This is a genomic window from Acinetobacter sp. WC-323 (genome assembly GCF_000314615.1).
GTDB classification, from domain to species: Bacteria; Pseudomonadota; Gammaproteobacteria; order Pseudomonadales; family Moraxellaceae; genus Acinetobacter; species Acinetobacter courvalinii.
Genome location: NZ_AMZS01000028.1, coordinates 1 through 57,671, shown reverse-complemented (window position 1 = coordinate 57,671; position 57,671 = coordinate 1). Strand labels below are relative to the sequence as shown.

The 57,671-nt window shown below is 42.7% G+C and carries 53 protein-coding genes, 1 tRNA gene and 1 pseudogene (1 of these 55 running past the window's edge); 32 read left to right on the top strand and 23 right to left on the bottom strand.

Translation table 11 applies throughout. From position 1 onward, the window contains the following. Positions 1 to 73: the 5' portion of a lipoyl synthase gene (gene lipA / locus ACINWC323_RS14705; protein WP_004772671.1), read on the bottom strand. It extends 941 nt beyond the left edge of the window; the window shows 73 of its 1,014 coding nt (coding positions 1–73); the start codon lies at positions 71 to 73; its stop codon lies beyond the left edge, outside the window. Positions 74 to 263: 190 nt separating this feature from the next. On the opposite strand from lipA, the gene sthA reads away from it, so the two are divergent. Next, positions 264 to 1,679 (top strand): Si-specific NAD(P)(+) transhydrogenase, encoded by a 1,416-nt coding sequence (gene sthA / locus ACINWC323_RS14710; protein WP_005231000.1) that lies wholly within the window; start codon positions 264 to 266, stop codon positions 1,677 to 1,679. Positions 1,680 to 1,758: 79 nt separating this feature from the next. After that, positions 1,759 to 2,232 (top strand): DUF3465 domain-containing protein, encoded by a 474-nt coding sequence (locus tag ACINWC323_RS14715; RefSeq protein ID WP_009509495.1) that lies wholly within the window; start codon positions 1,759 to 1,761, stop codon positions 2,230 to 2,232. 40 nt (positions 2,233 to 2,272) lie between these two features. Here the strand turns inward: ACINWC323_RS14715 and ACINWC323_RS14720 are convergent, their stop codons facing one another. The 8 genes from ACINWC323_RS14720 to ACINWC323_RS14755 all read right to left on the bottom strand — a co-directional run bounded on the left by ACINWC323_RS14720 (position 2,273) and on the right by ACINWC323_RS14755 (position 9,309). Continuing rightward, the gene (locus ACINWC323_RS14720) at positions 2,273 to 2,725 is read right to left on the bottom strand and encodes an Mpo1 family 2-hydroxy fatty acid dioxygenase (RefSeq protein ID WP_009509582.1); all 453 of its coding nucleotides are present in this window, start codon (positions 2,723 to 2,725) and stop codon (positions 2,273 to 2,275) included. 141 nt (positions 2,726 to 2,866) lie between these two features. Further along, positions 2,867 to 3,478, bottom strand: coding sequence for a septal ring lytic transglycosylase RlpA family protein (locus ACINWC323_RS14725; protein WP_004772666.1), 612 nt, complete (start codon positions 3,476 to 3,478; stop codon positions 2,867 to 2,869). Positions 3,479 to 3,767: 289 nt separating this feature from the next. After that, positions 3,768 to 4,769, bottom strand: a complete 1,002-nt coding sequence (mltB, locus tag ACINWC323_RS14730) for a lytic murein transglycosylase B (protein WP_005230996.1) — start codon at positions 4,767 to 4,769, stop codon at positions 3,768 to 3,770. A gap of 19 nt (positions 4,770 to 4,788) precedes the next feature. Further along, a complete protein-coding gene (gene rodA, locus ACINWC323_RS14735; protein WP_009509578.1) occupies positions 4,789 to 5,931 on the bottom strand; it encodes a rod shape-determining protein RodA in 1,143 nt (380 codons plus the stop codon). 165 nt (positions 5,932 to 6,096) lie between these two features. Further along, complete coding sequence (locus ACINWC323_RS14740) at positions 6,097 to 6,756, bottom strand: hypothetical protein (RefSeq protein WP_005230994.1); 660 nt, start codon at positions 6,754 to 6,756, stop codon at positions 6,097 to 6,099. Between the two features lie 35 nt (positions 6,757 to 6,791). Then, positions 6,792 to 7,607, bottom strand: a complete 816-nt coding sequence (queF, locus tag ACINWC323_RS14745) for an NADPH-dependent 7-cyano-7-deazaguanine reductase QueF (protein WP_009509514.1) — start codon at positions 7,605 to 7,607, stop codon at positions 6,792 to 6,794. After that, positions 7,604 to 8,377, bottom strand: coding sequence for an ABC transporter permease (locus ACINWC323_RS14750; protein WP_004772656.1), 774 nt, complete (start codon positions 8,375 to 8,377; stop codon positions 7,604 to 7,606). Before ACINWC323_RS14750 ends, queF begins: the two co-directional genes overlap by 4 nt. After that, on the bottom strand, positions 8,374 to 9,309 hold the full coding sequence (locus ACINWC323_RS14755) for an ABC transporter ATP-binding protein (protein ID WP_005230992.1): 936 nt from the start codon (positions 9,307 to 9,309) through the stop codon (positions 8,374 to 8,376). Before ACINWC323_RS14755 ends, ACINWC323_RS14750 begins: the two co-directional genes overlap by 4 nt. 274 nt (positions 9,310 to 9,583) lie before the next feature. On the opposite strand from ACINWC323_RS14755, the gene ACINWC323_RS14760 reads away from it, so the two are divergent. Further along, positions 9,584 to 9,659, top strand: a tRNA-Arg gene (locus ACINWC323_RS14760). 171 nt (positions 9,660 to 9,830) lie between these two features. After that, positions 9,831 to 10,373: a hypothetical protein gene (locus tag ACINWC323_RS14765; RefSeq protein ID WP_009509561.1), complete on the top strand. Its 543-nt coding sequence runs from the start codon at positions 9,831 to 9,833 to the stop codon at positions 10,371 to 10,373. Between the two features lie 23 nt (positions 10,374 to 10,396). Here the strand turns inward: ACINWC323_RS14765 and ACINWC323_RS14770 are convergent, their stop codons facing one another. Continuing rightward, on the bottom strand, positions 10,397 to 10,969 hold the full coding sequence (locus ACINWC323_RS14770; protein ID WP_009509584.1) for a hypothetical protein: 573 nt from the start codon (positions 10,967 to 10,969) through the stop codon (positions 10,397 to 10,399). A gap of 146 nt (positions 10,970 to 11,115) precedes the next feature. Beyond that, on the bottom strand, positions 11,116 to 11,799 hold the full coding sequence (locus ACINWC323_RS14775) for a putative quorum-sensing-regulated virulence factor (RefSeq protein ID WP_009509516.1): 684 nt from the start codon (positions 11,797 to 11,799) through the stop codon (positions 11,116 to 11,118). 246 nt (positions 11,800 to 12,045) lie between these two features. Between ACINWC323_RS14775 and ACINWC323_RS14780 the strand changes: the two genes are divergently transcribed. After that, positions 12,046 to 13,299, top strand: a complete 1,254-nt coding sequence (locus ACINWC323_RS14780; protein ID WP_009509572.1) for an alpha/beta hydrolase family protein — start codon at positions 12,046 to 12,048, stop codon at positions 13,297 to 13,299. Between the two features lie 48 nt (positions 13,300 to 13,347). On the opposite strand, the gene ACINWC323_RS14785 is transcribed toward ACINWC323_RS14780, so the two are convergent. Then, the gene (locus ACINWC323_RS14785) at positions 13,348 to 14,175 is read right to left on the bottom strand and encodes a DUF695 domain-containing protein (RefSeq protein ID WP_009509487.1); all 828 of its coding nucleotides are present in this window, start codon (positions 14,173 to 14,175) and stop codon (positions 13,348 to 13,350) included. 162 nt (positions 14,176 to 14,337) lie between these two features. Here ACINWC323_RS14785 and glyA point away from each other — a divergent pair, with 162 nt between their 5' ends. Then, the gene (gene glyA / locus ACINWC323_RS14790; RefSeq protein WP_005286522.1) at positions 14,338 to 15,591 is read left to right on the top strand and encodes a serine hydroxymethyltransferase; all 1,254 of its coding nucleotides are present in this window, start codon (positions 14,338 to 14,340) and stop codon (positions 15,589 to 15,591) included. A 50-nt stretch (positions 15,592 to 15,641) separates the two neighbouring features. On the opposite strand, the gene ACINWC323_RS14795 is transcribed toward glyA, so the two are convergent. The 4 genes from ACINWC323_RS14795 to yiaA all read right to left on the bottom strand — a co-directional run bounded on the left by ACINWC323_RS14795 (position 15,642) and on the right by yiaA (position 18,543). After that, a complete protein-coding gene (locus ACINWC323_RS14795) occupies positions 15,642 to 15,890 on the bottom strand; it encodes a YfhL family 4Fe-4S dicluster ferredoxin (RefSeq protein WP_009509523.1) in 249 nt (82 codons plus the stop codon). A gap of 1 nt (position 15,891) precedes the next feature. Then, the gene (gene trhP, locus ACINWC323_RS14800; RefSeq protein WP_032881156.1) at positions 15,892 to 17,259 is read right to left on the bottom strand and encodes a prephenate-dependent tRNA uridine(34) hydroxylase TrhP; all 1,368 of its coding nucleotides are present in this window, start codon (positions 17,257 to 17,259) and stop codon (positions 15,892 to 15,894) included. 146 nt (positions 17,260 to 17,405) lie between these two features. Then, positions 17,406 to 17,834: a hypothetical protein gene (locus tag ACINWC323_RS14805; RefSeq protein WP_009509507.1), complete on the bottom strand. Its 429-nt coding sequence runs from the start codon at positions 17,832 to 17,834 to the stop codon at positions 17,406 to 17,408. Between the two features lie 241 nt (positions 17,835 to 18,075). Further along, positions 18,076 to 18,543, bottom strand: coding sequence for an inner membrane protein YiaA (gene yiaA, locus ACINWC323_RS14810; protein WP_009509570.1), 468 nt, complete (start codon positions 18,541 to 18,543; stop codon positions 18,076 to 18,078). A 239-nt stretch (positions 18,544 to 18,782) separates the two neighbouring features. Here yiaA and prfA point away from each other — a divergent pair, with 239 nt between their 5' ends. After that, positions 18,783 to 19,871, top strand: a complete 1,089-nt coding sequence (prfA, locus tag ACINWC323_RS14815) for a peptide chain release factor 1 (protein ID WP_004772635.1) — start codon at positions 18,783 to 18,785, stop codon at positions 19,869 to 19,871. After that, positions 19,871 to 20,689, top strand: coding sequence for a peptide chain release factor N(5)-glutamine methyltransferase (gene prmC / locus ACINWC323_RS14820; RefSeq protein WP_009509526.1), 819 nt, complete (start codon positions 19,871 to 19,873; stop codon positions 20,687 to 20,689). Before prfA ends, prmC begins: the two co-directional genes overlap by 1 nt. Here the strand turns inward: prmC and ACINWC323_RS14825 are convergent. Both ACINWC323_RS14825 and ACINWC323_RS14830 read right to left on the bottom strand, forming a co-directional pair. After that, a complete protein-coding gene (locus tag ACINWC323_RS14825; protein WP_009509532.1) occupies positions 20,686 to 21,318 on the bottom strand; it encodes an FMN-binding negative transcriptional regulator in 633 nt (210 codons plus the stop codon). The two genes, prmC and ACINWC323_RS14825, sit on opposite strands and share 4 nt — an antisense overlap. Before the next feature lie 13 nt (positions 21,319 to 21,331). Then, complete coding sequence (locus tag ACINWC323_RS14830) at positions 21,332 to 22,393, bottom strand: AraC family transcriptional regulator (RefSeq protein WP_009509543.1); 1,062 nt, start codon at positions 22,391 to 22,393, stop codon at positions 21,332 to 21,334. Between the two features lie 143 nt (positions 22,394 to 22,536). On the opposite strand from ACINWC323_RS14830, the gene ACINWC323_RS14835 reads away from it, so the two are divergent. Both ACINWC323_RS14835 and ACINWC323_RS14840 read left to right on the top strand, forming a co-directional pair. Beyond that, positions 22,537 to 23,307 carry a 3-hydroxyacyl-CoA dehydrogenase gene (locus tag ACINWC323_RS14835; protein ID WP_009509482.1) on the top strand — a complete coding sequence of 257 codons (771 nt, stop codon included), beginning with the start codon at positions 22,537 to 22,539 and terminating at the stop codon, positions 23,305 to 23,307. A gap of 162 nt (positions 23,308 to 23,469) precedes the next feature. After that, a complete protein-coding gene (locus ACINWC323_RS14840; RefSeq protein ID WP_032881142.1) occupies positions 23,470 to 24,036 on the top strand; it encodes a hypothetical protein in 567 nt (188 codons plus the stop codon). A gap of 44 nt (positions 24,037 to 24,080) precedes the next feature. On the opposite strand, the gene ACINWC323_RS14845 is transcribed toward ACINWC323_RS14840, so the two are convergent. Then, positions 24,081 to 24,656 (bottom strand): flavin reductase family protein, encoded by a 576-nt coding sequence (locus ACINWC323_RS14845; RefSeq protein WP_009509480.1) that lies wholly within the window; start codon positions 24,654 to 24,656, stop codon positions 24,081 to 24,083. Positions 24,657 to 25,085: 429 nt separating this feature from the next. On the opposite strand from ACINWC323_RS14845, the gene ACINWC323_RS14850 reads away from it, so the two are divergent. From ACINWC323_RS14850 to ACINWC323_RS14885, 8 genes are all read left to right on the top strand, one after another. Then, on the top strand, positions 25,086 to 26,102 hold the full coding sequence (locus ACINWC323_RS14850; protein WP_009509587.1) for a lipase family alpha/beta hydrolase: 1,017 nt from the start codon (positions 25,086 to 25,088) through the stop codon (positions 26,100 to 26,102). 74 nt (positions 26,103 to 26,176) lie between these two features. Next, a complete protein-coding gene (locus ACINWC323_RS14855) occupies positions 26,177 to 27,211 on the top strand; it encodes a lipase secretion chaperone (RefSeq protein ID WP_032881153.1) in 1,035 nt (344 codons plus the stop codon). Positions 27,212 to 27,950: 739 nt separating this feature from the next. After that, complete coding sequence (locus ACINWC323_RS14860; protein ID WP_502322124.1) at positions 27,951 to 28,679, top strand: HesA/MoeB/ThiF family protein; 729 nt, start codon at positions 27,951 to 27,953, stop codon at positions 28,677 to 28,679. Positions 28,680 to 28,735: 56 nt separating this feature from the next. Then, positions 28,736 to 30,034, top strand: coding sequence for an ABC1 kinase family protein (locus ACINWC323_RS14865; protein WP_009509541.1), 1,299 nt, complete (start codon positions 28,736 to 28,738; stop codon positions 30,032 to 30,034). 26 nt (positions 30,035 to 30,060) lie between these two features. Continuing rightward, the gene (gene folB / locus ACINWC323_RS14870; RefSeq protein WP_009509555.1) at positions 30,061 to 30,441 is read left to right on the top strand and encodes a dihydroneopterin aldolase; all 381 of its coding nucleotides are present in this window, start codon (positions 30,061 to 30,063) and stop codon (positions 30,439 to 30,441) included. Then, positions 30,398 to 30,832: a 2-amino-4-hydroxy-6-hydroxymethyldihydropteridine diphosphokinase gene (locus ACINWC323_RS14875; protein ID WP_009509547.1), complete on the top strand. Its 435-nt coding sequence runs from the start codon at positions 30,398 to 30,400 to the stop codon at positions 30,830 to 30,832. Before folB ends, ACINWC323_RS14875 begins: the two co-directional genes overlap by 44 nt. 41 nt (positions 30,833 to 30,873) lie before the next feature. Further along, positions 30,874 to 31,425 carry a DUF2799 domain-containing protein gene (locus ACINWC323_RS14880; RefSeq protein ID WP_009509538.1) on the top strand — a complete coding sequence of 184 codons (552 nt, stop codon included), beginning with the start codon at positions 30,874 to 30,876 and terminating at the stop codon, positions 31,423 to 31,425. 137 nt (positions 31,426 to 31,562) lie between these two features. Then, entirely contained in the window at positions 31,563 to 32,015 is a 453-nt protein-coding gene (locus tag ACINWC323_RS14885; RefSeq protein WP_009509549.1) for a hypothetical protein, read from the top strand. Between the two features lie 74 nt (positions 32,016 to 32,089). On the opposite strand, the gene coq7 is transcribed toward ACINWC323_RS14885, so the two are convergent. Next, entirely contained in the window at positions 32,090 to 32,725 is a 636-nt protein-coding gene (gene coq7 / locus ACINWC323_RS14890; RefSeq protein ID WP_009509536.1) for a 2-polyprenyl-3-methyl-6-methoxy-1,4-benzoquinone monooxygenase, read from the bottom strand. 3 nt (positions 32,726 to 32,728) lie between these two features. After that, complete coding sequence (locus ACINWC323_RS14895) at positions 32,729 to 34,048, bottom strand: MFS transporter (protein ID WP_005230963.1); 1,320 nt, start codon at positions 34,046 to 34,048, stop codon at positions 32,729 to 32,731. Between the two features lie 414 nt (positions 34,049 to 34,462). Between ACINWC323_RS14895 and ACINWC323_RS14900 the strand changes: the two are divergent. The 6 genes and pseudogenes from ACINWC323_RS14900 to ACINWC323_RS14925 form a co-directional block, all read left to right on the top strand. After that, positions 34,463 to 36,922, top strand: a pseudogene (locus tag ACINWC323_RS14900) (autotransporter assembly complex protein TamA); the annotation flags it as partial. Positions 36,923 to 36,970: 48 nt separating this feature from the next. After that, positions 36,971 to 41,476 carry a translocation/assembly module TamB domain-containing protein gene (locus tag ACINWC323_RS14905; protein ID WP_009509528.1) on the top strand — a complete coding sequence of 1,502 codons (4,506 nt, stop codon included), beginning with the start codon at positions 36,971 to 36,973 and terminating at the stop codon, positions 41,474 to 41,476. Between the two features lie 478 nt (positions 41,477 to 41,954). Continuing rightward, positions 41,955 to 42,413 carry a DUF4124 domain-containing protein gene (locus ACINWC323_RS14910; RefSeq protein WP_009509518.1) on the top strand — a complete coding sequence of 153 codons (459 nt, stop codon included), beginning with the start codon at positions 41,955 to 41,957 and terminating at the stop codon, positions 42,411 to 42,413. A 104-nt stretch (positions 42,414 to 42,517) separates the two neighbouring features. Further along, complete coding sequence (locus ACINWC323_RS14915) at positions 42,518 to 42,877, top strand: hypothetical protein (RefSeq protein ID WP_005230955.1); 360 nt, start codon at positions 42,518 to 42,520, stop codon at positions 42,875 to 42,877. A 259-nt stretch (positions 42,878 to 43,136) separates the two neighbouring features. Then, the gene (locus tag ACINWC323_RS14920; protein ID WP_005230954.1) at positions 43,137 to 45,776 is read left to right on the top strand and encodes a bifunctional aconitate hydratase 2/2-methylisocitrate dehydratase; all 2,640 of its coding nucleotides are present in this window, start codon (positions 43,137 to 43,139) and stop codon (positions 45,774 to 45,776) included. A gap of 98 nt (positions 45,777 to 45,874) precedes the next feature. After that, complete coding sequence (locus tag ACINWC323_RS14925; RefSeq protein WP_032881139.1) at positions 45,875 to 46,885, top strand: hypothetical protein; 1,011 nt, start codon at positions 45,875 to 45,877, stop codon at positions 46,883 to 46,885. A 44-nt stretch (positions 46,886 to 46,929) separates the two neighbouring features. On the opposite strand, the gene ACINWC323_RS14930 is transcribed toward ACINWC323_RS14925, so the two are convergent. Continuing rightward, positions 46,930 to 48,387 carry a DASS family sodium-coupled anion symporter gene (locus ACINWC323_RS14930; protein WP_009509509.1) on the bottom strand — a complete coding sequence of 486 codons (1,458 nt, stop codon included), beginning with the start codon at positions 48,385 to 48,387 and terminating at the stop codon, positions 46,930 to 46,932. Positions 48,388 to 48,656: 269 nt separating this feature from the next. Here ACINWC323_RS14930 and ACINWC323_RS14935 point away from each other — a divergent pair, with 269 nt between their 5' ends. From ACINWC323_RS14935 to ACINWC323_RS14960, 6 genes are all read left to right on the top strand, one after another. Beyond that, complete coding sequence (locus ACINWC323_RS14935) at positions 48,657 to 49,640, top strand: ion transporter (protein ID WP_009509545.1); 984 nt, start codon at positions 48,657 to 48,659, stop codon at positions 49,638 to 49,640. Between the two features lie 282 nt (positions 49,641 to 49,922). Then, entirely contained in the window at positions 49,923 to 50,879 is a 957-nt protein-coding gene (locus ACINWC323_RS14940) for an ABC transporter permease (RefSeq protein ID WP_009509534.1), read from the top strand. After that, complete coding sequence (locus ACINWC323_RS14945; protein ID WP_009509499.1) at positions 50,869 to 51,825, top strand: iron chelate uptake ABC transporter family permease subunit; 957 nt, start codon at positions 50,869 to 50,871, stop codon at positions 51,823 to 51,825. The genes ACINWC323_RS14940 and ACINWC323_RS14945 overlap by 11 nt, the downstream gene beginning before the upstream one ends. Beyond that, on the top strand, positions 51,816 to 52,580 hold the full coding sequence (locus ACINWC323_RS14950; RefSeq protein ID WP_009509520.1) for an iron ABC transporter ATP-binding protein: 765 nt from the start codon (positions 51,816 to 51,818) through the stop codon (positions 52,578 to 52,580). Before ACINWC323_RS14945 ends, ACINWC323_RS14950 begins: the two co-directional genes overlap by 10 nt. Positions 52,581 to 52,589: 9 nt before the next feature. After that, complete coding sequence (locus ACINWC323_RS14955; protein ID WP_009509522.1) at positions 52,590 to 53,543, top strand: siderophore ABC transporter substrate-binding protein; 954 nt, start codon at positions 52,590 to 52,592, stop codon at positions 53,541 to 53,543. A 93-nt stretch (positions 53,544 to 53,636) separates the two neighbouring features. Continuing rightward, entirely contained in the window at positions 53,637 to 54,245 is a 609-nt protein-coding gene (locus ACINWC323_RS14960; protein ID WP_032881151.1) for a DUF2238 domain-containing protein, read from the top strand. Between the two features lie 21 nt (positions 54,246 to 54,266). Here the strand turns inward: ACINWC323_RS14960 and ACINWC323_RS14965 are convergent, their stop codons facing one another. Then, the gene (locus ACINWC323_RS14965) at positions 54,267 to 55,487 is read right to left on the bottom strand and encodes an MFS transporter (protein WP_032881137.1); all 1,221 of its coding nucleotides are present in this window, start codon (positions 55,485 to 55,487) and stop codon (positions 54,267 to 54,269) included. A 192-nt stretch (positions 55,488 to 55,679) separates the two neighbouring features. On the opposite strand from ACINWC323_RS14965, the gene ACINWC323_RS14970 reads away from it, so the two are divergent. Both ACINWC323_RS14970 and ACINWC323_RS14975 read left to right on the top strand, forming a co-directional pair. Next, entirely contained in the window at positions 55,680 to 56,471 is a 792-nt protein-coding gene (locus ACINWC323_RS14970; RefSeq protein WP_032881149.1) for a DUF4198 domain-containing protein, read from the top strand. Between the two features lie 90 nt (positions 56,472 to 56,561). After that, positions 56,562 to 57,671 (top strand): IS256-like element ISAba26 family transposase (locus ACINWC323_RS14975; protein ID WP_009506471.1); only part of this gene is annotated, 1,110 nt, incomplete at its 3' end.

The window sequence follows — 57,671 nt, the reverse complement described above, 5'->3', positions numbered from 1 at the left end:
TTACAGGAATTCTTGCGACTTTTTCCGCGCCACGAAGTTTTATACCCTGTTCAGGTTTACGGTGTTCAGACATATACTTCCTACAGCCTTTGATTTGAGATATGTGAATATTATAGTCAAATTTACCGCATTAAAGCAGGAAAAGTGGTATTCATTTTGAAAATGTAAATATATAAAAATATATAGTTGTGAAATACATCATCTCGCTGCATATTGGTTATCATATAGAGAGCAAAAACGGTTAAGAGACAAAGGAGCTTTGAATGCCACGTAAGAAAGAGGTCGTTGGTGGGAATATTGTTAAATATGATGCAGTAATTCTCGGTTCTGGCCCAGCTGGCGAAGGCGCGGCAATGAAGCTTGCAAAAGCAGGTAAAAAAGTTGCAATCGTTGATGTTCGTGATCAACTCGGCGGTAACTGCGCACATGTAGGCACAATTCCAAGTAAAGCTTTGCGTCAAACAGTTTCAAGTATCATTCGTTATCAGCGTGATCCAATGTTTCAGAAAGTCGGTGAATGGAAGCAATTCACCATGAAACAGGTATTACGTAATGCGCATAAAGTGATTCAACAGCAAGTTGATACGCATACACGTTTCTATGATCGTAATAAAATCGAAGTCTTTCATGGTCGTGCTTATATACAGGATAAGAACACGGTTCTGATTTTTGGTCAGGATGGTATTAAAGACACCATTATTTGCAAGCAGATTGTGATTGCAACAGGTAGCCGTCCATATCAGCCAAAAGGTCTGGATTTTAATCATCCACGTGTATTTGATTCAGACAAGATTCTCGATCTTGATTTCGCCATCCAGAAAATCATCATTTATGGTGCAGGCGTGATCGGTTGTGAATATGCGTCAATTTTCATTGGATTAGATCATAAGGTTGATCTGATCAATACCCAGCAAAAGCTTTTAAGCTATCTGGATGATGAAATTGCCGATGCATTGTCATACCACTTACGTGAGCAAGGCGTATTGATCCGTCACAATGAGCAGATTGATCATTTAGAGACGTTTGATGATCACGTGGTTCTGCATTTATTAAGTGGCAAGAAGATCAAGGCAGATGCGATCTTGTGGTGTAATGGCCGTTCAGGCAATACCGATGGTTTAGGTCTTGAAAATGTAGGTTTGGTACCAAATGGTCGTGGTCAGTTGATGGTCAATGATCAATATCAGACTGAAGCAGAAAATATTTATGCAGCGGGTGATGTGATTGGCTGGCCATCATTGGCATCAGCGGCATATGACCAAGGTCGTTGCGCAGGTGCGAACATGGTTGGCGAGAAAAATGTCAAGCCAATCCGTGACGTTCCAACTGGTATTTATACCATTCCAGAGATTTCTTCGATTGGTAAGACCGAACAGGAGTTAACGGAAGAGAAAGTCCCTTACGAAGTGGGGCAGGCTTCTTTCCGTCATCTGGCGCGTGCGCAGATTACCGGTGATACGGTGGGTGAATTAAAGATTCTGTTCCACCGTGATACTTTAGAAGTATTAGGTATTCATTGCTTTGGGAATAATGCGGCAGAGATTATCCACATTGGACAAGTGGTGATGCATAGTCCGAACAATACCTTGAAGTATTTTGTTGAGACTACTTTCAACTATCCAACCATGGCTGAAGCCTATCGTGTTGCGTCTTTAAATGGTATGAATCGTTTGTTCTAAGCCAGTCAGTCCTTGTATGATGCAAATGCCAATCACCTTGATTGGCATTTTGCTATCTTGAGTTGAATAAAAGGGAAATATGAAAAATCAAAAAAATAATCTGATCATTGTTGCCATCGTCTTGTTGATCGCGGCTTATTTTGGTCTGGATCTTAAGCAAAAACAAAACACCGGATCTGATGCTCTTACCACCAATACCGAAAATACGGTTTCTGTCGATGATCAGCACAAGATCATGCAGGCTTATCAGCAGCAACGCAGTAATGTTCAGGTACAAGCTCAGGGCGTAGTGAAAGCGATTTTGCCTGATGATAATGATGGCTCAAGACATCAGAAAATGATTCTTAAGCTGGGCAATGGATTAACCGTTCTCATTGCGCACAATATTGATTTGGCGCCAAGAATTGAGGGGCTTAAAAAGGGCGATGTCGTGGAGTTCTATGGTGAATATGAATATAGCCAGAAAGGTGGCGTGATTCACTGGACGCATCATGATCCACGCGGAAAACACATGGATGGATGGCTAAAATATCAAGGAAAAATCTATCAATAACATTTTTCCTTGATCGGTTACTTGCAAGATAGGCGCTAAATTAGCGTGTAAGCGCCAATTTTTGACGAATTTTCCATTTAGGTAGGACTTTAGCTAAATACGCGTCCATGCACCATACAGGGCCAATCAGAAGGAATTGTAAGTCTTTAAAGAAAGAAGGCTTCTTGCCTTCAACTTTATGACCATAAAATTGACCGATCCAGGCAATTACAAATACCCCGATATAGAATCCAACACCGACTGGCAAGATCACAATCAGCCATGCCATCACGGCCAATAAAGCTGCCATTGCAATTGCAAGTACCAGGTCTAAACGAGCATAAAAGACTAAAGTTAAAACCAGCAATAACGCGGTAAGTAAGGTGCTAAAGTGCGCAAGGATACCAATAATCGAAAATAAGATGGCAGGCACACAAACCCAGTGAATTTTTTTGTTGGTCTGGTTCTGATGGCTATCGCTATACTCATCAAACCACTCTTCAATTGATTTCACAATGCGCTCCTCGCTATATTCATTTTTATGGCTTCAATATACCGAACAAAAGAACAGGGCGTAAAGCGTTAAAAAAGATTGCCGATAAAAAATAAAAAAAGCCGCATGAAGCGACTTTTTTTGAATGCTGTGGTTCAATGCTTAAGAGTTAGGACCATCAACACGTTCAATGCTGACATTACCCGTACCAGCGCTAGACATACCGAGTTGCTTGGCAGCACCATAAGATAAGTCTAATACACGGTTACCATGGAATGGGCCACGATCGTTGACTTTCACAACCACACTCTTGCCATTGTCTTTGTTAGTTACGCGGATGTAACAGTTCAAAGGCAGGCTACGGTGTGCAGCAGTCATGGCATTCATATCGAATGTTTCACCGCTTGCTGTTTTACGGCCATGGAATTGACGACCATACCATGAGGCAACGCCACTTTGGCTGAATTTACGAACTGTGTTCGAAGCAACAGTATTCAGTTTTTCAATCACTGAAGGCTCTTCTTCAGGGATATCGATCTTTGCAGCAATCGTCTGGCGACGTACTTTGTCACCTGAACTCTCAGTGATTGAAAGACTATTAACGTTAGAGAAACGAGAATTAAAATTTTGAGAATCTTTGCTTAGAACGCGGGCAGCCAAATTAGAACCATCCACATCATTTGATAATGATGAAGACTGTACCATTTCAGCATGTAACGGGCTTAAACTTAAGCCTGCCGTCAGCGCTAGAATATATTTTAGCGAAAACTGCATTGTATAAACTCCTAGAGAACATGCTTTTCTATTTCATCAAAACTGCCTGAAATATAGTGCACATGTCTAATTATTCACTTTTGCAATTACTTTTAACTTGCGGCGATAATATTCATCGCTTACGAAGTGTGTCTAGTCTTTAACGATAAATAGTTACAAAAAGGGCAAAAACTTACAGTTTGCGGTTAAATAATAATCAATATTGTAACAAGAAATGAATTTTGCTGATTCTGTGTTCGTTTTTTATTAAAAAATTATTGACTTTCCATAATCTTGTAAAAAAGCTAGCCTATCGGCTAGCTACTTCTGTACCTAATAACCATACTGCTGTCGCATACATACGGCTCTTATTGTAGGTGGTGATCACCTGGAAATTTGGATAAGTAATATAGTAAATCGGACCAAACTGATCTTGTAATTGAATCACATTCACCAGATCCAGATCATCAATTTTTACCAATGGGTTAACGGGGGTGATACCCAGTCTTTTCAGCTCACCATAAGGCGTTGGCTGGGTAAGGTCCTTGGCAATTACGCTGTCAGGATTATTGCCTGAGTAGCGTGCAGGGAAGCCAATTGGACGATCACGTTCCCAGCCATACTGAGCTAAATAGTTTGCAATTGATCCAATCGCATCAGCAGCAGAATTTCTAAGATCAATGTGTCCATTGCCATCGTAATCGACCCCAAGTTTCTGAATGTTACTTGGCATGAATTGTGGATATCCAATTGCACCTGCATAAGAGCCAACGATGCTATTCGTCGGATAACCTTCTTTATAGGTCCAGGAAATGAGCGCTGCGAGTTCATCACTAAAATAGTCGGCACGACGTGGATAGCCAAAAGCGAGCGTTGCAAGGGCATCACGTGTGATGAAAGAGCCTTTATTTGCGCCATAACCGGTTTCTACGCCGAGAATACCTAAAATGACCGCTTTAGGGACGCCATACTGCTGTTCTGCGCGATTAAGCACATCCTCATACTCGTTTTTGAAGCGGACACCACGTTGAATGGTACCTTCGACTAAAAACATCGAGCGATATTGATACCAAGGTTTGCTTTCACCCGGGCGGGTCATGATATTTAGAATGTTAGGCAGGTTGCGTGCACCGCTCATGGCAGCATCAATTTGTTCGCTGCTTAAGCCATAAGTGGTCATGGCTTTTTGTTTAAACGCAAAGTAATTCGGGTGATTATAAAATTCATTTGCTTGTGCCCAATTACTGCTCAAGAATAAACCAGCACTTAAAGTTAAAAATTTAAAAGTGTTATTTAAAGTAGGAAGAAACATAAGTTTATAAAATTCCTCATTATCGATGTGTATGAATAGACATAACCAGTCCAAAAGTTGACATAAGAGTAATAATTGCAGTTCCGCCATAACTCATGAACGGCAAAGGCACACCTACTACAGGTAAAATACCACTGACCATGCCTGCGTTTACAAATACATAAACAAAAAATGACAAACCAAAGGCGCCAGCCACTAAGCGACCATAGTTATGAAAGCTTTGTAGGCCAATCTGGAAGGTCCTGAAAATAATTGCACAGTAAAGAAGAATCAGCAGGGTAACACCAATCAGGCCAAACTCTTCTGAATAGGCTGCAATAATAAAGTCAGTATGACCTTCTGGTAAAAAGTGTAAATGTGATTGTGTACCTTCAAGGAAACCTTTACCCGAAAAACCACCAGAACCAATCGCAGTTTTGGACTGGATAATGTTCCAGCCTGTACCTAAGGCATCTGCTTCAGGATTAAAAAGTGTTAATACGCGTTGACGTTGATAGTCATGCAGTAAGAATTCCCAGGCGATTGGAATAACAATCCCTGCAGCACCTGCGGCTGCCGCAATCAATTTCCATGACAGGCCGCTGAGGAAAAGCACAAAGATCCCGCTGGCAAGGACCAGTAAGGAGGTGCCTAAGTCAGGTTGTTCTGCAATCAGGAGGAAAGGCACCACAATCAGCATTAACGATAGAATAACCTGAGAGAAGCTTGGCGGCAGGGCCTTGCGTGACAAGAACCAGGCCACCATCATTGGCATGCCGATCTTCATAAACTCACTCGGCTGCACACTACCAAAGCCGGGAATGTCAATCCAGCGTTGTGCACCCATACGCACTTCACCAAAGACCATCACTGCAATCAGGCATAAGACACCGAACATATAAAAGTAAGGTGAGAATGCCTGATAGACTTTGGGTGGAATCTGGGCCAAACCAAACATCACGGCAAAGCCGATCCCGAAACTCATCGCCTGTTTGGTAACAAGCCCGACGTCTTGGGCAGATGCACTATATAAAACCGTCAGTCCGAGTATGGCATTGAGAATTAAAAACAGACAGAGCCAGGGATCAAGGTGAAGTTGTTGCCAACGGGAAAGTTGATTGGCTGTGCTCAAGCCATCACGTGGTGCTTGACGCAAAAATTTGTATTGTGAGCTTGGGGACATGCGATTCTAAATCAAGTAAATCAACGCTTCGCGCATGCTAACATAATCGCCAATTTAGACAATGCAAATTTAGAATTTGTGACATTTATAAGCGGTTAATTTTGCATAAAATCGGCATAAAAAAAGCGACGATTTTGCAATCGTCGCTTTCTTCTGGAGCAAAGCTTATTTTTGAACCAATAATTGATCAAAGTGCTTGGTGAAGACTTCAAGTTCAACCTGGCTTAAGCTTGGAATCAATTTCTTGATCACGATATGCACGGCGGTTTCAACACCACTGGTTGCCACACTGGCAACGCCACGTTTGACCATACCCAGACCCAGAGTCTTGTTATATTCAGTCATAAAGTGATGAATCAGCGCATCAGCGAAAGTCTTAAACTGTTGTGTTAATACATCGCGTTGCTCTTTACCGTTTCCGGCAGCCACTTCGGCAAAGCTCTTTTTCATGTCAGTCACAAGGCTATCTGGTAATACTGTACCGATGCGTTGTTTACCGTCATTGTCAATGAACAGGCTCTTTTCCATAAAGGCTAAAGATTCACGCACCTGATCATTTGACGCTTTGCCTAACAACTGTTTCATGAGTGTTTCAACAATGCCGCGAATTTTAATCGCCAGACCTTCGGTGGTATCCCGTTTATCACTTGGTGGAAACTGCTGAACCAGGTGAACCAACATGGTGTCAATTAACTCATCAGTAAGCTGTAGAGAGATTTTGTCACGTAAAGGGTATTGAGGCTCTTTACTGTCACGATTGGCTTGTGCAAGCTGAATGTCCTGACTCAAACTTGCTGACGGAAGAATACCGAAATAACTGGTCATTGAAGAACGTCCTCTATATATCAAATTTATTCGTTTTATTGTCGTGCCAAGCGAATTGGCTCGGGCATCCATGACAAATCTGATACTCGGCATGGGTTAATATCCAAGCCCCCGCGACGAGTATAAGTTGCATAAACCATCAGTTTTTCAGGTTGCAAAAGTTGCCAGATATCGGCAAAGATTTGCTCGACACATTGCTCATGGAAACCATTATGCTGACGGTACGAGATAATATAAGCTAAAACGCTGCGATAACAAGGCTTTTTACCTTGCAAGCGAATAAAAACTGTACCCCAGTCTGGTTGACCTGTGACCGGGCAATTACTTCTTAAAAGGTGAGAGTAAAGTTCAATTTCTACATTTTCTTCGGCCGTAGCATCGAATTGCAATAAGCTTGAATCCGGATGTTCTGAAAGACGCTCAGGAACCAAATCATCAATGCAAATGCCTTGCGGTTTTGAAATCTCCAAGTCATCAACTTGAAATAGCTGTAATTCAACTTGAGCACCCGCAGCTTTGGACAGATCCTGTTCAACTGTTGCAATAAAGGCTTGTTTCGAATCAAATTGTGTAAAGTTCATGCTATTGAAATACAGCTTGAGTGACTTTGATTCAATTAAGTTCGGTGAGCTGGCTGGCAAGGTTAAACGGCCAATCGCCACCTGAGGCAAACCTAGCTGATTCAACCATGAAATTTCAAAAACATGCCACCAGTCTTTACCTTGAGTAATGCCTTCAATATGCGCATATTGTTGACGAGACTCAGCACGGGCAATTGGAAATAAAACTTCCGGTTGATATTGAGTCGGGTATTGGGTGTCTTTACCCAATAAAGAAAGTTCAACACTCATTCACGCATTCCTGAACCACGAGCTAATAAATGATAGGCAATTGCATAGAGGACAACACAGCACAGGGTCACAACACCTAAAGAGAAGGCCACATTGACGTCACTGTGTCCTAAAATGCCGTAACGGAAGGCATTGACCATATATACAATCGGATTAACTAAAGAGACGTTTTGCCAAAAAGGGCTTAATGCACTGATGGCATAGAACACACCACCTAAATAGGTAAGTGGGGTCAATACGAAAGTCGGGATAATGGAAATATCATCGAAAGACTTCGCATACACGGCATTAATAAAGCCACCCAGAGAAAATAATAATGAAGTAATAATAACGGTGTAGATCGTCACAAATAAATTATAAATTTCTAAATGGGTAAAGAACAAACTCATGATGGTCACAATCAGGCCAACCAGAACGCCACGGCTGACACCACCAATCACATAACCCCACAGGATTAAGTGCAGTGGCACGGGACTCATAATCAGTTCTTCAATACTTTTCTGGAATTTTGCACTAAAGAAACTCGAAGAAACGTTGGCATAACTATTGGTAATGACCGCCATCATGATCAAACCAGGCACGATGAACTGCATATAGCTAAAGCCGCCCATTTCGCCAATACGTGAACCGACCAGATTTCCGAAGATCACAAAGTACAAACTCATGGTGATCGCTGGTGGCAGCAAGGTTTGTGGCCAGATGCGCATAAAGCGACGAATTTCTTTAACAACTAAAGTCCAGAGTGCAGTTTTTAATTGACTGAAGTTCATTCATTCGCTCCTGCAAGATTTTTCTCGACCATTTTCACGAATAACTCTTCCAGACGATTGGATTTATTCCGCATACTGTTTACTTGAATGTTCTGAGACTGCAATAACAGGAACAGGTCATTCATGCTGTGTGCTTTATCCATGGTGACTTCGAGAGTCACAGGATCAATCAGATTAAATTTGAAGCCGATAATATTCAGGTCAAAACCACTAATCGGTTCAGCCAGATCACAAATGAATGATTCTTCATTTAACTGGTTAAGGAAGCCTTTCATGGTGGTATCTTCTTTAATCACACCACGATCGATAATTGCAATACGACGACACAACATTTCTGCTTCTTCTAGATAGTGCGTGGTCAGAATGATAGAGGTACCGTTGTCATTCATTTCGGTAAGAAAGTCCCACATCGAACGACGTAGCTCAATATCAACACCAGCAGTAGGTTCATCCAGAATCAGGAGCTTCGGCTCATGCATCATGGCACGTGCAATCATCAAACGGCGTTTCATACCGCCTGAAAGCATACGTGATTGAATATTACGCTTTTCCCATAGGCCAAGCTTTTCTAAATAATGTTCGGCACGTTGTTCTGCCACTTTTTTAGGAATGCCGTAATAACCGGCCTGGGTCACTAGAATATCGAAGGTTTTTTCGAATTGACCAAAGTTAAATTCTTGAGGAACAACACCAAGACATTGTTTTGCTTGAGAAGGATGGGTATCTAAGTTATGTCCAAAAATCTCAACTGAACCAGATGTTTTTTTGGCTAAAGAGCTAATGATACTGATCGTCGTTGATTTTCCTGCACCATTAGGGCCTAATAATGCATAAAACTCACCCTCAGGCACGGTTAAATTAATACCTTTTAACGCCTGAAAACCATTACGATAAGTTTTGGACAAATCGCTCAACACCAAAGCATCAGTCATAAACGTCTCACGTTGTTAAATAGAACGGGTATTTTGAGCGATATGAAAAAATAAACCAAGTAGAAAAATAGGTTTATGGCGTGTTAAAAACAGAACGTTGTGTATTCAACCTGATTTAAAAGAGAATAGTCATGTTTTTTATCCAGTTTGGGGCTTAAAACTAATCATGTCGTAATAAAAAACATGAAATTGTTGTTTTAATAAGCAAAAAACATTTTTGTTTAAGCCTACATGTTTACCAATATGTTTTTTTTGCCTATGATGTGGCTCGCATGCGCTCATAGCTCAACTGGATAGAGTACAGGTCTCCGAAGCCTGTGGCGTGGGTTCGAGTCCCGCTGAGCGCACCAAATTTACATTTTAAGACTAAAAAAATTACTCATATATTATATCTATTCAATTAGTTAACTCTCAACAATTGTAGCTACCCAGCATTTTTCTTATGATAATTTTACAGTCCACAGGTAAATTAACCTATTGATAATCGCTACAACCTAAAACATCAGTGTGTTGGATAAAACATGTATAAGAAAATATTAATATTAAGTTTGCTTCTGAGTGCAGGTTGTACGGATTCTTATAAAAAGGTCGCAGATATTGAAAGATCAGATTATCTGGCGATGACTACTTTTGTGAATCGACTTTCTAAACAATTGGTTGATCTTGATTCTCAGGTTCGGGCTGATAAGAATCAGGTGAGATTTAATAATATAGATGCCAACTCAAGTTATTTTTTCTTGCCAGAGCAACATTGGCTGGATATTAAAGTATCAAAACGACCCGATCTCGAAAGTTGGAGTGAGGTTGTTGTCTCTTCAAGATATCCGAATGATTATCAGGCTTCAAAAAATGAGGCATTAAAATATTGTCGGGATTTATTGAAACTTGCGAATCCCAATTTTGCTGATGTATTTAATCAACTATCCAAAGAGTTTGAGGCATCGTCACCAGGGCGAAAATACAATAGCTTGTTAAAAACAGAAGGGCTATATCTGATTGTACTGGATGGAGAACCTTTTGAAAGAGGTGCTCCATTTGTATGTTCAGTCACTCAAAGCTCATAAATGATTCATCAAATCTTTATTGATTATGATAAATGCTGTACAGAATAATTAATCAGTTTCAAGGTTTGGTTCAATTGGCTTGGTGGAATCCGTGATTCCTGCAATGAGGTAATCCATTGCATCTGACAAGCTTTCAGCTGATTTAACGAATCAATCGACTGAATTTTTTGTATTAGCGGGCGAGCCATCAAACCACAATAGCTGCTTAGTGTCTGAATCATAACCTGCTGGATTTCAACAAAAGCAAGTTTTTCCAGTTCAAGTGTTTCTTCAACTATAGGCGCTGGTCGAATTATTTGCTTTTCTTGAACTGGCGCCGATAGAGTAGATAGGGCCTCATCAAAAGCAGCCATGGTTAACGTTGTTTGGCTTTGTTGTTTATTTACAGGTGAGGACTGCTGTTGCGCCAATAGTCCCATATCAATCAGTTGTTGCACCAGTTCGGTGGGTGCGATCCGTTGCTTATACGCCTGATCAAGCTCTTTAAAATCTTCGTGATCAATTAGAAGTAATAAACGACGTTGGCGGGCAGTTAAAGCAATACTGCGTTGTTGTAAGGCATTTTGCCCAAGTTCAGTTTTAAAAAAATGTGACATCTCTTAATTTCCCCCTAATCAAGATAAGACGGAAATTAAGATAGAGTTAAAAAATGACAGTAATATTAACAATTTATTAAATATTACTGCCTTTTAAAATCAAGATCGAAGGCTGTTAAGCTGCTTTGGCTTTGAGTTTATTTGACTCATTTTGCTTCTAAGGCTTTGCGTAAATACGGGTCCAGATCTTCCTGACGCATCAACCATTGAATATAGTCGGCAGGAAGGTCCTGAATGGCAGTCCCTTTATGTTTGCCAAAGGTGATACTTTTAGGAATGCGTGCCTGTTCTGAGGCAACATAGAGTTGTTCAATATCTTGAATATTCAGCTGATGAATAATATGCATCAGGATATTGGCTGTTAAGATAATGTCTGCATCGGCACGATGCGCACCTTTAAGCATTTCACGCGCTTTATCGCTACCTTTAGAAATCAGATAGATGAGGGCAGAGATATTATGCGCTTCAGCATTTTCCCAGACATGGCGTGCAAGGGCTAAAGTACAGATTGGCTTTAATTGAGATACATCGACACCACAACGGGCAATAGCGGCAATATCATAGTCAACGTTATGACCAATAATATAGGTGGTTTGAGTCGGAAGCTGAAACTCATTATAAAAAGGCTGTCCCACCAGATCAGACTCTAAAATATGGTGCACTGCCATGGCTGCATAAGAAATCGGTTGTCCAACCTGATAAAGCTGATCAAAAATCTGCTTTTTATCTAGACTGAGTTTTCCATTTTCTATTTCAATCGGAGCGTAGGCAATTTCAATCGGCAAACCATTCAAGGTATGGGTTTCTGTATCTAGGATAATGGCTTGCATGAAAGTCGACCTGAGCTGAGTGGAGAATGCCAATATCTTACAAGAAATTTATTTGAAACAGGATTGAATCCGTAAAGGTCACTTTATTTTTTTTAAACATAAAATTGAGTTTGGATAAATTAACAGCGAAAATTGAAAAAATACTTGAACAATTTGATATTAAGCGCATTCTTATGGAAGGAATTGCCTTAGTGAAAAAATTACTAAGTATTAAAATGAAAAACAAAATAGTTCAGGGAAAACTGTATGAAAATGAAATTATTATCTATTGCGATGTTGAGTTCGAGCCTATTGTTGACGGCATGTGGTGGCGGTGATGATGGCGATACAACCTATACACCGAAACCCGAAGTTCCTGAGAATAATATTAAAGACCCTGTGGTGGGGATTCCGGCCAACTATGAGTTAGATGGCATGGCCGCTGCCTCAACCGACAGTGTTGTCATGACGTATAAAATGCTAGGGGTGAATGGCGGTGAAGTACAGGCGACCGCTTTGGTATTTACTCCCAAAACACCTGCTCCTGCCAATGGATGGCCGATTGTAGTGTGGGCACATGGAACAACGGGCGTTGCCGATCAATGCGCACCGAGCAAGCAGGGACTGATGGGGAATGAAGTCTTACTGAAAGCACTTTTAGCTGCTGGTTATGTGGTGGTTGCACCTGATTATGAGGGATTAGGTGAGCCGGGCGGCAAAGAGGCCCATCCATTCCTGAATGTTAAAAGTGAAGCTTATTCAATTACCGATGCTGTGGTTGCAGCCCGTAATTATTTAACAGGGTTAGGCAAAAAAACCAATGGACAATGGCTTGCAGTGGGTCATTCTCAAGGGGGACAGGCGGTGCTTGGGGCTGCACAATACCAAAGTCGTGCGAAATTAAGCTATAAAGGTACAATTGCGATTGCACCAGCTTCTAACCTAGGATTAATTCTGGCTGGTGGTGAACAAGCAGCGATTGGGAAACCGGATCAGGTTCAAATTGATCTCTTAGCCCCATTAGATACCTTTACTGCCTTGATTACCGCCGGACTTAAAAACCAGAATCCAGGTTTAAGATTTAGTGATGTATTTAATACACCGACAGACCTGATTGCAGCCAGTGCTGAAACCTCAGCTGAGGATTCTGCCTGTTATAATGTCTTGGAAGACAGATTTAAACAGGCAATGGATATTTATTCGCAACAAAACCAGACGCTCCAAGGTTATCCAAGAACAAAAAACAATTTTATGTCGATCCCTAGCGTCAGTACTTTCTTGACAATGGATTCACAGCCATTGCAGAAAAAAGTCACAACGCCTGTGATCGTTTATCAAGGAGTAGCTGATGCTACAGTGCCGAAACAGGTCACGGATATACTGGTCGCTTCTGCAAGAGCGGTCGGAACCTCAATTCCTGAGGCCAACTATCGCGTGGGTGCCTGGGACCATACTACGGTTTATACAGCGAATCTTGCAAAAATCGTACAGGATGTGAATGTTCTCATGCCAGCCAATTAATCATTAACGACGTAAACAAGCTCAATTGCGATGATTGGGCTTGTTTCATCAGTTTTTAATGATCTGGGTTTCCCAGCCATCATATTCTGCATTACATTGCTGGGCTAATTTCCAGAGTTGTATGGTACATGCATCGATAGACTGTAGGTCTACATGATCAATTCTGGAAATCTGTAACTGATAGGGATGATGTGCTGGCTCCGCAAGGTATGTTTGACTCACTACTTCAAAACCTAAGCCATTAACGGCATTCAAAAAATTTGTACTGTCATTTTCATTCTGAAAATAAATCCAGTGATCTACAGGTCGGGCAAGCTCAAGATTGTCTCCGTGACTTTGAAGGTTCTCAATGACCGCTCTATTGGAAATCGTTTGCATGATTTCTTCACAGGGATACATATAATCCAAATAGGTTGACCAGTTTGAATCGCTCTCTTGACTGAATCGATAGCTATAGTCTGGATACCTTTGCATGATGTGATCAATGCTATGTTCGACATCTATTCCATCCTGAGCATAGAAATAAAATGTTCTCAAGTGATTATGGGTTAAACGTCCTACATAAAGTATCGGATGGTGATTTGTAAGTGCGGGAATGATTTGATCTTCCATCTCGGCCAGATGATCGAACTCTTCACTGGAAGATAACCCGTCTTCTCTGGAGTGGTTCATTTGTATTTCCACCCATACTAAGGTTGATTTTTCTGATAGCGGTGCCACATCTGCTAAAGCGAGATTTAAGAAATAACTGGCAGGCTGCTCATCTATTTGGCACATATAAAAATTCCAATTTTCAGGAACTTCTAATATCTGGTTCTCAGCGGAGTTGTTTGGTGTACGATTTTTCTTCGAAAGAAATTTGTCAATAAATCCCATTTGCATATCCTTTTTTATTTGATTGATAGAATACCAAGCAAGATCAGTAAAATTCAGCAAGAATTTAATCAATATCAATCTGTGAAAAGGCAAACTTCGTGCTACAATACGCACCAATCTTTAGCACGGCTTAAAAGCCCTAATTTATAGGACCCTCCGCTAATGTTTGCCAATATTTCTATTGCTGAATTTGATCCAGAATTAGCTCAAGCGATTGCTTCTGAAGGCGTACGCCAAGAAGCGCATATTGAGTTAATTGCATCTGAAAACTATTGTTCACCAGCTGTGATGGAAGCACAGGGATCAAAACTTACTAACAAATATGCAGAAGGCTATCCTGGCAAACGCTACTACGGCGGTTGTGAATATGTTGACGTGATCGAGCAACTTGCAATTGATCGCGCAAAAGAATTATTCGGCGCTGATTACGCAAACGTTCAACCACACGCTGGTTCTCAAGCGAACTCGGCTGTTTACCTTGCGCTTCTTAACCCAGGCGATACCGTATTGGGTATGAGCTTGGCGCACGGTGGTCACTTGACTCACGGTGCTAAAGTAAGCTTCTCTGGTAAGACATATAATGCAATCCAGTATGGTTTAAACCCAGAAACGGGTGAAATCGATTATGAAGAAGTTGAACGTCTAGCATTAGAACATAAGCCACGTATGATCGTTGCTGGTTTCTCTGCATATAGCCAAGTTGTAGACTGGCAGCGTTTCCGTGACATCGCTGACAAAGTAGGTGCGTATCTGTTTGTTGATATGGCTCACGTTGCAGGTCTTGTTGCTGCTGGCGTATATCCAAACCCGGTACAAATCGCAGACGTAACTACTACAACGACGCATAAAACCCTTCGTGGTCCACGTTCTGGTTTGATCCTTGCTAAAGCAAACGAAGAAATCGAGAAAAAACTTCAATCGGCTGTATTCCCGGGTAACCAGGGTGGTCCTTTGATGCATGCGATTGCTGCAAAAGCAATCTGCTTCAAAGAAGCAATGTCTGCTGAATTCAAAACTTACCAGCAACAAGTTGTGAAGAATGCTCAAGCAATGGCTGAAGTATTAATCGCACGTGGTTATGATGTTGTGTCTGGTGGTACAGAAAATCATTTATTCTTATTGTCTTTGATCAAACAAGACGTAACGGGTAAAGATGCGGATGCATGGTTAGGTGCTGCACATATTACGGTAAACAAAAACGCGGTTCCAAATGACCCACGTTCTCCATTTGTGACTTCTGGTATCCGTATTGGTACACCAGCAGTGACCACACGTGGTTTTGGTGAAGCTGAAGTGCGTGAACTTGCTGGCTGGATCGCTGACGTGATCGATAGCAAAGGTGATGAGAAAGTTATCGCTGATGTAAAAGCAAAAGTTGAAGCAGTTTGTGCAAAATTCCCGGTATATGCAAACTAATTTGTATAGCTGAAAAAAGCGCCGTCAGGCGCTTTTTTTATCGCTGTGTTTTATGCCATTTGTAGGTGATTAAACTTTTGCAAAAGTTCAGTTTGCGTTTCAGGGTAGTGCGGATCGGGTTTGATACAGTCGATCGGACACACCGCCACACAAGTGGCTACTTCATAAAAACCGACACACTCGGTACAGCGGAGCGGGTCGATTTCATAGACTTTTGCACCTTCATTAATCGCTTGATTGGGGCATTCAGGCAAACACATATCACAATTGATACATGCATTGGTAATGATGAGTGCCATATCAATCTGCCGAATAGGCAAGTGCTGCAGATTGCAACTCGATTGTGGCATCAGGTAAATGACGGATCAGCAGCGCATAAGCAATATCAATCTCTGGAGAGAGGGGAATTTCGACAATATGGCCTGAGCCTTTGGCATTCTCAATGACATTGCCTTTAAGATCGCGCATCTGTTCTAATTTGAAGTTGATATTGCCTTTGGGTGTCATTAACTCAAGTGAATCACCAATCACAAAGCGGTTTTTGACTTCAATCCGAATATAGTCGCCGTTACGCCCGATCACTTCACCACAGAACTGTTGGTAGTCAAAGTGAGATGAGCCATCTGCATAGTTTTGATAATCCTGATGCACATGACGACGTAAGAAGCCCTCGGTATAGCCTCGATTAGCCAAGCCTTCCAGTTGGCTCATTAAGCTTGCATCAAATGCCTTGCCTGCAAGTGCATCATCAATGGCCTTACGGTAAATCTGCGCGGTACGGGCACAATAAAAATAGGATTTGGTACGACCTTCAATTTTGAGTGAAGCTACTCCAATTTTAGTAAGTCGATCCACGTGCTGTACTGCACGTAAATCCTTTGAATTCATGAAATAAGTGCCATGCTCATCTTCTTCAGCCGCAAACATATCTTCATCATTACGCTGTACCAGAACGGTTTGTGCTGAAATCGCCGCATCAGGGCGCTGAGCGCAGCAAGTGTTTTTTGTATCAAGTTGCTGAACAGGTATCACATCACCATTGGCATCTTCCTGTGCCTCATGGATTTTATACTCCCAGCGACAGGCATTGGTGCAGGCACCTTGATTAGCATCGCGTTTATTCATATAGCCGGATAACAGACAACGTCCGGAATAGGCCATGCAGAGGGCACCATGCACAAAAACCTCCAGTTCGATCTCTGGTACCTGTGTCTGGATTTCCTCAATTTCTTCAATTGACAGTTCACGAGACAAAATAATGCGGCTGAGACCGTAATCTTTCCAGAATTTTACTGTGGCCCAGTTAATGGCATTGGCTTGTACCGAAAGATGAATCTGCATTTTAGGGAAATGTTCGCGTACCATCATGATCAAGCCTGGATCAGACATAATCAATGCATCCGGTTGCATGGCAATAATCGGTGCAAGGTCACGGATAAAATTTTTAAGCTTGCTGTTATGCGGCTGGATATTCACCACCACATAAAATTTTTTGCCTAAGGCGTGCGCTTCATCAATCCCGATTTTTAGATTGTCATGGTCAAATTCATTATTCCGTACACGTAAGCTATAGCGAGGCTGGCCAGCATAGACCGCATCTGCGCCATAGGCAAAGGCATAGCGCATATTTTTAAGCGAACCGGCAGGAGAGAGTAATTCGGTATTCATCATGCAAAAAAAAGGCATATAAAAAATAGGGAATTATTCTAAAAAGTTCAGGAACAGGATTCAACCTAGCATTTTGCTCAGGATTTTATTGTCGTGTAGAGAAAGCTCAGCCCATAAAAAAGCACCCGAAGGTGCTTTCTAAGAAATTAGTGATGACGATGCTTTCTCTTTTTCTTGTATTTTTTAGATTGGTGATTGTCATAGTAACGGTCTTGACCTACTTTACGGCCTAAGGCTGAACCACCTGCGGCACCCGCAGCAGCACCGATATAACCGCCTGTTGTGCCGCCAAGGTTACGTCCTACGGTATAACCACCCACGCCACCTAGACCACCACCAATCGCAGCTTCAGTACGTGTACGTTTGCTACTTGCAGCAGCTGCACCACCAGCACCACCAAGCGCAGAGCCAATCATTGCGCCGTTATTGCCACCAATTTGTTTACCGAGTGCCGTACCCACGACACTGCCGAGTGCAGATGTTGCTGCCACACGAGTTCCGTTATCGGCATGAGCGACAGTAACAAGTGATGAAGTTGCAAAGATTGCACTACATAACCAAGCGTTTAATTTCATTTTTGACTCCGTGTCCGCCAAAAAATCGGACCTCTTTGTAATGGCTGCAAATGTAACAAAGTTTGAGAATGAAAGTGTGGAGAAGCATGCCAGAAGTATTACTCTTTGGTGTCCAGATTGTAATCTTTTGTTTTAGATTGTCTTTTTTTAAACTGTATAAGTTTTCAAAAACAGTGGCTTAGATGAATAATGTTGCAAGCAAGGCTTAAATATTTTTTAAGCCTTTATTGAACAATACCCATTAATCCTGTGGCTGATCTTTTACAGAATCCTCATTCAGCTTAAGTTGACGAGGATGAGGTTCTGTTTGCAGGCGTAAATAATTAAGATCACGAATATTCTTTTGAGTGGCGACCACACCGAATAAACTGAGCAGGAAAGACATAATATAAAAGCCTTTTTCGCTCATGCTCAGTTCAGCATTCCATAAGCTAATCAGTAATAGCACAATACACACTGCCATGGAGGCCCAGCACAGTCCATAGTAAATGACCGTTACCGGAATCTCTTCGAGCTGGTCACGGACGGTTTTCTGAAGGGAGGCTGCCGAGAAAAGTCCATAAAGTAAAATCACCAGATAATAACCTTTTTCATGCAAGGGCATGTTGGCATTCCACAACCCAATCATAAAGCCGACAGCACCGGCGAGTAAGGCTACCCAGCTTGCTGCAATAAAGGCCGATGTGGGTCGGTTAATAAAATTATTCATGGTTTATCCTGTTGTTTTATCATTCTATTTGTCCTGTATTATTTATAGCCAAGCACTGAGCAGAGAACAAGTCGTAAAAACTAAAACTGAACAATTTGTGATGAAATGATGGGGGAATGGTAAGTTCCACTATTTCACTATGTCTTTTAAGTGGCAGAGTCTGTAAACTATGCGCAATTTTTTGATTTTACTCATGCTTCATCTGCACTGAGTCTTTAGATTTTTGAGATATTCCACCCATGAAAGCATCACTCCGTTTAAGACTCGATCAACTTTGTGATCGTCATGAAGAGCTGACTGCATTACTCGCTGATGTAGAAGTGATTTCGGACAATAAACGTTTCCGTAAATTGTCTCGTGAACATAATGATTTAACTGAAATCACCGAAGTTTGGAGTAAGTATCGTCAAGCGGAAGAAGATATCGAAACTGCTGAAATGATGAAGTCAGATCCTGATTTCAAGGATATGGCAGAAGAAGAAATTAAAGAAAATAAGGCACTGCTGGTTGAGCTTGAAGATCAGCTGAATGTGTTGATGATTCCAAAAGATCCAAACGATGCCAATGCAGCCTATCTTGAAGTACGTGCTGGAACGGGGGGTGATGAAGCTGCGATCTTCTCGGGTGATTTGTTCCGTATGTATAGTAAATACGCTGAAACCCAAGGCTGGCGTATAGAAGTGCTTTCTGAAAATGAAGGTGAGCACGGCGGTTATAAAGAAATCATTTGCCGGATTGATGGTGAAGGTGTGTATGGTCGCCTGAAATTTGAAAGCGGCGCGCATCGTGTGCAACGTGTCCCAGCAACGGAATCACAGGGCCGTGTCCATACCTCGGCATGTACGGTTGCGATTCTTCCAGAAGTGGATGTCGATACCACCGTGGAAATCAATCCTGCCGATTTACGTATTGATACTTACCGTGCATCAGGTGCGGGTGGTCAGCACATTAACAAAACCGATTCTGCGGTACGTATTACCCATATCCCATCAGGTGTGGTGGTGGAATGTCAGGAAGAGCGTTCACAGCATAAGAACAAAGCCAAAGCGATGGCGTTGTTAGTGTCGCGTCTGGAAAATGCCAAACGTGCAGCGGCCGATGCAGCAACCTCAGAAATGCGTCGTGATCTGGTCGGTTCAGGTGACCGTTCAGAGCGTATCCGGACTTATAACTATCCGCAAGGTCGTATGACCGACCACCGTATTAACCTGACTTTATATAAGTTAGATGCGATTATGGAAGGTGATTTAACCGAATTACTGGATAGCTTGCATCGTGAATATCAGGCCGATCAGCTGGCAATGCTTGCACAGGAAAATGGCGGCTAATGAATATTGCTCAAGCGTTAGAGATTAAAGGTGAAATTGATAGCTATGAGCGCCAAGAGGCGGCATGGCTACTTGAGCATCTTTTGGGGATTAACGCCTTAGAACTGAAACTTCGGCTTGAGCAAGAATTGACGGACATGCAGGAGCAGGCTTTTCTGGAAGGACTGGCCCGCATCGAGCAGGGTGAACCACTGGCTTATGTCACCGGTTCACAGCCATTCTGGACCTTAGACCTGAAAGTGACGCATGATACTTTGGTACCGCGTCCAGATACTGAAATTCTTGTAGAAACGGTATTAAAGCTGCCGCTGGATCAACAGGCTAATATTGTTGATTTAGGTACGGGGACGGGTGCAATTGCGTTGGCACTGGCGAGTGAACGCCCACAGTGGCAGGTCATGGCGACTGATATTTATGCGCCAACTTTAGCGGTTGCGCAGGAAAATGCGCTTCGGCATGGTCTCATGCAGGTGAAATTTGCCTGTGGTGCCTGGTTTGAAGCACTGGATCAGCAGCAGTTTGATTTAATTGTCTCAAATCCACCGTATATTGATCCAGAAGATGTGCATATGCAAAAGCTCAAGTCTGAACCTGAGCTTGCGCTCATTGCAGATCACCATGGCATGGCGGATATTGAAACCATTATCCAGCAAGGCCAGGACTGGCTCAAACCAGAGGGCTGGATTGTACTGGAACATGGTTATGACCAAGGTGAGGCTGTTCGTCAAATCTTTGAGCAGCAGGGTTTTGAGCAAATCCAGACCATCAAGGACTATGGCGGCAATGATCGGGTCAGTTTAGCCCAAAAGTCTGCTTAATCTTCTATATAGTGCTGTACGGCTTTTGCCAGAGTGGGATTGCCGTATTTTTCCAGCCCATCCACTACGCCTAAGGCATCGACTTTTTCCCGGTTCTGGCTGAGTTTAAATTTGCCCGTGATCCCGGTGATCTGAATTTCAATACCCACAATTCCTTGTAGTTGCTGAGTAATGTATTCGGCAGGTGCATCGGACATTTTCCATGGAACAGGCTGATTGGCTTCATGTGTCCGTGTCAGCTTCGCCAAAATACCACGTAATACTTTTTCATCTGATAAGAACTGAATTTTGCCTTTGACATGTACCACTTGATAGTTCCATGTCGGTACATGCTGATGGTGCTGTTGTTTGCTGGGATACCAGTTCGGTGAAATATAACCCTGTTCACCGTGAAAGATAATCAGGACTTCTGTGCCGTTTGGGATTTGCATGTGTAATGGATTATTTCTGGCAATGTGCGCAAGCAGTGTCGCCGTTTGATTTTGTTCATCCGGTATCAGCTTAAAAGGCAAATGATTGGCATCCAGACCTTCGCTACTGTGGCTGATAAGCGTTGCAAACGGATAATCCTGGATCAGTTGATAAAGTTTTTGAGGGTCTTTTTCTTCAAATATTTCAGGAAGGTACATAGTTTAATTCCTTTTACTCATCGACGCGGTTACGTCTGTTTTTCTGCAAGGGTGAGCTTTTCCGATAACTGCCCGGACTGACACCACTCCATTTTTTAAAGGCACGATGAAAAGCGCTGGGATCATGGAAGTTCAGATCATCGCTAATAGTTTGAATCGAATCATCGGTTTTGCTCAGTCGTTCAATCGCGATATCACAGCGAATGTCATTTTTCAGTTGCTGGTAGCTGACGCCTTCCTGTTTTAAACGACGCTGGATGGTCGCAGTCGACATATTCAACTGTTGGGCAATATCTTTCAGTTCTGCCCATTCTGAAGGTGCTTGCAGCAGTAATTGCCGGCGTATTTGCAGGCTTAACGAATTTTCATTCTTGAAACGCACGATCAGGTTGTAAGGCGTATGTCTCAGGAAATCATTGAGCGCCTGTTTGTCTTTTTTGATTTTATGTTTCAGATAATGTGCATCAAATTCTATGCTGTTTTGTGCAGCATGAAACTGGATATTTTCACAGAAACGTACACGATAATCCTGTAGCTCAACAGGAGCATGGCACCTAAAGCTCATTTTATGAAAAAGGATACGTTGATCGCTCAGCCAGCACATCAAGCTGTGGACCAGCATCAGAAAGGTTGAATAGGTAAACATCCGCTTCGGTTGTTCACGATCATGCAGGACCAGATAGGCCTTATTGCCTTTTTGAACCAGTTCGCCGCGAATATCATCTAGAATCAGGGCTAAAAACTTGAGAATTTCTTTAATGGCCTGTTCCAGATTTTCTGTATTAAAGGCAAGTTTTGCCAGTAATTGATAGCTGCCACGGCGCATGGGGTGCGTATCCATGCCGAGAAACTCATCATTCATGCTTTCTGCCAGCTCCACCCATAATTGGGCACACTGGGTAACGGGAACGCGTGCTTTGCCTGAGCTTAACAGTTCAGCTGAAATGCCTGCCCGATTGGCAATACTGACAATATTTAAGCCGCGACTGGCAGCAACGCTTAATGCTTCCCGAATTAAAGCATTTGAAATTGTATCCTTGGCCGCATTAAGATCGGGAGTGTGGTTTTTGGTCATAGGCACATGATATACAGGAGAATAAATAGATCGACTGCTCAAAAGTCGCATTCAATTTGCTACTTTTTGAAATTGTATCGGAAAAAAGTTGCCTTTAGGCTTGGTTATAAAAATTTATATCTTTAATTTGATAGGAAACGTAAATGAAAATTCAGGGAAAACATTTTGTTATTACAGGCGGTGGCTCTGGTCTAGGTGCGGCAACAGCTGAATATTTAGTTGAAAAAGGTGCATCAGTCACCTTGGTTGACATGAATGTTGAAGCGGGAGAACAACAGGCACAGGCATTGGGAGCTCAGGCAGAATTTGTAAAACTGGATGTGACCGATGAAGCTGCTGCGGAACAGTTTTTTAAAGATGTACTTGCCAAATATGGCAGTGTTTATGGTCTGATCAATTGCGCCGGCATTGGCCCCTCTGCAAAAGTTGTGGGTAAAGAGGGCGTGCATGATCTGGCGATGTTCTCGAAAACCTTACAGATTAATGTCACAGGGACATTTAATATGCTGCGCTTTGCAGCGGATGCCATGAGCAAAAATAGCGTTGCGGAAGGCGATGAAGATCGCGGGGTGATCGTCAATACAGCTTCGGTGGCTGCTTTTGACGGACAAATTGGGCAGGCAGCATATTCTGCTTCGAAAGGTGCTGTTGTCGCGATGACCTTGCCGATTGCACGTGAACTGGCCCGCCATGCGATACGGGTCATGACTATTGCACCGGGCATCATGGAAACCCCGATGTTAAAAGGTTTACCCCAGAACGTACAGGATGCGTTGGGCCAAATGGTGCCGTATCCTTCACGTTTGGGACGTCCAGAAGAATTTGCACGCTTGGTGGCCCATATCGCCGAGAATTCATATCTGAATGGTGAGGTGATTCGTCTGGACGGTGCGATTCGTATGGCACCAAAATAAGCCTTGCTAACAGGATTCAATTACGCCATAGAACAGTTGTGGACTTCACCTTCACAACTGTTTTTTCTTTTTTTGCTCAAATTTTATATTGTCTGTGAACAGCTTTGCTTCTAAGGTAATAGACCGTGGCTTGATAAAAATAAATATACTAATAGGATTGATATGACATATAGACTGATTCTCTCCGCATGCTTGGGCCTGTGTCTGAGCGGTTGTGTTGGCAATATGAATCCAACGGGTGGAAATTCAACACCGAATTATCCCTATTACAAAACCCGTGAAGCCCGTGTGGTGAAAAAAATTCTGGTCCCTGCAGGTACTACACTGGTCTATGACACTCAGTTTTTGAAGGAAGGTGAACAAGATAAGATCATGCCGGAAGATAAACTTACTGATATTCATTTTCCGGAAGATCAACCCATGCGCTGGGGCGGGGTGCCTGTCAGCATGATTTCGAAATTTTTTAATTCAGAGATGCACGGTTTTTCTATTTATGCCGACTTTCAACAACTGGATGCCAGTCAGCGCAGTCGATTTGCCCAATTGTGGCAGAGTTGCGATGATGATCTCGGGATTACTGTCAAAGACACCAGCGACTGGTCTTTTAACAAGGCCAATATTGCGGATGTAGAAAGTTGTAGCGTCAATTATCAACGTTATTTTAAGCATAACCAGAAACAGCAGCAGTTCCTGGATACCTTGTATCGTGAAATGATGAAAGCTGAATAAACAACACAGGCAATGCTGAAAATCATTGCCTGAGCTTTTGCCGATTATTTGGCTTTGACTTCATCACCAATCAAATAAAAGGTTCCGCCTGCAATATAGTGCAGACTACGTAATTCTTTTGCAGCGTCCTGAAAATACCAGTGCCCATCACGAAACACGCGAGAATCTGCCCAGGCTGCAACCACAGCGCCAATAAATAAATCGTGTGCTTGCTGGTTATGTGGCTCTGGAATCACTTTGCAAATCAACCATGCCAGACTACCTGTGACCAGCGGTACAGGAAAGGCGTCCTGATAAAACAGTTCGGTTTTGCAATCTGCCAGTTTGGTGGGCTGGTCAAATTTACTAATCGTACCGAGTTGGTGCACCATATCAATTTGTGCGTAACAGGGCACTTGTAGCGCAAAGTAACCGCTTTGTTCAACCAGTTGACGGGTCTTGGTGCTTTTATCAAGCACAACCGTGACCTTGGCTGGGCTAAATTCCAGTGCACATGCCCATGCTGCTGCCATGACATCCGTATCCTGCTCATGTTGAGCCGATACCAGTACGGTTGGCCCGTGATTGAGTAGACGATAGGCTTTGGAAAGTTCAACGGCGGTAATATGTTGGGCACTCATACGCGATCCAGAAAGGAGATAACACGGATTATTGTTGCATAATCTCTGAGAGAATAAGATTCATTTTTACGGTATTTATAACGTTAAACGCAACAAAAATGGAAGCGTGATTCAGATTTTCCGGTCTAGAACATTCAGAAAGACAATTCATTACCATACCTATCGCGGCTTATATTCTTATGCGGTAGTACAGATGAGCACAGCCCTTATTGCAGCTTTGCGCATGTACATTCATCGGAATTTTATCAATCAGTCGTAATTTTGGCCTGAACTATTATGATTTTGGCGCAGTTTGCTTTAGTCTAAAAATTAAACAATATACAAGGAGGGGAAATTTTACATTGTTTTTGTATGGTAGGAATGATTCCACATACAAAAGTATAGGACTAACACTTTGTAATAAAAATGAAAAATGCTCGGAGCAAAAACGTGAAAAAGAAATATTTAAATGCTATGGCGTTAATGGCAGGCATGTTTGTGAGTAGTGGTACCGTGGTTCATGCAGGTTTGTTTGATTTTCTATCACCCAAGGCCTCATGGCAAAACTGTAATGTGAACGGTTGCTCAGTCGGCGGTAGTGCGAACGTCACTTCCAGTTATGCAAAAACCAAGTATCCGATTTTACTGGCTCATGGTATGGCCGGCTTCTCCGCAGTTGGCCCATTGCAATACTGGAACGGGATTACTGAAGATCTGGTTGGAAACGGGGCCAGTGTATTTGTGGCACAGCAAGCTTCTTTTAACTCATCGGAAGTACGTGGTGAACAGCTACTGTTACAGGCAAAACAGGTACTGGCAATTACCGGTGCTGAAAAAATCAATTTAATTGGCCATAGTCATGGCTCACAGTCGGTTCGTTATGTGGCAAGCTTATTGCCGAATAAGATTGCTTCAGTAACAGCAGTAGGAGGTCCAACCAAAGGTTCAGATGTCGCTGATGTGGTCGATTCAGTAGTGAAATCACCTGTTGGTCCAGCACTTGCACCTGTTATTGCAGCAGGCGTAAATGCGTTCTTCTCTTTGGTCGGCATTGGCTCAGGTCATTATTATGATCAGGATGCGCTTGCAGGGTTAAACTCACTGACCACCAAGGGTTCTGCAGACTTTAACCAGCGTTTCCCGGCAGGTGTACCCACCACAGCCTGTGGATCAGGTGCCGAACTGGTCAATGGTGTTCGTTATTATTCGTGGAGTGGTACCAGCCCGTTTACCAATGCGGCTGATCCGATGGACTATGCGTTAACGGCAACTTCTTTACTCATTTCAGGTGAAAATGATGGCTTGGTACCGCGTTGTTCGAGCCATTTAGGCACGGTCATTCGTGATAACTATGCATTTAACCATTTGGATGAGGTGAATCAGGTATTAGGTTTGGTCGGTTTCTTGCAAAATCCGGTTACGCCGTTCCGTGCGCAAGCCAACCGTTTAAAAAATCAGGGGCTATAATCAATGCGCTAAAGGGGCATCTGTGCTCCTTTAGCCAGGATGATTTTAAAAAAGGATCAATAGAGCAAGGGATGATGAACGGTAAATTTTTAAATAATAAAACCATCAGTTTGTGTGTCATTATCGGTTTATTGCTGATATTGGCTTTGATTTACTGGATATTTAAACCAGATACTCAAGCGGTTCCACATCCTTTAGGGCAGCAGGCTCAACAACAGTCCGCACAAAGCAATATTGCAGGCGGTGTTACACAAGATCATCAAAAGGGAAAATTACCAGTTCTGGCGGCTTCATTACAAGGCACCCAAATTGATTGTCCGATTCAGGTGGATGCCAACGGTAAACTGATACTGACGGTTGGTATCCGTAGCTGTTTTGATTATTTCTTTTCTAGTCTGGGTGAAAAAACAGAAACTGAACTGATCGCTGATATTCGTCAATATCTGAGCGCGACGTTACCAGAGACGGCTTCAGGTTATGCCATTTATTTGTTGGATCAATATGTGGCGTACAGCCATACCCTCAAAAATTTAAAACCCAATGGTAATTTTAAAACGGGTGATATTGAGGGCTTTCAGAAAGTTCTTGATCAGATGTATAAAGTCCAGCAACAGTTTTTTAATGCGGCTGAGATCAATGCCTTGTTTGGCAATGAACGTAAACTGAACCAGTTTAATATTGAGCAGATGCGTATTCATGCCAATAAGACCTTAACCGCACAGCAAAAAGCAGCTGAACTGGCAAAATTGATTAATCAACTTCCTGCCACCATGGCGGATGGTGTTCGGGTTTCCATGCAATTTGCTGAATTACAGCAATTGACGCAGGAAATCCGTGACAAAGGTGGCTCTGCGCAAGAGCTACGCAATATGCGTGAAAGTTTATTGGGGCCAGAGGCTGCGGACCGTCTGGAAAAGGTTGATCAGGAAGAGGCTGGCTGGCAAACACAGGTCAATGGATATCTGGCTGAGCGTGACCAGATTTTAAAAAGTAATGCGAGTGATGCCAGTAAACAGCAGTCGATTAACCAGTTAAGAACTCAGTCTTTTGCCACCAAAGAAGAGTTATTGAGAGCGCAATCTTATGAAATGATGCATGATCGGAAGTAGGATTTTAGAAAAGAGTGGATGGCAGATGGGTTTATGGCTAATGTATTTTTAAATATGGTTGTCAAACAATAAGCAATGATGGCCTTAATCGTTCAAAAGGATTAAGGTTATTTTTATATGGGTAAACATAATCTACCTATACGGTAGTCAACATTGCGCTCTACAATATCTCTAATCTCAAAGACTTTTAAACTATCTATCTATGCGATAGTCAACTTGGCGGTTGGGCTTTTATTAATTGCTGTGGCCTTCTAAACTATCTATACGATAGTCAACAAATTAAAAAGTTCAACCATGTCAACCTCAAACTTCTAAACTATTTATGCGATAGTCAACAAAGAATTGTGTGAGCAATTAAGTAAGAACCTCTTCTAAACTATCTATGCGATAATCAACATCTAGTAATGCATTACCGAGATTATTACTAACTTCTAAACTATCTATGCGATAATCAACTATAAAATATAATAGATAAATTAAGTTAAAACATAAACTTATAATTAAAAAAGATTAATACCTAAAGATTGCAATCTATATTGTAAGTTTTTGATTTTATTAAGCTATTAAAGATGGGTCGAATTGTTGGGGTAAAAATAAAGCTTGGTCAAAAGAAAATGTCTTTAGATATATTACTTTCCTCCATCCTTCCATCGACTTAGAATCAGCATTCCCTTGAACAAAGAAGTAAAGCCACGTGTCAGACCATTTAGAAAACGAATTTGAGCTAAGCAATGAGGAAATGCATCTCTATAGCCGTCAGATTTTATTGGATGGTTGGGATATCGAGGCACAAGAACGGCTGAAACTTGCCAATGTACTGATCATCGGCGCAGGGGGGATCGGCTGTACCAGTGCCGAACTGCTGGCACGTGCAGGGGTAGGTAAAATTACAATTATCGATGCGGATACCATTGAGATCAGTAATCTACAACGACAAATTGCATTTACCTCAAATGATTTAGGCCGATATAAAGCTGAAATCTTGGCAAACCATCTCCAAGCCATTAATCCACATATACAGGTCAATTATCAAAATATACGTTTCGATGCAACAAATGCGGATGAACTCGTACAGCATCAGGATGTAGTGTTAGATGGTTGTGATAATTTTACCACCCGTTATCTGGTCAATGCAGTATGTAAAAAATATCAGGTTCCGTTAATTAGTGCTTCAGCCATTGGCTTTGAAGGGCAAATGTTTATGGTGGAGGCAGATTCGGCCTGTTATGAATGCTTATTTCCAAAGGAAGAGCATGCCAATGAAGGGCTACGCTGTGCTGAGTCTGGTGTATTGGCAACTACACCTGTAATGATCGCGTCATTACAAGCACATCACACTTTACTATTTTTAGGATTAGGTTTAACCCCACTGAAGCAAAAACTGTTGCTCTGGAATGGCCTAAACCTGTCGCAACGCATTCTTAAATTTGAAAAAGATGTAAATTGTCCAGTTTGTCAGGCAACTTGATCGGTAAAATGAGCAAAATTTGCTAAACTAATGTCATCTGTGAGGCAAGAAAGATTATGAAAAGAAATATTTTATTCGATGGATTACGCTCTGTTGCACGTATCGGTGAAACAGTGGTGGTTGCAGCACAAGCAGGTGTGAAATATGCAACTGAGAAACCAAGCAATGCCAAACTCATGCGTGAAACCTTTGAGTCGCTTGGTTCGACTTATATCAAGCTGGGTCAGTTTATTGCCAGTACGCCGTCTTTATTCCCGCGAGAATATGTGCAGGAGTTTCAGGGCTGTCTAGATCAAACCCCGACTTTACCGTTTAGCTATATTCAAAAGGTTTTGGCAGAAGAGTTCGAAGGTCGTAACCTCAATGAAATTTTCAGTTTCATTGATGAAAAACCATTGGCGTCTGCCTCAATTGCACAGGTGCATCCGGCCAGACTGGTCACCGGTGAAGACGTGGTTTTAAAAGTACAGAAACCGGGTGTGGAAACGATTCTGTATACCGATCTGAATGTCGTGCACTGGACAACCAAATTGCTGGAAAAAGCAGTACCAAAAATCAAGTTTGCATCGCTTTCTGAAATTGTAGATGAGATCAAGACACGGATGGTACGTGAAGTTGATTTTATTGAAGAAGCGCAAAATCTGGATGACTTTATCCAGTACCTGAACATTTCAGGCAATCAGGCTGCGACTGCACCAAGAGTGTATCATCAGTTTTCGACCCGTCGTGTACTGACCATGCAGCGTTTATATGGTGTGCCATTAACCGACTTCGATGTGGTTAAGCAGTATGCTAAAGATCCTACCCAAGTCCTGATTACAGCCATGAATACCTGGTTTGGTAGCTTGATGTTGTGCAAGAGTTTCCATGCAGACTTACATGCCGGGAACCTGATGCTGCTGGAAGATGGCCGTATTGGCTTTATCGATTTCGGTATTGTCGGTCAGTTAAAGCCGGAAGTCTGGACGGCATGTATGGCCTTTATGGATGCGTTACAGCATACCAACTATGTGGCAATGGCTGAGAATATGCTCAAGATGGGGATGACCCATCAGAAAATTGATACTCAGATATTGGCGGATGATCTTGAACGTTTGTTTAGTGGGGTATTGCTGGCAGATCCGCAAGAAATTCTAAGTTCGAATCCGGCAGATCTGAATGACATCATGATGGATATGGTGGCTGTGGGTGAACGTCATGGCATCAAATTCCCGCGTGACTTCGCGTTATTATTCAAGCAAATGTTATATTTTGATCGTTTCATGCGTGTTCTCGCACCTTATACCGATATTTATGCTGACCAGCGTTTGAAAATGGTTCACAATATTGAACCTGCTTCGTTTTTAAAGCATTAATTTATTTATCGGTTCAATAGGTCATTATGGATGCCATTATCATTGAAGGGTTAAAGGTTGATACGGTCATTGGCTGTTTCAACTGGGAACGCCAGATTATTCAACCTTTAATGCTAGATCTCACCATTCATAATGATCTATCCCAAGCTGCGCACTCGGATGAGCTGGAAGATACGCTCAACTATGCTCAAATTTGCGAGCTTGCAGCTCAAGTCATTCAAGAGGCGCAACCAAAACTGATTGAGCATGCCGCTCAACTGGTGCTTGAGTGTCTGTTTAGCACTTTTCCTTCGATCGAATCGATCAGTATCACCATTCGCAAACCCGCCATTATTGCTCAAGCTAATGCAGTAGGAATTCGCCTTGAACGCAACAGAAACAATTTTTGCGCTCGCACTGGCGAGTAATCTTCAGCAGCAACAAAATTTCACATTTGCTTATGAGCAGATTGCCCAGCTCGGTAGAGTGGTGTTTTCTCCGATTTATGAAATTCCTTGTCGGGATGGAATCGGGGCAGATTACTGGAACTCGGCATGTCTGTTAAGCAGTCGACTCGGCGTTGATGAAGTCATCGAATTGCTTAAAAAACTAGAACAGCAATCGGGACGGATTCGTCCATCACACCAGATCACGCTAGATATTGATGTAATTGCCTGGGGAAAGGATTTAGACACTATGCAGTTTAATCCTAAGAAGTTACCCCTGGCGCTGGATGTGAAAATTCCTTTATTTGATTTATGGCTACATGCTGATTTAAGCTATGATCAAAAGATGAACTATCCTGTCATTACAATGTAATTTGTTTGAATGTTATCTCATAATAATTAGGACCATTCTTCATGAAAAGTATTTTAATTTTATCGGCTTTGACGGTATTACTTTCTGGTTGTGCAGCCATGAGTGTTGAGCAATGTAAAACGGCCAATTGGTTGAGTGTGGGTGAAAAAGACGGTTCGGCCGGGCATGAATCGCGTCTAGATAAGTATTATTCTTCTTGTCAGAAAGCCAATATTGTTCCCAATCAAAGCCTGTATGAAAAAGGCTATCAACAAGGTCTGGGCTATTACTGCCAGCCTGAGAATATCTTTAGTGAAGCCTTAGATGGACGGGGTGATTACAGGGTCTGTCCGGCAGAAAAGCGCCAGACTTTACGACCTTATTATCAGGCTGCCAATGAATATTATCTGGCTGACGCGGAATTCAGTCGCTCACAGAGTGAGATAAACCGTTACTTAAAGGAACTGGAACGTACTGATCTATCCTCTAAAGTCCGGGATGATTATAAGAAGCGTTTATATGATCTACGTATCAATAGCAGCAGTGTCCAGTCGCGTTATCATAATGCAGTCCGCAATATGGAACGCTTTAAGGCTGAACATGGCCTGAATTAAGTTGCAGGCATCTTGCTCTCATACGCCTGGAATTTTAGTCACAGGCGTTTTGCTTTGTGAATTAAACATTTAAATTACAGACCCATGCCCAGATCAATGTTTAAATATTCAATTGAATCAACCGCAAGGGATGCAGCATGCACTTCAAATTTATTACGGTTGGAGTGATGGCCTATGTAGTCATGAACTCTGCTTATGCCATTGATGCCAAATATAGAGAACAACTCGAACGTTCAGGCTGTACGCAAATCAGTGAAGCGCAAGGCTGTGACATCAATAAGACCGCAGAAGAAAATATCAAGGCTGGCTTTAGCATACCCGATGCAGTTGCAACACCGGAACCTGCGGTCAATCAACCGCAATGGATTGCTGAAAGGTCAGATGGCTCGACCTTGGCAACCATCCGAATTGATCCGCAGCAACGTGTCTGGGTGAATGATACCCGGGTGGCAGCCACTCAGAAAAATGGCCAGTTTGAGTTTAGACAAGGCAAGATTAACTATACGATTTTTACTGATCTGGAAAAGCAGCCACAAAGTTTCTGGTCGGACCGTTATTCAACAGATAAAGGAAAAATTGTGTTTCGCTGATCTTTGAAGAAGCGTTTTTATGAAGATTTTAAAATAAAAAAGGGAATTACAAATACATAATTCCCTTGAATGATTTATAGATAATAACTGGTTTTTGTCATTAATTTTGAAATCGCGGTCATGGTAATCCGTACAGGCACCGGTAAATCCACACCACCTGCATTTAATGCGGTATCACGATGATGCAACTCATCTTCATTCATCTGCTCAAGGATTTTGCGGGAGCGGTCATCATGCGCTGGCAATTGCTGGATATGTTCCTGTAAGTGCTGGCTGACCTGACGTTCAGTCTCTGCAACAAAACCTAAACTGTATTTATCACCTGCAATCCCTGCAATTGCACCCATGCCATAAGACAAGCCATACCAGATCGGGTTCAAGACACTGGTATGGCTATCCAGTTCTTTTAAACGATCTTCACACCAGGCCAGATGATCCTGTTCTTCAATCGCCGCCTGCTGCATTTCTTCACGCACATGGGGCAATTTTGCAGTCAATGCCTGCCCGTGATAAAGCGCCTGGGCGCACACTTCGCCGCTATGGTTAACGCGCATCAAACCTGCAACATGACGTGCATCGCTGACACACAGCTGTGAAGGTTCATCGCTGGCTGGATTGGCGCGTTGGGCACTGGTCGCGCCGGGTACCAGACTACGTAAAGCCTGATCAAAAGAATTAATAACTTTATCGAGACCTGTGTATTGACGCATATATTAATCCTCTAGAGTATTGGGCGCATTTTGCAGTAACGGTTTGAGTCGTTTTAATAACCAGAACGAAAAAATTGCGCTTAAAACAGCAGTAATAGTGAATAAGATTTTAATATCAATTTTTAAAATGCTTAAGATTAAAATTGAAAAAATTGCCGAAGAGACCATAAATACAGCATTCAGGATATTGTTTGCTGCCACCACACGCGCCCGATGAGAACGTGGTGAATAGGCCTGCATCATGGCATAAAGCGGTACGATATAAAAACCGCCGCTGATGCCCAATAAGGTCACAGCAAGCATCACATGATAATAGACTGCACCTTGTGTAAACATATCTTTCAACGTCAGCAGATCACCTGTACGTTCGGGTACAAATGCCAGACTGGCAGCGAGATAAAGGGCAAAAACCGTCAGGCCAATTGCACCATAGGGCACCATCTTGATATTGATCTCCGTACCGCCAATACGTCGACATAACAGAGAGCCGACACCAATTCCGACCGAGAAGAAGGTTAACAGCAGACTGACCACATTTTCTGAAGCATGTAAATTTTGCTGTGTCAGTTGCGGAATCTGAGTCAGGTAGGTTGCACCATAAAACCAGTACCAAGAATTACCTAACAGAATCACAAACACAACCGGGATGCTTTTGGCATAGCCAATGGTCTGGAAACTGGTGCGGAAAAAGTTCCAGTCAATTTTTAAATCAGGTGCAGCAACTTTTTGCGGCAGGATAAAACGGCTACATAAATAGCCTAAGCAAGCAATAGTCACCACAGTGACGCTGATCCAGAGCAGGTTGCCTTCAGAAGAAGCAATTACCGCGCCGCCGAGAATCATGCCCAGTAAAATCGCGATCGATGTACCTGACTGGAATAAGGCATTACCAGACATTAGCTCTTGTGGCTTTAAAATCTCAGGTAAAATGGCATATTTGATCGGCCCGAAACAGGTGGAATGCGTTCCCATCAAAAACAGCGCAAATAACAATAACCACAGATTGCCCAGCAAGAAACCTGCAGTACCAATCAGCATAATGACGATTTCTAATATTTTAATGAAGCGAATCAGTTGGGAACGTTCATATTTATCTGCAATTTGCCCGGCTGTAGCCGAAAAGAAAAAGTAAGGCAGAATAAACAGTAACGCTGCTAAATTATTTAAAGTACTGACTGGCGCACTTTGTTGTTGTATCCAGCCATAAGTGATGACCAATAAGAGCGCTTGTTTATAAACATTATCATTCAGTGCTCCAAAAAATTGCGTGAAAAACATCGGTGCAAACCGACGTGATGTCATTAAGCGCTCATCTTGTTTCATCGTGTGTTCACTTCATTGTGTTTTATAAAAAAATGTGACGAACTGTAAAAATGTGATGAAATGCATGTATGATATCCCTGTCTGATTGGATGAAAAATCAAAGATTTGAAGTTATTTCAGCCATCAAAAACGATAAATTAAAAAATAAGTTTAGAGTTCTACATGCCATCTAAATCGAAGTTTAAACAGTCAACACTGGTTCATTCTATGCATTTAATCTTTAAAATGCAGGGTTTTCCTAAACTTATTTGTAGCGGTTTCTTAATTAGTTATTGTATATCAGTTGCTTGTGCACAAGAGCAAATTCCGGACTCGCCTGAAAATCAGACAGCGGATCAGACTGAGCCACAGGCGGATGCCGCCGCTGCACTGATGAAACAACGGCAAGCGCTTCTCAATAGCCCGGAGAATCCGTTGTCTGTGCAGGACAGTTTGTCTGCCTTAAAACATCAGGAGCAGGTGGCCAACCAGATTGACGAGTTAAAACCGATTCAGCTCGACGATAATCTGGAAGATCTGCCGGTGATTCCAGTGGATCAAGGTATGGCCAATGAAATCTTCCGTGTAGCAGAAGATGCAAAAAATGAAGCAAAAAATTATCGTGAAAATACCGCCAAAACACCTGAAGTTTCGGTGAGCGATGTTTCTCAAACTGAACTGACCGAGATTAAAAGTGCACCCGTCAATATTGACAAGTTAATGCACGACATTCAGACCGACAGTAAAATTGTTGTTGAAGCCAACGAGGCCGGCCGGACCTTACCTGAATTTCAGACTCAAACTGAGCAGGATGCTGAAAAAGAAGGTTTCTTTAAACGTATCTGGCATCGGTTCCGTCCAGAGAATTTGCTTAATCCAGATAAGGTGCCACGTATTACCGCCGATGTGACAGGTGCACCACCTGTTCTGGCCGCAAATATCAAGGCCAAGTTATCCAGCTTTACACAGGAATCTTTTGAAGAATTCAATGTCGCCTTACCGCAATTGCGTGCTTTAACCAATCAGGCAGCACAGGCTGTGGGGTATTACAATGCCACTTACACCTTTGTCAAAGAAAGTGACAACAAGGTCAAGGTGATTGTGGTGCCGAATGAACCGGTAAAAATCAAAGAACAGAATATCGAATTTACCGGTGCAGGGGCTAACATTCCGCAGTTCCAGGTCATCCGTTTGATTCCGGAACAAGATGAAGGTGATATTTTTAACCACGGCAAATATGAAGAGACCAAGAACAAAATTACCACAGTCGCCTCAGATAACGGTTATTTTGATGCGTTCTGGCGTTTGCATGACGTGAAGATCAGCCAGCCGGAAAAGACTGCCGATATTAATCTGAAATATGAAACCGGTGAGCGTTACAAACTCAAGAAAGTCGAATACCGGATGAGTGATCCGAGCAAGCCATTGCCTTTGACCCAAAAAGTGCTGGATAGTCTGGCACCGTGGAATGAAGATGATGATTATGCCTTCTGGCGTGTCAATGCCCTGGCAAATAACTTAACCAATACCCGTTATTTTAACTATACGCTGGTGGATACCATTAAGCCGGATGCTATCCAGCCTCCGCTGGAGTTGCCGCCTGATCTGCAAGCTTTGGTCGACCAGCAACGTATTGAACAGTCGCAGCTGTTAAATAGCCAGCAAAAGGCGGATCTTGCACGCGCGAAAATTACCTCTGCTGAAGAAGTCACTCAGGATGTTGTAGATGAATCGCAATTCTCGGGAGCCGAACAGGCACAGAGCTATTCTTTAGCCCGTTCAATGCCAATGCCATCGCATGATGAGGATGATGAGACACGTCAGAAGCAGGAACAACAGGCGCGTATTGACCAGAAGATTCCGGTAGTGGTGACCTTAAATGCCGATCGTTTAAATAGTTTAGAGACTGGTATCGGTTATGGGACTGATACCGGTGCCCGTATCCGTACCCAGTACCGTCGTGCCATTGTCAATAAATATGGTCATTCTTTCGATGCCAACGTGGAAGTATCTGAAATCCGCCAGTCGATTGATGGCCGTTACAGCATTCCTTATAAACATCCGTTAAATGACTATTTTAACCTTGTGGGTGGTTATGAGCGTGAAACGCGTGATGACATTGGTCCGGATGTCAACTTGCTGATCGAGTCGGCCGTACTGGGTGGCGAACGTGTTATCAAGAATCCACTGGGAGACTGGCAACATACTTTTGGCTTGCGTTATCGTTTAGATCGTTTAACCCAAAAAGGCGATGTTGATATTGATGAATTACCTGATGCATTTAAAGTATCTGGTATTGATTCGGAACAGGAGTCGTTGCTTCTCGGATATGAAGCTTCTAAAACCAATAGTAATACCCGTTTGAACCCAACCAAAGGTTTTAAGCAAACCTATAAGGTTGAACTGGGTACGGAATCATTATTGTCTGATGCCAATATGGCGATTGTGAGTGCGGGCTGGCGCTTTATTTATTCACTGGGTGAAAATGACAATCACCAGTTTGTCGGTCGTGGCGATGCCAGCTATATTTTTACCGATGACTTTAATAAAGTACCTTATAACTTGCGCTTCTTTACTGGTGGGGATCAGTCACTACGGGGCTTCGACTATAAGAGCTTATCACCAGAAGAAAATGGCTATAAATTGGGTGGACAGGCTTTAGGGGTTGGCTCGCTTGAATATAATTACCAGTTTAAAGATGGTTGGCGTGCAGCCGTATTCTCGGATTTTGGTAATGCTTATGACAAACAGTTTAGCAATCCAACAGAATATAGCGTGGGTGTCGGTATTCGTTGGAGATCACCAATTGGGCCAATTCGTCTCGATGTTGCTTCAGGTATTTCCAATGAGAATCATCCGATTCGATTGCATTTCTTTATTGGTCCACAACTTTAAAAACTTTTATTTAGCCTGCTAACGCGGCAAAACAATTTCAGGTTGATTATGACGGAAGTAGAACAGCAACTGACACCTCCCGCTGGACCAAGAAAAAAACGGCACATTGGTCGTAATATTGCGCTGATCGTGCTGATCATTCTTTTGTTATTGGTCAGTTCTTTAATTGTGATGATGTCTACCGATAAAGGTAGCCGCTTTCTACTGGATCGCGTATTGCAAAGCCAGAAAATTATTAAATATGAATATGAAGGCGGTAATCTGCTCAAGGGTATTATCCTGAAAAATATTCTGGTGCAGTTACAGGCGGTAGATGTTTCTTTAGATCGGGCGGATGTCTCTTTGGGTTGGCGCGCGATTCTAAATAAAGAAGTACATTTGAGTCATGCCGATGTCCGTAATCTGAAAATTATCAATAAGAAACCGCCTTCGGATGAACCTTTTGGTTTCGAGCCGATCAAGCTGCCTTTTGTCTTACGGATTGATGAAGCCAGTCTGGATCATCTGCAAATCCAGACCGCGACTTCAAAAGTTGATTTTAACGATGTCTATCTGAAAGATGCCTTATGGTCTGAAACCAAGCTGGAGTTTGAAGACTCACGTATGGATATGGGCTATCTTGCCGTCCAGAATGCATCAGGTGAAATGGATTTCAGTGGGAAATATCCTTTAAATGCCAAGGCTGATCTGATCATTCCTTCATTAAAAAGTCTGGATATCGAAACCATTAAGGTGGCAGCGCGCGGTTCTTTAGATACCTTAAGACTGGGGGTTGCGACCACTACTCCTGATTTGCTCACAGGTCGGGCGATTCTGCATCCGGTGCGTGAACATGTGCCGATGCAGGGCGAATTGTTCTTAAAAAATTATCATTTACCTTTATTGAAAGACCAGAAGCTGTTTGCCAAAGATGGTGTGGTCAAGTTTAACGGTGATATACAAAAACTGGTGTTGAATCTTGATACGGATTTAAAAGGTGAGCAGATTCCGGAAGGTAAATATACGGCACTGATGGATACCGATTTAACACATCAGTTAAATATCCGTGATTTAAATGGTCAGCTGATGAAAGGTGCTGTGAGCCTGAACGGTATTGTAAACTGGCATGAGCATGTCACTTGGGATCTGAAAGGACGTCTGGACCATTTAGATCCTGAAAATACCACGGTACCGCAGATCGCACAGGACTTTTTACCGCCGAAACTGGATGCCAATATCAGTTCTTCCGGTTCCTTGCAAAAAGGTCTGGCGCTGACCGCTCAAGTGGCTTTTGACAAATATGAAAGCTGGGCACTCAAGCTGGATCAGGCCGAAGAAAAAAATAACAAAGCTCAGCCTATGTTGCTGGATATTTCATGGAAAGGCATTGACCGTGCCATGCCTTATATCGGCTGGTTGAGCAGTGAAGAAGGTCATACCAATGTGGCGTTAAAAGAGGGTCAACAGGATATTTATGTTGCGACCACGGTACGTCCGCATGAACAGGGTTTATTGCCAACGGGTAAATACGAAGCGCGTTTGGATTTAAAAGACAATCTGTTAAATGTCGAAAATTTCCGTTATCTGGCTGAAAAAGGCAGTTTGTCTGGTCAGGCCAAAGTAAAATTACCAACCGAAAAGCAGCAGCTGTCTTGGCAAGCGCAGCTTAAGGCACAAGATTTTAATCCGCAAACGATTGCTGCAGCTGCACCGGTCAATGTGCTCAATGGGGAAATCAAAGCCAATGGTTTTGCCAAACCGAATCAGCAAGTGATCAAGTTTGAACAGATTGATTTAAAAGGCCAGCTGGCACAGGCCAACCAGAAAGAAACCATTGCGCTGAAAGGTAAAAGTACAGCCGCTTTAATTTTCCATGATGAAAAAGCGGGTGGCGGATTCAAGAGCTTTGCAGTGGACTATGACGGTTCGCTTAACGCCTTAAATCAGGGGGATGGCTTATTAAAGATTAATGTAGCCGGAACGCCTGAATACATTAATATTAAAGAATTAAAACACGATGGGGTCGCAGGTAAAGTATTTGCGACCGGTTCAGTGAATCTGAAAGACAAGCTGGGCTGGGATATTGATGCCTCACTGGTACGTTTTAAACCACAATATTTTGTTTCTACGGTTAAAGGTGAAGTCTCCGGGCATGTGAAAACACAAGGGGTCTGGTCAGACAAGCTGAAACGGATTGATATTCGCCAGCTTAACGCAGCCGGTTTCATCAACAATAAGCCAGTTCGTGGTCGTGGTAATCTTAGCCTGTTACTTGATTCAAATCAGCAAGGTTTTTTACCGCAGCAATTTGAGGCCAACGACCTATTCCTGGCTTATGCACAGAACCAGTTACAGGCTACAGGCAATGCACAAAGCTTGAGAATTAAACTCAATGCTCCTGCATTATATGAGTTATATCCGGGCTTAAGTGGCCGTGCCTATGGTAGTCTAAACGTCCAGTCACAACCGCGTTTAAGAGCAACCGCGAACATGGCGGTCGATAACTTTGCCTTTAATGATCTGGTCAGTATCAAGTCATTACGAGTACAAGGTGAACTGCCGACATCTGAAACCACTCCAACCCAGTTAACGGCGACATTAACCCAGTTACGTAACGGTAATCGTGAAATCCAGAATGCCACCGTAAATCTGGCTGGAACGCGTAAAGCACATGTATTGAAGGTTGAAAGTAAGAACCGACAATCTAATTTCTATGTGCAACTGGCGGGTGGTTTTAATCCAAACAATGACTGGTTAGGACTGGTGCAGAAAGGTAACTTTACCTCGCGTAATATCAGTCTGGTGCAAAACCAGAATGCGCCGATTATCTATACTGCAGCCCAACAGCAACTCTATATTGGGCAGCACTGCTGGCAGAGTTCAAATAGTCAGCTATGTCTGGATCAGCCGGCCCGTATCAGTAAGGCCAAAGGTAACTTCTCGCTGATTACCAAAAATCTGGATCTAAAAGACTTTACCGCCTTTATGCCAGAAGGTCTGGCGGTTACAGGCCAGCTCAACGGTTATGCCAAAGCATCCTGGGCGAACGGCAGTCATCCAAAACTGGATGCGCGTTTAGTCACACGTAAAGGTGAGATTGGGCTGGCAGCAGATGATCCGCAAGATCCTGCCACGACAGTGACTTATGATGAACTAAGCCTGATTGCCAAAAGTATCAGTGAAGGCATGTTATTCCGTGTCGATATGAAGACACCGGATATTGGAACGGGTTATGCCAATGTGATTATTGATCCATTCCAGAACAATATGCCGATGCGTGGTGAAGTGGCATTTGATGATGTACAGCTCAAAGTATTCAAGCCATTTATCAAGGATGTGCGTTCGATGGCGGGCACCTTGTCCTTGGCCGGAAAAGTTAATGGTACTTTGACCCAGCCACAGATTACCGGTGAGATGCGCTTGAAAAATGGTGCGATCAGCATGATTTCACTGCCGGTCAATTTAAGCAACATCCAGCTGTATTCATCTATTCGCCAAGACTATGCCACGATTGATGGTGCATTTAACAGCGGACAAGGTGTGGGGCGCTTAAAGGGTAACTTTGACTGGAAAAATGATCCACATTTAAACCTGACTTTGAAAGGCGATAATTTGCTGGTTCGTCAGGCACCTATGATTACGGCAATTGTGAAGCCTGATCTGAGTCTGGATGTTTATCCATTTGACAAGCGTTTAAGTCTGAAAGGTACGGTGGATGTTCCGCGTGCGCGTATTTCCATGCCAGAAACCTCTGAAAGTGTTGTCAATCTTTCACCGGATGTGCGTGTAGTACAACAGGGACAAGACTTGCTGGCTACCCTGAAAGCGGCCAAGCCTTGGGATATTCGTGCAGATATGACTGTGACACTTGGAAATCAGGTGATCTTCCAGGGCTTCGAAAGTACTATTCCACTGGTCGGACGTTTGCATTTATCACAACGTGGTCTGGAAACAGCCATGCGTGCTAATGGTGCGATTGGTGTCAGCCAGAAAGTGAAGATCGAAGCCTATGGTCAAAGCCTTGACCTGAATCGTGCGATTGCGCGTTTTAACGGACCGTTGGCAAACCCGACACTGGATATTGATGCCAATAAACCGGTTCAGGGCAGCATGGTCGGTGTCCGTGTTACAGGTACCGCAACCGTGCCGAATATTCAGATTTATAACGATGCTGGCTTATCTGAACAGGAAGCATTGAATGCCTTGCTGACTGGCCGTATTAATGAAGGCAACAGCGGTTTAAGTAATACTGAAGGCTTTAAGTCGGATGTAAACAATACCATTGCTGCCGCAGGGATCAGTATGGGCTTGGGTGGTACTCGTGCCTTGACCAACCAGATTGGCCGAACCTTCGGTTTAAGTGGTCTGGCGCTGGATGCACAGGGTACCGGTGATGATACGCAAGTCAGCCTGACAGGCTATATCACGCCAGACCTGTTTATTCGTTATGGTATTGGTGTATTTACCCCAGTGAACAAGTTGACCTTGCGTTATCAGATGAACCGCCGTTTATATCTGGAAGCAAGTCAGTCCTTAGAACGTGCAATTGACGTATTCTATAACTGGCGGTTCTAAGCTTTCTTTAAGCTAGGCTTAGAGCAGAAAAGAGGAATTATTTCGCTGAAATAGTTCCTCTTTTTTTATGGGCTAAAATCACATCTGAAACCTTAAGGACTGACTAAGAGAAAGGCAGAAAAAGCTGCTATTAATGAAAGTCATAAGCGTGGATGAGGAGCTTGCGCTATAGATTTTACCTACCATAATCAACGCGTTGCATGAGGTAGTAATGAAGATGTTACAAATACGGCGAGCGGTCCCGATATTGAGGAAATAAAGATAAGAGCGGTACGAGATTGTGAATCGCGGAGCAATAAAAAATGTATTTTCTTTTATTCTTGCTGTAGCGCCACAGTCCGTGTGAACTGAATACAAAACTGCTTTAATCCGTTAAGGCAGTTTTCTAAAAGACGTTATTTTAGCAAATAAAAATATGATAGAATTTTTATAAGATATTGATAATAAATGAATTTAAGACATTTTTTGGAGCAAATACATGAAAACTGTCACTTTCGGTCAGCTTTGGTCAGTGCTTAGCTTGATACTGCTCAGTTCCACACTCCAAGTCAATGCCAAGGAATACTATAAATGGGTCGATGCCAAAGGTGTTACCACCTATTCAGCAACGCCACCACCTGCACAAAAAACCGAACCACAACTCGATCCGGTTAAGAATAACAGCAATACCCCAGCACAGCAGTCGACTGCACCTAAAGAGCCAAAAGCGACCACGCTGACTGCAACTCCAACAACAATATCTAAACCTGTAAGCAATGCCACAGCGAGCAATCTGACGGCAGCAAGTGGAGTCCTGATTCCCGTGAAAAACTGCAATGGCGTAAGGTGCTGGGATACAAAAGGCAAGTCTTATAATTTAGTAGCGGGCACGACTTATCTTTCAGCACATGGAGGGAAGTGTCAAAAGTTAGGCAATAACATGCAATGTAATAAATGATTTGTATGTTTTTATTACGGAAAGCAAGCTTTTAGCTGCTTCCTTTTTGCAAAATAAACAAGTTTCAGTATGATGGTGGGCATCAAATTAGCCGCAGTATGAAGATGAAAAAAGTTTTGTTGATTGCACTAGGTTTAGTTTTGGCTGGTTGTGCTGAGAAAAAGCCGTTAACCCCTGAAGAACAATGGCACGGTTACTGTGTCAGTGTGGGCAACGCTGCACGCTCAATCACTTTAGATCGTCAAAATGGAATTGACCAAAAGCAGGCAACGGAACATGCGGGCAAAATTGAAGATGAAATGACACGTAAGTTTATCTTTAATATTCTGGATAAAGTTTATGCAATCCCGGTTGATGAACTGAAAAAAGATCCAGAAGCATTACGTGAAAATTTAAAGAAAAAATTTATGGACGAATGCTTGGCTACACCACATGACAAGCTACCGAACTATAAACTTTTTTAATGTGTTCATAAAAAAGACAACATCGTTTGTCTTTTTTTATAGATGTAATTTATTGTTTTATTAGACATTAACCTTAGACCAAAGCGGTATTTAAAAGAGGGGATCATTTCGCTATAAAATAATGGACATCACGTAGAAATACGGTAGTTGCATTAACATTTGACGCGAAGTCTAGTAAAATTTTGCTGTCCACATTGCTTGTAAAGCTTGTACAAAGCTGGAACTTACAAGTAATTTTTTAAAAAAGAGGAATAACACTGTGCTAGAAGCTTACCGCCAACACGTTGAAGAACGTGCCGCACTCGGAGTCCCACCGAAGCCGCTTGATGATGCTCAAACTGCTGAACTTGTAGCCCTATTAAAAAATCCACCAGCAGGTGAAGAAGCATACCTAGTCGATTTGCTAGAAAACCGTGTTCCAGCAGGTGTTGACCAAGCTGCATATGTAAAAGCTGCTTTCTTAGCTGCCGTTGCAAAAGGCGAAGCAACCTCTCCACTCGTAACCAAAGAGCGCGCAGTATACTTACTCGGTACGATGCTTGGTGGTTATAACGTAGCGCCACTTGTTGAGCTTCTTGATAATGCTGAACTTGCTGAGCTTGCTGCTGAAGCGTTAAAGAAAACACTTCTTGTATTTGATGCATTCCATGACGTAGCAGACAAAGCCAAAGCAGGTAATGCAGCAGCTAAAGCTGTTTTACAATCTTGGGCTGATGCTGAATGGTTCACAAGCCGTCCAGACGTTCCAGAAGAAATCAAAATCACTGTGTTCAAAGTAACTGGTGAGACTAATACCGATGACTTGTCTCCAGCTCAAGACGCTTGGAGCCGTCCGGACATCCCATTACACGCAAACGCTATGTTGAAAAACGAGCGTGATGGTATCAACCCTGAAAAACCAGGTGAAGTTGGTCCATTAAGCCAAATTAAAGAACTTATCGCGAAAGGCAATCAAGTTGCTTACGTTGGTGACGTTGTTGGTACAGGTTCTTCTCGTAAGTCTGCAACTAACTCGGTTCTTTGGTTCTTCGGTGACGAACTTCCACACATTCCAAACAAAAAAGACGGTGGTGTGTGCTTAGGTTCTAAAATCGCGCCAATTTTCTTCAATACAATGGAAGATGCAGGTGCATTACCTGTAGAAATCGACGTTGCCAACATGAACATGGGCGACGAAGTTGTATTGAAAATTGATCACGCTGCTGCAAAAGTAACTGCATTCAAAGACGGCGCTCAAATTTCAGAAGCTGACCTTAAAACACCTGTACTTTTAGACGAAGTACGTGCGGGTGGTCGTATTAACCTGATCATTGGTCGTGGTTTAACTGCGAAAGCACGTGAAGAATTAGGTCTTGCACCTTCTACATTGTTCCGTACTCCAGTACAACCTGCTGACACTGGCAAAGGTTTCACCCAAGCTCAGAAGATGGTTGGCCGTGCATGTGGTTTACCAGAAGGTCAAGGTATCCGTCCAGGAACTTACTGTGAACCTAAGATGACGACTGTTGGTTCTCAAGATACAACTGGTCCTATGACTCGTGACGAGTTAAAAGACTTGGCGTGCTTGGGCTTCTCGTCTGACTTGGTGATGCAGTCTTTCTGTCACACTGCTGCGTATCCAAAACCGGTTGACGTAACAACGCACCATACATTACCTGACTTCATCATGAACCGTGGTGGTGTATCTTTACGTCCAGGTGACGGTATTATCCACTCTTGGTTAAACCGTATGCTACTTCCAGATACCGTTGGTACTGGTGGTGACTCACATACTCGTTTCCCAATCGGTATTTCATTCCCGGCGGGTTCTGGTCTTGTTGCATTCGCAGCTGCGACTGGTGTTATGCCACTGGATATGCCTGAATCTGTACTTGTTAAGTTCAAAGGTAAAATGCAACCTGGTATCACTTTACGTGACCTTGTACATGCAATTCCTTACTACGCAATCCAGGCGGGTGACTTGACTGTAGAGAAGAAAGGTAAGAAAAACATCTTCTCTGGTCGTATCCTTGAGATCGATCTTTCAGAAATGGAAAATGACTTGACTGTTGAGCAAGCATTCGAACTTTCTGATGCGTCTGCTGAACGTTCTGCTGCTGGCTGTTCAATCACGCTTTCTGAAGAGAAAGTTGCTGAATACTTACGTTCTAACATCACTATGTTGAAGTGGATGATCGCTGAAGGTTATGGCGATGCCCGTACACTTGCACGCCGTGCTGAAAACATGCAGAAGTGGTTAGATAACCCAAGTCTGTTAAAAGCAGATGCTGATGCAGAATACTTAAAAGTTTACGAAATCGATCTTGCTGACATCAAAGAACCAATTCTTTGCTGCCCGAACGATCCAGATGACGCAAAACTTCTTTCTGACGTTCAAGGCGACAAAATTGATGAAGTATTCATCGGTTCTTGTATGACCAACATCGGTCACTTCCGTGCAGCGGGTCAGTTACTTGACAAAGTACCTGGTGGTTCATTGTCTACTCGTTTATGGTTGGCTCCACCAACACGTATGGACGAGCATCAATTGATGGAAGAAGGCATGTACAATATCTACGGTCGTGCTGGTGCGCGTACTGAGATGCCAGGCTGTTCATTGTGTATGGGTAACCAGGCACGTGTAGCACCGAACACGACATGTGTATCGACTTCTACTCGTAACTTCCCGAACCGTCTAGGTCAAGGTGCAAACGTTTACTTGGCTTCTGCCGAGCTTGCATCAGTCGCTGCGGTTCTTGGTAAATTACCAAGCCCAGAAGAATATCAACAGTACGCGTCGCAAATCGACAGCGCTTCTGCTGACATCTACAAATACTTGAACTTCGACAAGATGAGCGAATATACAAAAGAAGCTGATCAAGTTGATACCAAGAAAATCCAGGCTGCTCAATTGACCTAATTGATTAAGTAGCCTTAAGAAAATCCCACTTTATGTGGGATTTTCTTTGTTTTATAGAATGTTGTTGATAATAAAACCGTAATTTAGAAATTAGATTTATGAAACTAAAGAATTTATCTCTTATATTATTAATATTTTGCTCTACACAAACTTTCGCACAAGTAGCATATACAAAGTTAGCTCACATAAAGTTAGTAGATCAAGGTACTTATCCTAAAAAAAATGAAACTTTGTCTGATGTTGAAGACTTGATCGAAGAAAAAAAGTTCCAAGAAATTTCAAAGAAAGCTCAACAGCTTTTAAATAGTGAGGAATATAATTATGACGGTAAATTTAAACATACTAGCTATTTGGATTATTTTCTTGGTATTGTAAATAAATATAAAGTAACTTCACCAAACTATTTTAAAGATAATATCGTAATTGCTCGGCAATGGTTTCAAACCGAACCGGAATCTCCATTGGGTTATATTTATTATGCACTTTGGATTAGAAAACAGGCTTGGAGTGTTAGAGGGGGAGATTATACTTCCCAAATCTCAGAAAAGAATTTGCAATATTTTTCTGATCAATCTATTAAAAATTTGAACTTTTTAATGGAAAATTATGAGGTTGCTTCTAAAGACCCATTTTATTACTATGTTGTTTTAATGATTTTGCGTGATTTAGGACTTGAAGAGGATTATTTAAAGGCATATCAGGATGGTATTGCTAAATATCCTAAACATAGAGTAATTTATAATACTTTTATGGAAAGCTTTCAACCAAAATGGTTTGGAGAAAATTATGACGCAATAAAGATGATTGTTGATGATATTCAAAGGTTAAACCCAAAAGAAAAGAACTTTTATTATTATCATATTATGTATACGGCAAATCGTAATAATTATGATTTAAGAGAACTTAAAGTTAATTGGAATAGAGTCGAACAAGGTGCAGTTGATTCTTTAAGTAAACTTGCTTCATTAAGTAAAATTAATGATATTAAAGAATTATACTGTTCATATCCTGGAAATAAAAAAAGATTAGAAAAATTATTTAATGCTTTTAAAGACGGTCAACTAGATCCGAACTATGTACAAATCAGTATTGATAGTTGCCAAGAATAAATAAAAAAGCCCTTTTGAAAGGGGCTTTTTTCAACTAATTAATCCTACCAATAACCCAACACTTTCCACCAAAGTCCACCAATCACCACAAAAATGATGATATTGACGACACTCATGACAAAGCCTGCTTTCCACCATTCACCCAGTGTGGTGTAACCCGAACCAAATACCACGGGTGATGTACCCGTTGCATAATGGGTTAAGGTCATCATGATACTCGAAGCTGCTGCCATCATTAAGGCAAATAACATCGGTGGTGCACCCAGCGCCAGTCCAGCCGTATAGAAGGCTGCAAACATGGCAGTGATGTGTGCCGTGGTACTGGCAAACATATAATGTGCATAGAGATAGGCCAGCATCAGCAATAAACAGGCAGGCATCCAGCTTAAACCTAAATGACCAATCCCCGTTTCTAGCACACCTGAGAACCACGTGATTAAACCGAGCTTATTTAAATAAGTTGCCATCATCACCAAAGCTGCGAACCAGGTAATGGTATCCCAAGCGCTTTTTTGCGTCAGAATATCTTCCCAAGTCAGTACGCCCGTAATCAGCAGCAAGCCCAAGCCAATAAAGGCAGTCGTGGTCGGATCAACCGCCCAAGCTGAACCGAAAATCATGGCAGGGATGCCTGCCCATAACAGCAGTAAAATCCCAAATACACCCAGCATAATGATTTCATTTTTGCTGACAGGCCCCATTTCTTTTAACTTGGTTTTGGCAAACTGCGCTGCGTTTGGGGTTTCCTTGACTTCAGGCGGATACATCCAGTACATGATTAACGGCATGATAATCAGGGCAATTAAACCCGGTAATAACATTGCCAGTGCCCAGGTACTCCAGCTCAATGAAATCTGACTGTTGGTTGCTTTTGCCACCAGATCGACCACCAGCGGGTTAGGGGCGGTTGCGGTAATAAACATGGCAGAGGTAATCGGATTGGCTTGGTAGTTGACCAAGGCCAAGTATTTCCCCATACGACCTTCGGTGCCTTTGGCTGGGTCAGAGTCATAACTGGTCGAAATTGCACGGACAATCGGGTGGATAATCCCGCCACCACGTGCAGTATTGCTTGGGGTTACTGGCGCAAGAATCAGTTCAGACAACACCATGCTATAACCGATACCAATGGTTTTTTTGCCCCATACCGCGATAAATAAATAGCCTAAGCGTGCGCCCAGACCGGTTTTTTGCAATCCTTTAGAGATCATGATCGAAATACCGATCAACCAGATCAGTGGATTGGCAAAGCTGCTGAGTGCATCCTGAATGGCACCACTTGGACTATCACTGGTGATACCGGTCACGGCGACCAGGGTAATGGCGATAATCGCGATGGCACCAATCGGCATGGCTTTACCAATAATGGCGGCAATTACACCGACAAACATCGCCAATAAATGCCATGCATCAGGATCAACGCCAGCAGGTACAGGAATCACGAACCAGATAATCAATGCAATAAATAAAGAGATCAGCGTCGGGAGAGCTTTAAATCCCATGTTAAATTCCCCTTGTTGTCACGGGTTTAATAAAATTTATAGTTCTTTATGAATGAATCGTTAAAGAAATAACCACGAAGCTTTTATTATGGTTGAAGCGGAGGCCCAACTGCAAAGAAAGTTTTGTTGAAACAGCGTTATACAGGGCAATGAATTGGCAAATGATTTTGTTTGATACGGGAAAATAGGGCTTCAGATTAAAATCTCTTATTAAATATGAAAGCATCATGCTACATTTTGAGCTTGCTTGATCAAACAATAAGTACGGTATGACTCAACTTTCATGGCAACAGTTAAGACGATTTGTTTATAACAACCTACATAATGATGACTATAAAAGTAGTGTCAGTACCTGCGTAAATTATTTGCTGATTGCCTTGATCATCGGTAACGTTGCTGCCGTTCTGCTGGAGTCGGTGAACGAGTTCTATCAACTGTATAAGCCTCATTTCGATATCTTTGAAAATCTCTCGATCATGATTTTTAGTGGCGAATATCTGCTTAGACTGTGGAGTATTGTTGAGCAGGAACCCCAAGAAGCGGCTTGGAAGCAACGGATTCGCTGGATGAAAAGTGGCGGGGCTATTATTGATTTGTTGGCGATTCTACCTGCCTATCTCAACTTTATTGTGCCAATTGACCTACGCTTCTTGCGGGTCTTGCGTTTAGTCCGTTTATTGAAGCTGACGCGCTACTTTGTTTCCTTGCAAATTCTATTACGCGTCATTCAGCGTGAAAAAGGTTCATTTCAGGCGGTCATCTTTATTCTGGTCATTATGATTGTCATGACCGCATCTGCGATTTATGTGGTTGAAAATAAAGCCCAGCCTGAAGCCTTTAGTTCGATACCACAATCGATGTGGTGGGCGGTGGTCACCCTTACCACGGTCGGTTATGGCGATGTGACCCCAGTGACTAATTTGGGGCGGATACTAGGTGCATTTATTACCATTCTCGGTGTCGGTATTGCTGCTTTGCCCGCGGGTATTCTGGCTTCGGGTCTCGCCAATGAATTGAATATGCGAAATCAGCGACTGGAACAGGAGTTTCGTGAAGTCTTGCAAGCCAAAGGGCTGGACTTGCTGCATGATCAGATTGAAATTGAACGGATCCGCAAGAAAGTCGGTTTACCCAAAGAGCCGACCCATGAAATTATCATGCAACTGGTCAGGGAAAAATTGCTTGAAGATCAGGAGCAGGAAAAGAAGCATTACCGTTTTTGCCCGCATTGTGGTGAAAAGCTTCCTGAATAATTCAAAAATTTATTATAGAAATGTAGAGCAGGGTTAAGCTCAAGTTCTTAATCATTTTCAAGACTGAATAATTTTAGCGCGCTGTAACTTAGATTTTTTAGTACTTAACACGTTTTATAGCGAAACATAAAATTCTTTAAATGTTAAGTTTAGTTTAATAGAGATTAAAATCTATTTAAAAAATTTAACAATAATATTTCTCTTTTGTGATAATTTCTTATTATCTTTTTTGTATTTTTTAAGCTTATTTTAAGTTTACGCATCCTATGAAGTTCTCCCAACATGATTAAGCGGCGTTACCTGATTTTATTATTACTTCCACTGGCAATGATTTCCTTATTTGTCGGTGTAGGCGAGATGAGCCTTGCGGGTTTGTGGGCGGGTAACCCTCAAGACAGGCAGCTGTTCTGGACCAGTCGTTTACCGCGTCTCATGGCAATTGTTGTGGCAGGTGCGGGGCTGAGTGTCTGCGGTCTGATCATGCAGTCGTTGAGTCGTAACCGTTTTGTGTCTCCCACCACCGCAGGCTTATATGACTGTGCCCGTTTAGGCGTTCTGGTTTCAATCATTTTACTGCCCAGTGCTTCAATTTTTATTAAAACAGGTTTTGCTATTGCGGTAACGCTTATTGGCGCGATGGCCTTTATGAGTATTCTGGCGACGCTCAAGCATCGTGATACGGTTTTTGTGCCACTGGTGGGGATGATCTTTGGCAGTATCATTTCAGCCTTTACCACCTTTATTGCGCTACAACTGGACTTGTTGCAGAACTTGGCAGGTTGGTTACAAGGGGACTTTTCTACCATTTTAAATGGGCAATATGAGCTGATCTATCTCAGTGTACCGGTATTGATTCTGATTTATTTCTTTGCCAATCGTTTTGTTCTGGCTGGCTTGGGACAGGATTTTGCCACCAATCTGGGGCTGAATTATAAACAGACGCTTTTTATTGGCCTGTTACTGGTGTCAGTGATTACCGGAGTGGTGATTGTGACCGTCGGGGCGATTCCATTTCTCGGTTTGATTGTACCGAATCTGGTGAGCTTATACCTCGGTGACAATATCCGGAAAACCCTTTCTCATACTGCATTGTTGGGTGCTTTGCTGGTTCTGCTTTGCGATGTATTTGGTCGGGTGGTGATTTTTCCTTATGAGGTCTCTGTCAGTCTGATTATGGGGGTAGTGGGCAGTGTCATTTTCCTGTGGCTGCTGCTTAGGAGATATCGCTATGCCACATAAAATCAAGTTAATGATTTTAGCTGTAGCTGTGATTGCAAGTATTGCACTCTATCTTGGCTGGAATCTGGGTGTGGCCTGGCAATATGCCTTGAATCTGCGTTTAAGAACCGTTGCCGCCATCGTAGTAGCGGGAACTGCGGTCGGTGTTTCGACCTTGATTTTCCATACCATTGTCAATAATCGGGTGGTGACGCCGCAGGCATTGGGACTGGATAAATTATATGAACTGTCTAAAACGGCGATTATCTATTTCTTTGGTGCCAGTACGTTATTGTCACTGAATTTTGTCACCGATTATCTGATCAGTCTGCTGCTCATGGTGACTTTTGCCTTGCTGCTGTATCGCTTTATTTTCCAGAAAGTGGCGCAGCAAAATATTTATTTCCTGCTGTTGGTGGGGCTGATCTGTTCGACTTTATTCGACAACATGACCACTTTCTTTCAGGTCTTGCTCGATCCAGATGAATTCCAGATTGCTGCCTATGCCGGCTTTGCCAGTTTTAATGTGGTGAAAATGGAAACGGTTGGATTGTCTTTGCTGACCATTGTGCCGATTCTGTTGTATGGCTTAAAGCACTATCACACGCTGGATGTGATGGCGCTAGGGCGTGATCATGCGCTGAATCTGGGTCTGGATTATGACAAGGCCAGTCGCTTGCTGTTGATTCTGGTGGTATTGGCACTGGCTTCTGCAACAGCTTTGGCTGGCCCAATGATGTTCCTGGGGTTGTTGGTACTCAATATTACCCTAGAACTGTTCAAGACCCATCAACATCATATCTTACTGCTGGGCATCATTCTGGTCAGCATTCTGTGTCTGATGCTTGGACAGTTCATGGTGCTGCATGTGCTGAATTTCAAAACCACGCTCAGTGTGATTATTAACTTTGTCGGTGGAATTTATTTCTTCTGGATTTTATTGAAGGAAAATAAAAAATGGCAATAGAGCTCAAGCATTTAAGTAAAAGCTATCAGCAACAGCGGGTCGTGAATGACCTATCGCTGAATATTGCCAAAGGGCAATTTACCGCATTTATTGGGCCGAATGGTGCAGGCAAAAGTACCGTGCTTTCGATGATGAGTCGTTTAATCGAAGCGGATCAGGGGCAGGTTTTGCTAGATGGTCAAGACTTGCAACAGATGAAAAGTGCCGATATTGCCAAAAAACTGGCGATCTTAAAGCAGTCCAACCATACCGAGCTGCGTCTCAGTATCGAGGATCTGGTCGCTTTTGGCCGCTTTCCGTATTCACAAGGACGCCTGACTGAAGATGACCGTCAAGTGATTGACCGTTCGATTGCCTATATGGATTTAGAAGCCTTACGCCACCGACAAATCAGCGAATTGTCCGGTGGGCAGCGGCAACGCGCCTATATCGCCATGATTCTGGCACAGGACACCGACTATATCTTGCTGGATGAACCCTTGAACAATCTGGATATGAAGCACTCTTCCCAGATTATGCGGGTGTTAAAAGATCTGGCCGAGAATCATGGCAAATCCATCATTGTGGTGATTCATGACATTAACTTTGCTTCCGTCTATGCCGATCACATCATTGCCATGAAAGAAGGTGAGTTGCTGTATCAAGGGCATCCACAACAGTTGATGGATGAACGTATTCTGCAAGATATTTTCGATTTCCATATTCCGATCCAGCAGGTTCAGCAACATAAATTAGGTTTGTATTTTATTAGTTAGGAGCTTGTTATGCTTTTCAAAAAAACATTGCCAGTCATGATGTTAAGTGTAGCTTTGGCTGCATGTGGTAATTCCGATACACCTTCGGCAAATCAGGACAGCCATACTGCTGCTACACAGGATACCTTAAGTTTTAACAGCAAAGCTGGTCAGATTAGCATTCCTGCGAATGTGTCCCGTATTGCTGTACTGGATACCAGCGCCTTAAATACTATTCATGCCTTGGGCGCGGACGACAAAGTGGTGGCCTTGCCAAAAGGCACGCCGTTACCGAAAGTGTTGCAAAATTTCAGTGAAGGTAAATATCTGGATGTCGGGACGGTGAAAGAACCAAATCTGGAAAAAATTGCAGCCAGTCAGCCTGAACTGATTCTGATGAGTGGTCGCATGGAAAATCTGGTCGGTCAAATCAAGCAGATCGCGCCAACTTACTTTGTCGATGTGGACTACAACGATCAGTTCAATTCGTTTAAGCAGCAAACTTTGAATATCGCTGAAATGGTAGGCAAGAAAACTGAAGCAGAGCAGCAATTACAAACGCTGGAAAAAGATATTGCGGCCTTAAAAGCCAAGACCAAAGGCAAAACCGCGTTGGTGGTTCTGGTCAATAATAGTAAGATTGCGGCCTATGGCCCAGGTTCGCGCTTTGGCAATATTCATGACCTCTATGGTTTTACTCCAGCAGATCCTTCGATCAAGGTGGGATTGCATGGTATGGCGGTGTCACATGAGTTTATTGCCCAGAAAAATCCTGATTACCTGTTTGTGATTGACCGTGGTGCAGCCATTACTGAAAATCAGCAAGGTGCAAAACAGGTGTTAAATAACCAGATCATTAATCAGTCTAAAGCGGCTAAAAACGGCAACATTGTCTATCTGGATTCGAGTAACTGGTATTTGATGAACAATGGTCTGGATGGGATGAAAGCCATGCTGAAAGAAGTTGCCGATGCGGTGAAGTAAAATCCAGCCTGTCAGCGTGATAACAACAAACCCGAAGCGCTTGCTTCGGGTTTTTTATATGATAAAGGGAAATAAACACGACCTTATAAGATGATGCGTATTTCTTTACTATATGTGGGCACAGCGATTTTAATCTCTTTATTGGTCATTTCTGGGATTCAGCCTTTTGACCGGACCACATGGTGGCTTGAAGTCACACCAGTATTGATTGTGATACCGATATTGTATGCGACACATAAAGCTTTTCCGCTCAGTCCGTTGTTATATGGGCTTATTTTCTTGCATGCCATTGTATTGATTGTCGGTGGGGCGTACAGCTATGCGCGTGTACCGTTGGGTTTTGAAATTGCACAATGGTTAGGGCTAGACCGCAATCCTTATGACAAGATCGGGCATTTTATGCAGGGCTTTGTACCTGCTATGGTTGCGCGTGAAATCCTGATTCGCAATCATATTTTAAGCAAAGGCAAAATGCTCAGTTTCATTGTGATCTGTATTGTACTGGCAATCAGTGCCAGTTATGAGTTGATTGAATGGGCAGCTGCATTGTCTTTAGGTCAAGGCGCAGAAGAGTTTTTGGGTACCCAAGGGGACGAGTGGGATACACAGTCAGATATGTTTTTTGCCCTGATTGGGTCGATCACGGCCTTGTTATTTTTATCAAAATGGCATGATCGACAGATTGTGAAATTAGTGCATTAATATCAATAGCGGCATCTGCTGTTAAGACACAGCAGATTCATTGTTCTGTGAATAGCGGGCATAAGCCAAGGCAATCAATAAAATGGCTAAACCACCTAGACTTAAGACAAAGCCAACCCAGATCGGTGCTAACCAGCCCATATTATGACTGAGTACCCATCCGCCTAAAAATGCACCAAGGGCATTAGCTAAGTTAAATGCCGAATGGTTGAGGGAAGCTGCCAGCGTTTGTGCATCTCCCGCAATGTCCATGAGATGGGTTTGCAACGCTCCACCTAAACCAATCACGGTAAAACCAATCAGGAATAAGGCTGCAATCGCGGTATACAGATTGGACATCATAAAGCTGGCCGCTACAAAGGCGAGCGCGGAGCTGATCAGAATTCCGATAATGGTTTTAAACAGGTTTTTATCGGCCAGCCAGCCGGCAACTAAGCCACCGATGACCATGCCTATGCCCCAAATTGCTAAAGCAATTGGCACGACACTGATATTGGCATGGGTATATTCGGTGAGAATCGGAGAAACATAGCTATACACCGAGAACATGCCCCCAAAACCGATTGCACCAACCGCAAGGGTCAGCCACATATTGATATTCTTTAAACCTGTCAGTTCCGCTTTGATACTGGCGGTTTTTTGCAATGGAATATTCGGAACAAATAAGCCAACGCCAATCAGAGTAATAAACGCAATCACGGCAGAAAATTCAAAGCCTGCTTTCCAGCCAAATTGCTGACCGAGCCATGTGGCAATGGGTACACCAATCACATTGGCAATGGTTAAGCCCATCATCACTTGTGCAATCGCCGTGGCACGGCGTTGTTTGCCTGCCAGTTCAGCCGCAACCAGTGCCGCGACACCAAAGTAAGCCCCATGTGGGAAACCAGCAATAAAGCGGGACAGCAACATGGCTTCGGGGGTGGTTGCAAAAGCTGTCGCTGCATTGGCCAGACCATAAAACAGCATCAGGCCCAGCAATAAGGTCTTACGTGGAACTTTAGCGCCGAGGATGGCAATAATCGGCGCGCCGACCATCACGCCCAATGCATAAGCACTGATAAAATAGCCTGCATGCGGGACACTGACATTTAAATCAGTGGCGATTTCCTGAATCAGTCCCATCGCCACAAATTCAGTTGTTCCAATACAGAAACTACCGACAGCCAATGAAAAAATAACCAAAAATAGGGAATAGTTGTGTGAGGGAGATGTGTGCAAGGGAGAGCTTGGCGAGGACATAATATCTCGAGTCTAAAAGTACCGCCGTATTATATTCGAGTCGCTTTCAGAAAAGTGAAACAGCACATAATTTTTATCTCATGCTCTGCATAAGTTCAGGTCAAAAAATATATCATGTAATGATAATTATTTTCATTTATGCGTTATAATGCAAAACATATATATTTAGATGAAAACTTTCAGGGTGGAAAAATGAAAAAATTATTAATCAGTTCATTGCTACTTGTTTCGGGCTATAGCGCTGCACATGAACCTTATGTGGCACCAATTGCCTATACAACTGAACAAACACAAGTGGCGATTATTTCTGGCTATGCAGAAGAAGCCTTAAACAGTGAATATGCCTTGAAAGATGCAAAATTTGCGATCACTGCGCCGAACAATACCAAAACTACCATTCAAGCGAATACTAAGCTGGACTCAGCGACCGTATTTGATTTGAAACTGCCTGAAGCAGGGACTTATCTGGTGCAAACCAAAGCTTCATATCCATTGAAGTATGTCCAGGATCAAAAACAATGGAAGATGTTTTTTGATATGCCGGCCGATAAAGCGCCCGCAAAAGCTGAGCGCGATTTTGTGATTCCTGCCGATCTAAACAGCAAGAATATCAAGCCAGTTGAAATCACGCGCGAATGGACATTATTGACTTATGTCAGTAAGGAGAAACATACCCCCGTTCAGGCCAGCACAGCGCCGATTCAGGTGGAGTTCTTCACCCACCCAAATGAATTAAAAGCCAATCAGGCGGTAAAAATTAAAGTATCGAAGGCCAATAAGGCTTTAGCCAATGCTGAAGTGGTGATTCGTGCTAAAGGTGCAACCGATAAGCAAGGAATCAGCTTGAAAACAGCGGCGGATGGCAGTGCTGAACTGTTATTTCCAAAAGCAGCAGAATACTTGATTGAAGTCAGTGAAACGGTGGATATGAAACAAAAGCCGAGCAATCAGTTCTATAGCATTATCAGTGTTTCTGTAAATTAAGATGTCAAAAGGCTAGGGACTGTTCTAAATTTTGTGTAAGTACTTAATTTTCATTTATCCTTCAGAGGATAATTACAAAAGGTACTTCACATGGATGAAGCAACAATCAAAAGTATGGCTGCCGAATTGGCTAAAGGTCTAAAAACACCAGAAGACTTAAACCAAATGACAGCAGTCTTTAAAAAATTCATGATTGAAACTGCACTCAATACTGAACTTTCAGACCATCTCGGTTATGAAAAGCATCAGCCCAAGAAAGGCTCAAATAGCCGTAATGGGTTTAGTTCTAAAACCATTACAACTCAAGATGGACAACTGGCTTTAGATATTCCCCGTGATCGAGAAGGTTCATTTGAGCCACAAATTATCAAAAAGCACCAAACACGCATCACCAGTATGGATGACCAAATCCTCTCACTGTATGCAAAAGGAATGACTAATAGGGAAATTGTAGCCTTCTTCAAAGAAATGTACGATGCCGATGTGTCAGCATCTCTCATCAGCAAAGTTACCGATGCTGTGATTGAGCAAGTGACTGAGTGGCAAAATAGAGCCTTAGATAGCCTTTATCCTGTTGTCTATCTTGACTGTATTGTTGTCAAAGTCCGTCAGCACTCCAATGTGATTAACAAGTCCGTATACCTTGCTTTAGGCATCAATATGGATGGGCAAAAAGAATTACTGGGTATGTGGATTGCTCAGACAGAAGGTGCCAAATTCTGGCTGTCAGTCATGACAGAGCTAAAAAATCGAGGAGTACAGGACATTCTTGTTGCCTGTGTAGATGGATTAAAAGGCTTTCCTGACGCGATAGCCTCTGTTTACCCTCATACTGATATTCAACTGTGTATTGTGCATGTTGTACGCAATAGCCTGAGATTTGTAAGCTGGAAAGACTACAAGGCTGTTACGTCGGGTCTGAAAGCGATTTATCAGGCAAGTACAGAGGAAAATGCTTTAAAGTCCCTAGACATCTTCTGTGATCAATGGAATCACCAGTATCCCAAAATTGGAGAATCCTGGCGGGCCAATTGGGAAAATATCCGAACGATCTTTAGCTATCCAGCCGAAATACGTCATGCTATTTATACAACAAATGCGATTGAGTCGTTGAATAGCGTAATACGCCATTCAACGAAGAAAAGGAAAATCTTTTCATCTGATGACTCAGTAAAGAAGGTCATTTACTTAGCAACATCA

What these genes read in the sequence shown, in the direction of transcription:
- mltB (WP_005230996.1), bottom strand. Translation starts at nt 4,769, where the DNA reads ATGTTTCTTCCTACTTTAAATAACACTTTTAAATTTTTAACTTTAAGT.
- ACINWC323_RS14895 (WP_005230963.1), bottom strand. Translation starts at nt 34,048, where the DNA reads ATGAAACAAGATGAGCGCTTAATGACATCACGTCGGTTTGCACCGATG.
- ACINWC323_RS14970 (WP_032881149.1), top strand. Translation starts at nt 55,680, where the DNA reads ATGAAAAAATTATTAATCAGTTCATTGCTACTTGTTTCGGGCTATAGC.
- ACINWC323_RS14945 (WP_009509499.1), top strand. Translation starts at nt 50,869, where the DNA reads ATGCCACATAAAATCAAGTTAATGATTTTAGCTGTAGCTGTGATTGCA.
- ACINWC323_RS14950 (WP_009509520.1), top strand. Translation starts at nt 51,816, where the DNA reads ATGGCAATAGAGCTCAAGCATTTAAGTAAAAGCTATCAGCAACAGCGG.
- trhP (WP_032881156.1), bottom strand. Translation starts at nt 17,259, where the DNA reads ATGAATACCGAATTACTCTCTCCTGCCGGTTCGCTTAAAAATATGCGC.
- ACINWC323_RS14885 (WP_009509549.1), top strand. Translation starts at nt 31,563, where the DNA reads ATGCACTTCAAATTTATTACGGTTGGAGTGATGGCCTATGTAGTCATG.
- ACINWC323_RS14910 (WP_009509518.1), top strand. Translation starts at nt 41,955, where the DNA reads ATGAAAACTGTCACTTTCGGTCAGCTTTGGTCAGTGCTTAGCTTGATA.
- ACINWC323_RS14855 (WP_032881153.1), top strand. Translation starts at nt 26,177, where the DNA reads ATGAACGGTAAATTTTTAAATAATAAAACCATCAGTTTGTGTGTCATT.
- ACINWC323_RS14930 (WP_009509509.1), bottom strand. Translation starts at nt 48,387, where the DNA reads ATGGGATTTAAAGCTCTCCCGACGCTGATCTCTTTATTTATTGCATTG.
- ACINWC323_RS14960 (WP_032881151.1), top strand. Translation starts at nt 53,637, where the DNA reads ATGCGTATTTCTTTACTATATGTGGGCACAGCGATTTTAATCTCTTTA.
- ACINWC323_RS14805 (WP_009509507.1), bottom strand. Translation starts at nt 17,834, where the DNA reads ATGAAATTAAACGCTTGGTTATGTAGTGCAATCTTTGCAACTTCATCA.
- ACINWC323_RS14765 (WP_009509561.1), top strand. Translation starts at nt 9,831, where the DNA reads ATGTATAAGAAAATATTAATATTAAGTTTGCTTCTGAGTGCAGGTTGT.
- ACINWC323_RS14935 (WP_009509545.1), top strand. Translation starts at nt 48,657, where the DNA reads ATGACTCAACTTTCATGGCAACAGTTAAGACGATTTGTTTATAACAAC.
- ACINWC323_RS14785 (WP_009509487.1), bottom strand. Translation starts at nt 14,175, where the DNA reads ATGGGATTTATTGACAAATTTCTTTCGAAGAAAAATCGTACACCAAAC.
- ACINWC323_RS14770 (WP_009509584.1), bottom strand. Translation starts at nt 10,969, where the DNA reads ATGTCACATTTTTTTAAAACTGAACTTGGGCAAAATGCCTTACAACAA.
- ACINWC323_RS14865 (WP_009509541.1), top strand. Translation starts at nt 28,736, where the DNA reads ATGAAAAGAAATATTTTATTCGATGGATTACGCTCTGTTGCACGTATC.
- ACINWC323_RS14715 (WP_009509495.1), top strand. Translation starts at nt 1,759, where the DNA reads ATGAAAAATCAAAAAAATAATCTGATCATTGTTGCCATCGTCTTGTTG.
- ACINWC323_RS14725 (WP_004772666.1), bottom strand. Translation starts at nt 3,478, where the DNA reads ATGCAGTTTTCGCTAAAATATATTCTAGCGCTGACGGCAGGCTTAAGT.
- ACINWC323_RS14755 (WP_005230992.1), bottom strand. Translation starts at nt 9,309, where the DNA reads ATGACTGATGCTTTGGTGTTGAGCGATTTGTCCAAAACTTATCGTAAT.
- ACINWC323_RS14780 (WP_009509572.1), top strand. Translation starts at nt 12,046, where the DNA reads ATGAAAATGAAATTATTATCTATTGCGATGTTGAGTTCGAGCCTATTG.
- ACINWC323_RS14955 (WP_009509522.1), top strand. Translation starts at nt 52,590, where the DNA reads ATGCTTTTCAAAAAAACATTGCCAGTCATGATGTTAAGTGTAGCTTTG.
- rodA (WP_009509578.1), bottom strand. Translation starts at nt 5,931, where the DNA reads ATGTCCCCAAGCTCACAATACAAATTTTTGCGTCAAGCACCACGTGAT.
- ACINWC323_RS14915 (WP_005230955.1), top strand. Translation starts at nt 42,518, where the DNA reads ATGAAAAAAGTTTTGTTGATTGCACTAGGTTTAGTTTTGGCTGGTTGT.
- ACINWC323_RS14965 (WP_032881137.1), bottom strand. Translation starts at nt 55,487, where the DNA reads ATGTCCTCGCCAAGCTCTCCCTTGCACACATCTCCCTCACACAACTAT.
- queF (WP_009509514.1), bottom strand. Translation starts at nt 7,607, where the DNA reads ATGAGTGTTGAACTTTCTTTATTGGGTAAAGACACCCAATACCCGACT.
- ACINWC323_RS14835 (WP_009509482.1), top strand. Translation starts at nt 22,537, where the DNA reads ATGAAAATTCAGGGAAAACATTTTGTTATTACAGGCGGTGGCTCTGGT.
- ACINWC323_RS14925 (WP_032881139.1), top strand. Translation starts at nt 45,875, where the DNA reads ATGAAACTAAAGAATTTATCTCTTATATTATTAATATTTTGCTCTACA.
- ACINWC323_RS14750 (WP_004772656.1), bottom strand. Translation starts at nt 8,377, where the DNA reads ATGAACTTCAGTCAATTAAAAACTGCACTCTGGACTTTAGTTGTTAAA.
- ACINWC323_RS14840 (WP_032881142.1), top strand. Translation starts at nt 23,470, where the DNA reads ATGACATATAGACTGATTCTCTCCGCATGCTTGGGCCTGTGTCTGAGC.
- ACINWC323_RS14940 (WP_009509534.1), top strand. Translation starts at nt 49,923, where the DNA reads ATGATTAAGCGGCGTTACCTGATTTTATTATTACTTCCACTGGCAATG.
- ACINWC323_RS14880 (WP_009509538.1), top strand. Translation starts at nt 30,874, where the DNA reads ATGAAAAGTATTTTAATTTTATCGGCTTTGACGGTATTACTTTCTGGT.
- ACINWC323_RS14740 (WP_005230994.1), bottom strand. Translation starts at nt 6,756, where the DNA reads ATGACCAGTTATTTCGGTATTCTTCCGTCAGCAAGTTTGAGTCAGGAC.
- coq7 (WP_009509536.1), bottom strand. Translation starts at nt 32,725, where the DNA reads ATGCGTCAATACACAGGTCTCGATAAAGTTATTAATTCTTTTGATCAG.
- yiaA (WP_009509570.1), bottom strand. Translation starts at nt 18,543, where the DNA reads ATGAATAATTTTATTAACCGACCCACATCGGCCTTTATTGCAGCAAGC.
- ACINWC323_RS14860 (WP_502322124.1), top strand. Translation starts at nt 27,951, where the DNA reads ATGCATCTCTATAGCCGTCAGATTTTATTGGATGGTTGGGATATCGAG.
- ACINWC323_RS14830 (WP_009509543.1), bottom strand. Translation starts at nt 22,393, where the DNA reads ATGACCAAAAACCACACTCCCGATCTTAATGCGGCCAAGGATACAATT.
- prmC (WP_009509526.1), top strand. Translation starts at nt 19,871, where the DNA reads ATGAATATTGCTCAAGCGTTAGAGATTAAAGGTGAAATTGATAGCTAT.
- ACINWC323_RS14795 (WP_009509523.1), bottom strand. Translation starts at nt 15,890, where the DNA reads ATGGCACTCATCATTACCAATGCATGTATCAATTGTGATATGTGTTTG.
- ACINWC323_RS14905 (WP_009509528.1), top strand. Translation starts at nt 36,971, where the DNA reads ATGACGGAAGTAGAACAGCAACTGACACCTCCCGCTGGACCAAGAAAA.
- folB (WP_009509555.1), top strand. Translation starts at nt 30,061, where the DNA reads ATGGATGCCATTATCATTGAAGGGTTAAAGGTTGATACGGTCATTGGC.
- ACINWC323_RS14845 (WP_009509480.1), bottom strand. Translation starts at nt 24,656, where the DNA reads ATGAGTGCCCAACATATTACCGCCGTTGAACTTTCCAAAGCCTATCGT.
- glyA (WP_005286522.1), top strand. Translation starts at nt 14,338, where the DNA reads ATGTTTGCCAATATTTCTATTGCTGAATTTGATCCAGAATTAGCTCAA.
- prfA (WP_004772635.1), top strand. Translation starts at nt 18,783, where the DNA reads ATGAAAGCATCACTCCGTTTAAGACTCGATCAACTTTGTGATCGTCAT.
- sthA (WP_005231000.1), top strand. Translation starts at nt 264, where the DNA reads ATGCCACGTAAGAAAGAGGTCGTTGGTGGGAATATTGTTAAATATGAT.
- ACINWC323_RS14825 (WP_009509532.1), bottom strand. Translation starts at nt 21,318, where the DNA reads ATGTACCTTCCTGAAATATTTGAAGAAAAAGACCCTCAAAAACTTTAT.
- ACINWC323_RS14775 (WP_009509516.1), bottom strand. Translation starts at nt 11,799, where the DNA reads ATGCAAGCCATTATCCTAGATACAGAAACCCATACCTTGAATGGTTTG.